Annotated in this window: 60 protein-coding genes and 2 tRNA genes (1 of these 62 only partly in view); 30 read left to right on the top strand and 32 right to left on the bottom strand. The window is 64.9% G+C overall.

Annotated features, from left to right (window positions below; genetic code table 11):
- The 12 genes from L338_RS10725 to L338_RS10670 all read right to left on the bottom strand — a co-directional run.
- Positions 1–796 carry the 5' portion of an Mrp/NBP35 family ATP-binding protein gene (locus L338_RS10725; protein WP_027068464.1) on the bottom strand. The gene continues 275 nt to the left of window position 1, outside the view, so 796 of the gene's 1,071 nt are visible here — the first part of the coding sequence; its start codon is at positions 794–796; its stop codon lies beyond the left edge, outside the window.
- Complete coding sequence (hisIE, locus tag L338_RS10720) at positions 793–1,434, bottom strand: bifunctional phosphoribosyl-AMP cyclohydrolase/phosphoribosyl-ATP diphosphatase HisIE (RefSeq protein ID WP_022698383.1); 642 nt, start codon at positions 1,432–1,434, stop codon at positions 793–795. Before hisIE ends, L338_RS10725 begins: the two co-directional genes overlap by 4 nt.
- On the bottom strand, positions 1,410–2,177 hold the full coding sequence (gene hisF, locus L338_RS10715; RefSeq protein ID WP_022698382.1) for an imidazole glycerol phosphate synthase subunit HisF: 768 nt from the start codon (positions 2,175–2,177) through the stop codon (positions 1,410–1,412). Before hisF ends, hisIE begins: the two co-directional genes overlap by 25 nt.
- Positions 2,146–2,895 carry a 1-(5-phosphoribosyl)-5-[(5-phosphoribosylamino)methylideneamino]imidazole-4-carboxamide isomerase gene (hisA, locus tag L338_RS10710; RefSeq protein WP_022698381.1) on the bottom strand — a complete coding sequence of 250 codons (750 nt, stop codon included), beginning with the start codon at positions 2,893–2,895 and terminating at the stop codon, positions 2,146–2,148. Before hisA ends, hisF begins: the two co-directional genes overlap by 32 nt.
- Position 2,896: 1 nt before the next feature.
- A complete protein-coding gene (gene hisH / locus L338_RS10705; RefSeq protein ID WP_022698380.1) occupies positions 2,897–3,487 on the bottom strand; it encodes an imidazole glycerol phosphate synthase subunit HisH in 591 nt (196 codons plus the stop codon).
- A complete protein-coding gene (gene hisB, locus L338_RS17980) occupies positions 3,484–4,716 on the bottom strand; it encodes an imidazoleglycerol-phosphate dehydratase HisB (protein WP_022698379.1) in 1,233 nt (410 codons plus the stop codon). Before hisB ends, hisH begins: the two co-directional genes overlap by 4 nt.
- Positions 4,713–5,996, bottom strand: coding sequence for a histidinol dehydrogenase (gene hisD, locus L338_RS10695; RefSeq protein WP_022698378.1), 1,284 nt, complete (start codon positions 5,994–5,996; stop codon positions 4,713–4,715). Before hisD ends, hisB begins: the two co-directional genes overlap by 4 nt.
- Positions 5,996–6,883, bottom strand: coding sequence for an ATP phosphoribosyltransferase (gene hisG / locus L338_RS10690; protein WP_022698377.1), 888 nt, complete (start codon positions 6,881–6,883; stop codon positions 5,996–5,998). The genes hisD and hisG overlap by 1 nt, the downstream gene beginning before the upstream one ends.
- Positions 6,880–7,212 carry a YerC/YecD family TrpR-related protein gene (locus L338_RS10685; RefSeq protein ID WP_033311142.1) on the bottom strand — a complete coding sequence of 111 codons (333 nt, stop codon included), beginning with the start codon at positions 7,210–7,212 and terminating at the stop codon, positions 6,880–6,882. Before L338_RS10685 ends, hisG begins: the two co-directional genes overlap by 4 nt.
- Positions 7,213–7,313: 101 nt before the next feature.
- Positions 7,314–9,089, bottom strand: coding sequence for an ATP-binding protein (locus L338_RS10680; RefSeq protein ID WP_152485875.1), 1,776 nt, complete (start codon positions 9,087–9,089; stop codon positions 7,314–7,316).
- A 77-nt stretch (positions 9,090–9,166) separates the two neighbouring features.
- Complete coding sequence (locus L338_RS10675; RefSeq protein ID WP_022698374.1) at positions 9,167–9,859, bottom strand: sterol desaturase family protein; 693 nt, start codon at positions 9,857–9,859, stop codon at positions 9,167–9,169.
- Between the two features lie 35 nt (positions 9,860–9,894).
- Positions 9,895–9,969: transfer RNA gene (locus L338_RS10670), tRNA-Val, on the bottom strand.
- A 149-nt stretch (positions 9,970–10,118) separates the two neighbouring features.
- On the opposite strand from L338_RS10670, the gene L338_RS10665 reads away from it, so the two are divergent.
- On the top strand, positions 10,119–10,964 hold the full coding sequence (locus L338_RS10665; protein WP_022698373.1) for an aldo/keto reductase: 846 nt from the start codon (positions 10,119–10,121) through the stop codon (positions 10,962–10,964).
- A gap of 23 nt (positions 10,965–10,987) precedes the next feature.
- On the opposite strand, the gene cpdR is transcribed toward L338_RS10665, so the two are convergent.
- The gene (cpdR, locus tag L338_RS10660; protein ID WP_022698372.1) at positions 10,988–11,353 is read right to left on the bottom strand and encodes a cell cycle two-component system response regulator CpdR; all 366 of its coding nucleotides are present in this window, start codon (positions 11,351–11,353) and stop codon (positions 10,988–10,990) included.
- Positions 11,354–11,595: 242 nt separating this feature from the next.
- Here cpdR and L338_RS10655 point away from each other — a divergent pair, with 242 nt between their 5' ends.
- The 3 genes from L338_RS10655 (at position 11,596) to hisN (ending at position 13,894) form a co-directional block, all read left to right on the top strand.
- Positions 11,596–12,420: an N-formylglutamate amidohydrolase gene (locus L338_RS10655; RefSeq protein WP_206740826.1), complete on the top strand. Its 825-nt coding sequence runs from the start codon at positions 11,596–11,598 to the stop codon at positions 12,418–12,420.
- Positions 12,421–12,661: 241 nt separating this feature from the next.
- A complete protein-coding gene (locus L338_RS10650; RefSeq protein ID WP_022698370.1) occupies positions 12,662–13,036 on the top strand; it encodes a helix-turn-helix domain-containing protein in 375 nt (124 codons plus the stop codon).
- A 39-nt stretch (positions 13,037–13,075) separates the two neighbouring features.
- Positions 13,076–13,894: a histidinol-phosphatase gene (gene hisN, locus L338_RS10645; RefSeq protein WP_022698369.1), complete on the top strand. Its 819-nt coding sequence runs from the start codon at positions 13,076–13,078 to the stop codon at positions 13,892–13,894.
- On the opposite strand, the gene L338_RS10640 is transcribed toward hisN, so the two are convergent.
- The 3 genes from L338_RS10640 to L338_RS10630 are packed head-to-tail and all read right to left on the bottom strand — an operon-like array spanning position 13,891 to position 16,143.
- Positions 13,891–14,832: an alpha/beta fold hydrolase gene (locus L338_RS10640; protein WP_022698368.1), complete on the bottom strand. Its 942-nt coding sequence runs from the start codon at positions 14,830–14,832 to the stop codon at positions 13,891–13,893. The genes hisN and L338_RS10640 overlap by 4 nt on opposite strands.
- A gap of 4 nt (positions 14,833–14,836) precedes the next feature.
- Positions 14,837–15,154, bottom strand: coding sequence for an SCP2 sterol-binding domain-containing protein (locus L338_RS10635; protein WP_022698367.1), 318 nt, complete (start codon positions 15,152–15,154; stop codon positions 14,837–14,839).
- Positions 15,151–16,143 carry a class I SAM-dependent methyltransferase gene (locus L338_RS10630; RefSeq protein WP_174299039.1) on the bottom strand — a complete coding sequence of 331 codons (993 nt, stop codon included), beginning with the start codon at positions 16,141–16,143 and terminating at the stop codon, positions 15,151–15,153. The genes L338_RS10635 and L338_RS10630 overlap by 4 nt, the downstream gene beginning before the upstream one ends.
- Before the next feature lie 199 nt (positions 16,144–16,342).
- Here L338_RS10630 and L338_RS10625 point away from each other — a divergent pair, with 199 nt between their 5' ends.
- Positions 16,343–16,813, top strand: coding sequence for an Hsp20 family protein (locus L338_RS10625; RefSeq protein ID WP_022698365.1), 471 nt, complete (start codon positions 16,343–16,345; stop codon positions 16,811–16,813).
- 53 nt (positions 16,814–16,866) lie between these two features.
- Here L338_RS10625 and L338_RS10620 read toward each other — a convergent pair whose 3' ends face one another.
- Positions 16,867–18,174: a pentapeptide repeat-containing protein gene (locus tag L338_RS10620; RefSeq protein WP_022698364.1), complete on the bottom strand. Its 1,308-nt coding sequence runs from the start codon at positions 18,172–18,174 to the stop codon at positions 16,867–16,869.
- 123 nt (positions 18,175–18,297) lie between these two features.
- Here L338_RS10620 and L338_RS10615 point away from each other — a divergent pair, with 123 nt between their 5' ends.
- Positions 18,298–19,338, top strand: a complete 1,041-nt coding sequence (locus L338_RS10615) for a glycosyltransferase (protein ID WP_022698363.1) — start codon at positions 18,298–18,300, stop codon at positions 19,336–19,338.
- A gap of 15 nt (positions 19,339–19,353) precedes the next feature.
- Here the strand turns inward: L338_RS10615 and L338_RS17400 are convergent, their stop codons facing one another.
- From L338_RS17400 to L338_RS10595, 5 genes are all read right to left on the bottom strand, one after another.
- Positions 19,354–20,052 carry a hypothetical protein gene (locus L338_RS17400; RefSeq protein ID WP_152485874.1) on the bottom strand — a complete coding sequence of 233 codons (699 nt, stop codon included), beginning with the start codon at positions 20,050–20,052 and terminating at the stop codon, positions 19,354–19,356.
- 87 nt (positions 20,053–20,139) lie between these two features.
- A complete protein-coding gene (gene ribD / locus L338_RS10610; protein ID WP_051122765.1) occupies positions 20,140–20,592 on the bottom strand; it encodes a bifunctional diaminohydroxyphosphoribosylaminopyrimidine deaminase/5-amino-6-(5-phosphoribosylamino)uracil reductase RibD in 453 nt (150 codons plus the stop codon).
- Entirely contained in the window at positions 20,589–21,311 is a 723-nt protein-coding gene (gene gpmA / locus L338_RS10605; protein ID WP_022698362.1) for a 2,3-diphosphoglycerate-dependent phosphoglycerate mutase, read from the bottom strand. Before gpmA ends, ribD begins: the two co-directional genes overlap by 4 nt.
- A gap of 13 nt (positions 21,312–21,324) precedes the next feature.
- The gene (gene fsa, locus L338_RS10600) at positions 21,325–21,987 is read right to left on the bottom strand and encodes a fructose-6-phosphate aldolase (protein WP_022698361.1); all 663 of its coding nucleotides are present in this window, start codon (positions 21,985–21,987) and stop codon (positions 21,325–21,327) included.
- Positions 21,984–22,979, bottom strand: a complete 996-nt coding sequence (locus L338_RS10595) for a glycosyltransferase family 2 protein (RefSeq protein WP_022698360.1) — start codon at positions 22,977–22,979, stop codon at positions 21,984–21,986. The genes fsa and L338_RS10595 overlap by 4 nt, the downstream gene beginning before the upstream one ends.
- Positions 22,980–23,030: 51 nt before the next feature.
- Here L338_RS10595 and L338_RS10590 point away from each other — a divergent pair, with 51 nt between their 5' ends.
- From L338_RS10590 to L338_RS10575, 4 genes are all read left to right on the top strand, one after another.
- Entirely contained in the window at positions 23,031–23,618 is a 588-nt protein-coding gene (locus tag L338_RS10590) for a hypothetical protein (RefSeq protein WP_022698359.1), read from the top strand.
- Entirely contained in the window at positions 23,615–24,583 is a 969-nt protein-coding gene (locus L338_RS10585) for a KpsF/GutQ family sugar-phosphate isomerase (RefSeq protein WP_022698358.1), read from the top strand. Before L338_RS10590 ends, L338_RS10585 begins: the two co-directional genes overlap by 4 nt.
- A gap of 78 nt (positions 24,584–24,661) precedes the next feature.
- Entirely contained in the window at positions 24,662–26,161 is a 1,500-nt protein-coding gene (locus L338_RS10580; protein ID WP_022698357.1) for a phosphomannomutase/phosphoglucomutase, read from the top strand.
- A gap of 33 nt (positions 26,162–26,194) precedes the next feature.
- On the top strand, positions 26,195–27,517 hold the full coding sequence (locus tag L338_RS10575) for a UDP-glucose dehydrogenase family protein (protein WP_022698356.1): 1,323 nt from the start codon (positions 26,195–26,197) through the stop codon (positions 27,515–27,517).
- 58 nt (positions 27,518–27,575) lie between these two features.
- Here the strand turns inward: L338_RS10575 and L338_RS10570 are convergent, their stop codons facing one another.
- The 6 genes from L338_RS10570 to L338_RS10545 all read right to left on the bottom strand — a co-directional run bounded on the left by L338_RS10570 (position 27,576) and on the right by L338_RS10545 (position 35,391).
- Positions 27,576–30,047, bottom strand: coding sequence for a DUF305 domain-containing protein (locus L338_RS10570; RefSeq protein ID WP_022698355.1), 2,472 nt, complete (start codon positions 30,045–30,047; stop codon positions 27,576–27,578).
- Positions 30,048–30,127: 80 nt separating this feature from the next.
- Positions 30,128–31,360: a glycosyltransferase family 2 protein gene (locus tag L338_RS10565; RefSeq protein ID WP_022698354.1), complete on the bottom strand. Its 1,233-nt coding sequence runs from the start codon at positions 31,358–31,360 to the stop codon at positions 30,128–30,130.
- The gene (locus L338_RS10560) at positions 31,360–32,169 is read right to left on the bottom strand and encodes a sulfotransferase domain-containing protein (protein ID WP_022698353.1); all 810 of its coding nucleotides are present in this window, start codon (positions 32,167–32,169) and stop codon (positions 31,360–31,362) included. The genes L338_RS10565 and L338_RS10560 overlap by 1 nt, the downstream gene beginning before the upstream one ends.
- A 39-nt stretch (positions 32,170–32,208) precedes the next feature.
- Positions 32,209–33,045, bottom strand: coding sequence for a sulfotransferase domain-containing protein (locus tag L338_RS10555; RefSeq protein ID WP_022698352.1), 837 nt, complete (start codon positions 33,043–33,045; stop codon positions 32,209–32,211).
- Positions 33,042–34,562: an ABC transporter ATP-binding protein gene (locus L338_RS16585; protein WP_022698351.1), complete on the bottom strand. Its 1,521-nt coding sequence runs from the start codon at positions 34,560–34,562 to the stop codon at positions 33,042–33,044. Before L338_RS16585 ends, L338_RS10555 begins: the two co-directional genes overlap by 4 nt.
- A 7-nt stretch (positions 34,563–34,569) precedes the next feature.
- Positions 34,570–35,391, bottom strand: a complete 822-nt coding sequence (locus L338_RS10545) for an ABC transporter permease (RefSeq protein WP_081639587.1) — start codon at positions 35,389–35,391, stop codon at positions 34,570–34,572.
- A gap of 335 nt (positions 35,392–35,726) precedes the next feature.
- On the opposite strand from L338_RS10545, the gene gmd reads away from it, so the two are divergent.
- The 5 genes from gmd to L338_RS10520 all read left to right on the top strand — a co-directional run bounded on the left by gmd (position 35,727) and on the right by L338_RS10520 (position 41,071).
- Complete coding sequence (gene gmd / locus L338_RS10540; RefSeq protein ID WP_022698349.1) at positions 35,727–36,797, top strand: GDP-mannose 4,6-dehydratase; 1,071 nt, start codon at positions 35,727–35,729, stop codon at positions 36,795–36,797.
- The gene (gene fcl, locus L338_RS10535) at positions 36,790–37,755 is read left to right on the top strand and encodes a GDP-L-fucose synthase (RefSeq protein WP_022698348.1); all 966 of its coding nucleotides are present in this window, start codon (positions 36,790–36,792) and stop codon (positions 37,753–37,755) included. Before gmd ends, fcl begins: the two co-directional genes overlap by 8 nt.
- A 284-nt stretch (positions 37,756–38,039) precedes the next feature.
- Positions 38,040–39,359: a glycosyltransferase family 2 protein gene (locus L338_RS10530; RefSeq protein ID WP_161624624.1), complete on the top strand. Its 1,320-nt coding sequence runs from the start codon at positions 38,040–38,042 to the stop codon at positions 39,357–39,359.
- The gene (locus tag L338_RS10525; RefSeq protein ID WP_022698346.1) at positions 39,359–39,574 is read left to right on the top strand and encodes a hypothetical protein; all 216 of its coding nucleotides are present in this window, start codon (positions 39,359–39,361) and stop codon (positions 39,572–39,574) included. The genes L338_RS10530 and L338_RS10525 overlap by 1 nt, the downstream gene beginning before the upstream one ends.
- A gap of 102 nt (positions 39,575–39,676) precedes the next feature.
- Positions 39,677–41,071, top strand: a complete 1,395-nt coding sequence (locus tag L338_RS10520) for a serine hydrolase domain-containing protein (protein ID WP_206740825.1) — start codon at positions 39,677–39,679, stop codon at positions 41,069–41,071.
- A gap of 47 nt (positions 41,072–41,118) precedes the next feature.
- Here the strand turns inward: L338_RS10520 and L338_RS10515 are convergent.
- Positions 41,119–41,192, bottom strand: a tRNA-Gly gene (locus L338_RS10515).
- A 130-nt stretch (positions 41,193–41,322) separates the two neighbouring features.
- Here L338_RS10515 and L338_RS10510 point away from each other — a divergent pair.
- From L338_RS10510 to L338_RS10445, 14 genes are all read left to right on the top strand, one after another.
- A complete protein-coding gene (locus tag L338_RS10510) occupies positions 41,323–42,282 on the top strand; it encodes a radical SAM protein (protein WP_022698344.1) in 960 nt (319 codons plus the stop codon).
- 180 nt (positions 42,283–42,462) lie between these two features.
- Positions 42,463–43,098, top strand: a complete 636-nt coding sequence (locus L338_RS10505) for a peroxiredoxin (RefSeq protein WP_022698343.1) — start codon at positions 42,463–42,465, stop codon at positions 43,096–43,098.
- 329 nt (positions 43,099–43,427) lie between these two features.
- Positions 43,428–44,237, top strand: coding sequence for a glycine/sarcosine N-methyltransferase (locus L338_RS10500; protein WP_027068460.1), 810 nt, complete (start codon positions 43,428–43,430; stop codon positions 44,235–44,237).
- Positions 44,221–45,057, top strand: coding sequence for an SAM-dependent methyltransferase (locus L338_RS10495; RefSeq protein WP_027068459.1), 837 nt, complete (start codon positions 44,221–44,223; stop codon positions 45,055–45,057). Before L338_RS10500 ends, L338_RS10495 begins: the two co-directional genes overlap by 17 nt.
- Before the next feature lie 11 nt (positions 45,058–45,068).
- Positions 45,069–45,875, top strand: a complete 807-nt coding sequence (locus L338_RS10490; protein WP_022698342.1) for an alpha/beta fold hydrolase — start codon at positions 45,069–45,071, stop codon at positions 45,873–45,875.
- Positions 45,876–46,016: 141 nt separating this feature from the next.
- Positions 46,017–46,265, top strand: coding sequence for a hypothetical protein (locus L338_RS10485; RefSeq protein WP_022698341.1), 249 nt, complete (start codon positions 46,017–46,019; stop codon positions 46,263–46,265).
- Positions 46,262–46,666 (top strand): hypothetical protein, encoded by a 405-nt coding sequence (locus L338_RS10480; protein ID WP_022698340.1) that lies wholly within the window; start codon positions 46,262–46,264, stop codon positions 46,664–46,666. The genes L338_RS10485 and L338_RS10480 overlap by 4 nt, the downstream gene beginning before the upstream one ends.
- Positions 46,663–46,857 carry a helix-turn-helix transcriptional regulator gene (locus L338_RS10475; protein ID WP_022698339.1) on the top strand — a complete coding sequence of 65 codons (195 nt, stop codon included), beginning with the start codon at positions 46,663–46,665 and terminating at the stop codon, positions 46,855–46,857. The genes L338_RS10480 and L338_RS10475 overlap by 4 nt, the downstream gene beginning before the upstream one ends.
- A 46-nt stretch (positions 46,858–46,903) precedes the next feature.
- Positions 46,904–48,484, top strand: a complete 1,581-nt coding sequence (locus tag L338_RS10470) for a lysine--tRNA ligase (protein WP_022698338.1) — start codon at positions 46,904–46,906, stop codon at positions 48,482–48,484.
- Positions 48,485–48,663: 179 nt separating this feature from the next.
- Complete coding sequence (locus L338_RS10465) at positions 48,664–48,972, top strand: GIY-YIG nuclease family protein (RefSeq protein WP_022698337.1); 309 nt, start codon at positions 48,664–48,666, stop codon at positions 48,970–48,972.
- A gap of 243 nt (positions 48,973–49,215) precedes the next feature.
- On the top strand, positions 49,216–49,482 hold the full coding sequence (locus tag L338_RS10460) for a hypothetical protein (RefSeq protein WP_022698336.1): 267 nt from the start codon (positions 49,216–49,218) through the stop codon (positions 49,480–49,482).
- A 159-nt stretch (positions 49,483–49,641) separates the two neighbouring features.
- Positions 49,642–50,061: a hypothetical protein gene (locus tag L338_RS10455; RefSeq protein WP_022698335.1), complete on the top strand. Its 420-nt coding sequence runs from the start codon at positions 49,642–49,644 to the stop codon at positions 50,059–50,061.
- On the top strand, positions 50,061–50,294 hold the full coding sequence (locus L338_RS10450; RefSeq protein ID WP_022698334.1) for a helix-turn-helix transcriptional regulator: 234 nt from the start codon (positions 50,061–50,063) through the stop codon (positions 50,292–50,294). The genes L338_RS10455 and L338_RS10450 overlap by 1 nt, the downstream gene beginning before the upstream one ends.
- A gap of 65 nt (positions 50,295–50,359) precedes the next feature.
- On the top strand, positions 50,360–51,112 hold the full coding sequence (locus L338_RS10445; RefSeq protein ID WP_022698333.1) for a hypothetical protein: 753 nt from the start codon (positions 50,360–50,362) through the stop codon (positions 51,110–51,112).
- A gap of 9 nt (positions 51,113–51,121) precedes the next feature.
- Here the strand turns inward: L338_RS10445 and L338_RS10440 are convergent, their stop codons facing one another.
- Positions 51,122–51,754, bottom strand: coding sequence for a S24 family peptidase (locus L338_RS10440; protein WP_022698332.1), 633 nt, complete (start codon positions 51,752–51,754; stop codon positions 51,122–51,124).
- Positions 51,755–51,853: 99 nt separating this feature from the next.
- Here L338_RS10440 and L338_RS10435 point away from each other — a divergent pair, with 99 nt between their 5' ends.
- On the top strand, positions 51,854–52,918 hold the full coding sequence (locus L338_RS10435) for a quinone-dependent dihydroorotate dehydrogenase (protein WP_022698331.1): 1,065 nt from the start codon (positions 51,854–51,856) through the stop codon (positions 52,916–52,918).
- Here L338_RS10435 and L338_RS10430 read toward each other — a convergent pair.
- On the bottom strand, positions 52,880–54,238 hold the full coding sequence (locus L338_RS10430) for an MATE family efflux transporter (RefSeq protein ID WP_022698330.1): 1,359 nt from the start codon (positions 54,236–54,238) through the stop codon (positions 52,880–52,882). The genes L338_RS10435 and L338_RS10430 overlap by 39 nt on opposite strands.
- A 186-nt stretch (positions 54,239–54,424) precedes the next feature.
- Positions 54,425–54,742, bottom strand: a complete 318-nt coding sequence (locus tag L338_RS10425) for a hypothetical protein (RefSeq protein ID WP_022698329.1) — start codon at positions 54,740–54,742, stop codon at positions 54,425–54,427.
- Positions 54,743–54,918 lie beyond the last annotated feature (176 nt).

The raw sequence follows: 54,918 nt of genomic DNA, 5'->3' as shown, positions 1-54,918 counted from the left end.
ACATCGCGATGGAGCGCCGCGCGTCGATCAGGGCGAGGTCCTGCGGCGTCGAGACGATGACCGCGCCATTCAGCCGCTTGGTCTGGGCCAGGCCCAGCGCCGTGTCGCCGGTGCCGGGCGGCATGTCGACCAGCAGCACGTCCAGCGCGCCCCAATCCCCCTCGTTCAGCATCTGCAGCATGGCGTTGGACGTCATCGGCCCGCGCCACACCATGGGCTGTTCCGCGTCCACCATCGACCCGATGGAAAGGACCTTCAGCCCGTGTGCGGACATGGGCGTGATGCGCTTGCGGTCAGAGTCGGAATCCGGCCGTCCCTCAAGCCCCAGCAGCTTGGGCTGGCTGGGGCCGTAGATGTCGGCGTCGAGAAGCCCGACCTTCAGGCCCAGTTGCGACAGCGCCACCGCCAGATTGGCTGTGACCGTGGATTTTCCCACGCCGCCCTTGCCGGACGCGACAGCGATGATGCGTTTGACGTCCTTCGCGCCGTCCGGCGCTTCGGGTTTGGTTTCGGGCTTTTTCGCGGTTTCCTGAACCGAAGGCCCGGCCTTGTGGGCGGTGAGGATGACGCGCGCTTTCTCCACGCCCTCGACGCCCGCCAGCGCCGTCCGGGCGGCTTCCGAGACCTGTTCCCAGGCTTGCGGTTCATCGCCATCGGCGGCGAGGACAAGCTGCGCCGCGCCATCCTTCGCGCTTACGGACTCCACGCGGCCGGCGGAAACGATGTCGCGCTTGCCGTCCGGGATCCGGACGTCCGATAGAGCTTTCAGGAGGCGGGCTTCGCTGGGGTCTGTCATGTCCCTTGTCTAGCGCGGTCTTCCAGAACCTTCAGCACCGCATTCAGCGACGTGTCGCGCGATTCCAGCAACACGACGAGATGGTAGAGAAGATCCGCCGCCTCTTCGTGCAGGTGGGGCAGGTCTTCGGCGGCCCCGGCCAGCGCGGTCTCAACCCCTTCCTCGCCCAGCTTCTGCGCGGCGCGGATCGGCCCTTCAGCCAGCAGGCTTGCGGTGTAGCTCTCGTCCGGGGAGGCGGTCTTGCGGCTCTTCACTGTCCGGGCCAGCCGCGCCAGACGGCCCAGCCCCGGCGCGTCGTCATCGCCGAAACAGCTGGTGGTTTCCAGGTGACAGGCCGGCCCGGCGGGGGAGACCAGCATCAGCAGCGTGTCCTGATCGCAATCGGGGTGGATGGCTTTCAGGGTCAGGGTGTTCCCCGACGTCTCGCCCTTGCGCCAGAGCGACTGGCGCGAACGGGAATGGAAAACCGCCTGCCCGGTCCTGAAGCTCTCGGCCAGCGACTCGCGGCTGACCCAGGCCAGCATCAGGACCTGCAGCGTATCCGCATCCTGCGCGATGGCCGGGATCAGGCCCTCGCCCTTTTCCCAGTCCAGAGTGTCGATATCCGCCGCGGTCAGCGCCTGACGCTCACGCCCCATTGGTCCAGCCTTTCTTTCAGATCAGGTATCGTAAATACGTTCTTGTGAAACACGCTGGCGGCCAGCGCGCCCGAAACATCCGCGCCCTCGAACACGTCCCGGAAATGCGCCATCGTCCCGGCCCCGCCGGAAGCGATCAGCGGTATGGTCAGGAGATCGCGCGCGGCGCGCAGCTGCCCGATGTCATATCCGGCGCGCACGCCATCCTGATCCATGCAGTTCAGGACGATCTCTCCCGCGCCGCGCTCCTGCGCCTCTTTTATCCAGTCCAGCGTGCGGCGGCCGGACTCCTGCGTGGCCGCCTCGCTGCCTGTGTATTGATAGACAAACCAGTCATTGTTCACATGCAAACTATCGACGCCGGCCACCACGCACTGGCTGCCCGCCACGGCGGCGATTTCGTCGATCAGATCCGGGCGTTCCAGCGCCGGGGAATTGATCGAAACCTTGTCCGCCCCGTTCTCCAGACATTTCACCGCCGCCTCCACGCTGCGGATTCCCCCGGCCACGCAGAACGGAATGTCCAGCGCATGGGCGATTTCCCGCACCCAGCCATAGTCGAGCGTGCGTCGCTCCGCGCTGGCGGTGATGTCGTAGAAGACCAGTTCGTCCGCGCCGGCGTCACGATAGGTTTCGGCCAGGGCCACGGCGTCGCCCACGCGCTCATGCGCGCGAAAGCGCACGCCCTTCACGACCGCGCGATCCTTTACGTCAAGGCAGGGGATGATCCGGCGCGCCAGCACTCAGGGCCTCCTTCAGATCCAGACGGTTTTCATACAGCGCTTTGCCGACCACCGCGCCGCCCGCGCCCATTTCGGCCAGCGCCCGGATATCGGCAATGTCGCGCACCCCGCCCGAAGCCTGAATGTCGAGGTCCGGCCGCCGCCCGCGCATCTGATCCAGCAGGCGCATATTCGGGCCCTTCATGGCGCCGTCGCGGTTTACATCGGTGGTCAGCAGGTGAACCAGCTTGCCTTTCGGGAAGGCGTTGAGCGCGGTCCACAGATCGATGCCGGAATCCTCCGCCCAGCCTGAAATGGCGACTTCGGGGGCGTTGTCCTCCATCCGCACATCCATCGCGGCGGCGATATGTTCGGTCCCGAATTCGGCGATCCAGGCTTCCACCGTATCGGGCGATTTCACGCACATGGAGCCGATGACGACGCGCGTGACGCCGGAATCCAGAAGGCGGGCAATATCCTCGCGCTTTCGTACGCCCCCCGCCGCCTGAATTTTAAGATCGGTCTGGCCCGCCAGCTCGCCGATCAGGTCATGCTGGCGCGGTTCGCCCGCGCGGGCGCCGTCCAGATCGACAATATGCGTCCACTCGGCCCCGGCCGCCGCGAAGCTCTCCAGAACCTCCGCCGGACGGGTCGAGTATTCGGTGGAGCGGTCGAAACGGCCCTTGTTCAGGCGCACGACCGCGCCCTCCATGAGGTCGATGGCGGGATAGATAATCACGTCAGAGCTCCAGAAAATTCTTGAGGATTTGCGCGCCCGGCGCGGCGGAGCGCTCCGGGTGGAACTGGCAGCCATAGACGCCGTCCGCAGCGGCCACGGAGGAGAACGCCTCCCCATAGCGCGTGGAAGCGGCGGTGGACGGGCCGGCATGGCTGGCGAACGTGTGCACGAAATAGACAAACGCCCCGTCCTCGACGCCCTTGAGCAGCGGGCAATCCGGCTGGTCTATGTCCAGCGTATTCCAGCCCATATGCGGAATGGGCCGGTCCGGCGCGCCCTGAAGCCGGGTCACGTCTCCTTCGATAAGGCCGAGGCCGTCCACGCCGCCCTCCTCGCTGCGCTCAAACAGCAATTGGTGGCCAAGACAGACGCCCAGAAGGGGGCGCGCTGACATCAATCCATCGCGCAGGCCCAGCGCATCGATTTGCCGCATGGCAAAGCCCGCCGTGCCGACGCCCGGCAGGATCACGCGGTCCGCTGCGGCAATATCCGACGCGGCGCGGGTCAGCGCCGCCCGGGCGCCCAGCCGCTCCAGCGCGAACATCATGGAGGCGATATTGCCGCATCCCAGATCGACAACGGCGACGCTCACAGCACGCCCTTGGTGGAGGGGGTCTCGCCGCCCTCCATCCGGATGGCCTGCCGCAGGGCCCGTCCGAAGCCTTTGAAACAGGCCTCGACCTTGTGGTGATCGTCTTCGCCCTCGACTTTCACATGCACGGCGGCGCGCAGGGAGTCCGCCAGAGAGCGGAAGACGTGCGGCGTCATCTCGGTCGGGAAACCGCCGATTTCGTCGCGCGCGAAAGATCCCTCGAATCGCGACAGGGGACGGCCCGACAGGTCGATGGCGATAGAGGCCTGCGCCTCGTCCATCGGCGCGGTAAAGCCGTAGCGCCCTATCCCCTTCTTGTCGCCCAGCGCCTCGGCCAGCGCCTCGCCCAGCGCCAGCGCCACGTCCTCGATCGTGTGGTGGGCGTCCACGGTCAGATCGCCTTCCGCCGCAACGGTGAGGCCAAACCCGCCATGCGCGGCGATCTGTTCCAGCATGTGATCGTAGAAGGGCAGGCCCGTATGGATGCGCGCCCCGCTTCCATCCAGATCGACGGCGACCAGAATATCGGTTTCGCGCGTCGAGCGGCGGCGGGAGGCCTGCCGCGCGGCCGCCGGCCCGGCGCCCAGCGCCAGCGCCGCCTGCCGCGCCGTGGCCGCATCGGGAATATAGCCGCGATAGCCGCTATCCGTTTCCGCGAACACCAGACCCGCGCGGCGCAAACGCTCCGCCAGCGCCGCGCGGTCGGAAGATTCAATCTCCAGCGCCTCCCCGGCCATTCGGACGCCAGCGATGGCGGGGTCCGCGTCCAGCGCCGCGATCAACCGGGTCAGTTCGGCGTCACGGGCGCCGGTCCGTATGTCGTCCTCCGCCAGCCCCGCGGGCGCCAGGCCTTTCAGCGCAGCGCGCAGCAAAAGCGGCGGGATTCGCTTCTCACTGTCACGGCGCAGCGCCCCGGCATGCGCGCCGCTTTCCAGAACCAGCGCGCACAGCCCGGTCTCCGCCGGACCGGCGGCGGTCAGCGCCGGCAGGTCCAGCGTCATCCCGGGCAGCGCCGATACCGGACGCCCGGCCTGATCATTCAAGGTATCGCCCGCCGCCGCGCGCCATTCCGCCCGGACACGATCGGCGTCCGCCGTCAACACGACGCCGGCCGCGTCCACCCCCAGAATGTCTGACAGGCGGGCGCGGACCGCCTCCAGCAAATCCGGCGCGGCGACATAGGCCGGACGGCTGAGGTCCAGCCGGCCCGTGATTTCCCATCCGGTCATCGGCGGAACTCCGCGGCGCGGGCGTGCGCCTCCAGCCCCTCAAGCCGCGCCAGACGCGCGGCGGTCGGGGCAAGGTCCCGCGCGCCCCGCGCGGTGACAGTTTGCAGAGTCATCGCGCGCATGAAGCTGTCCACCGACAGACCCGACCAGGCCCGCGCAGCGCCGTCCGTCGGCAGAACATGGTTTGGCCCAGCGCAGTAATCGCCAAAACTCTCGGAGGCGTAGGCGCCGATGAAAACCGTTCCCGCACGGGTGATGCGCGCGGCCATGGCGTCCGCGTTTTCAATGTTCAGGCTGAGATGTTCCGGCGCGTAAGCCTCCGCCGCCGCCGCCGCTTCGTCCGCGGAGGAAACGATTATGGCGAGGCCCTCGGCCAGCGAGGCGCGGGCTATTTCTCCGCGCGGCAGCATGTCGATCTGCCGGGCCAGCGCATCCTGCACCGCATGCGCAACGGCCTCGCCTTCCGCCGCCAGAACGATCTGGGCGTAGGGGTCGTGCTCGGCCTGGCTGAGCAGGTCGGCGGCCACGATGTCCGGATCGGCGCTGGCGTCGGCAATCACCATCAGCTCGCTGGGACCGGCGGGCATATCGATAGCCGGGCCGCCCGGGCGCTGGCTGGCCTGACGCTTGGCTTCGGCGACCCAGGCGTTTCCGGGCCCGAAAATCTTGTCGCACCGCGGCATTCCCGCGCCATAGGCCATGGCCGCCACAGCCTGCGCCCCGCCCGCCAGCCAGATTTCCTCCAGCCCGCACAGTTCCGCCGCCGCCGCGATCACCGGCGGCAACTCGCCGTCCTTGTCCGGAGGCGTGACGGCGGCGATCCGCCGGACGCCCGCGATGCGCGCCGGGATAACCAGCATGATCAGGGTGGAGAGCAGCGGCGCCGTGCCGCCGGGAATATAGAGCCCGACCGTATCCAGAGGCCGCCAGACGCGTTGGCATTCAATCCCCGGCACGGTCTCGATTCTCGGCGAATCCTTTGGCCGCACCGCTTCGTGGAACCGGGTAACGGCGTCCCGCGCGGCTATCACCGCAGCGCGGTCGGCCTTGTTCAGCGCGCCTTCGGCGGCGCGGCTTATGGCGCCGGCGTCCAGCTTCCTGACCGCCGCGCCGTCAATTTCCAGCGCCCACTCATCCACGGCCGCCGCGCCCTTGGCCGCAACGTCATCAAGAATCTCGATCACGCGGTCGCGCAACGCCCGGTCGATGCGGGCTGCGGGCCGCGCCAGCGCCGCGGCGCGTTCGGCTTCCGTGGCGTTGTTCCAATCCAGCCAGCGCATCACATCATCATCTTTTCTATCGGCAGGACGAGGATCGCGGAGGCGCCCGCGGCCTTCAGCTTTTCCAGCGTCTCCCAGAACACCGATTCACGGCAGACGGCATGCACCGCGACCTTGTCTTCCTTGCCCGCGAGCGGAAGCACGGTCGGGGAATTGGCGCCGGGCAGAATTTCCGCGATTTCATCCAATGCGGCGCGCGGCGCGTTCATCAGGATATATTTCGTGCCCTGCGTCGCCACCACGCCCTCGATCCGGGCGATGACGCTGTCAGCCACGTTTTGCACCGCCGGATCAATCCCGGCCCGCGTAAGCGCCAGCACGGCCTGACTTTCAAAGACCAGCTCCACCGCTTTGAGATTGTTCGCCTCGAGCGTGGAGCCGGTGGAAACCAGATCGCAGATGGCCTGCGCCATCTTCAGCCGCGGCGCGACCTCGACCGCGCCATGCATCAGGATCGGCGTCGCTTTCACCCCGTTCCGGCGCAGAAACTCGCCCAGCAGGCCGGGATAGGAGGTGGCGATGCGCATGCCTTCCAGACTGGCCGGGCCGTCATATCGGGCAGCCTCGGGCATGGCGACCATCAGGCGGCATTTGCCGAAACCCAGCTTCTGGATGATCTCCGGGCGCTCATGCTCGCCATTTCCGGCGAAGGCCTCGGCCATCACGTTCTCGCCAATGACGCCCAGCTCGCAAACGCCGTCTTCCAGAAAACCCGGAATGTCGTCGTCACGGACGCGCATAAGATCAATCGGCGCGTTCTCCACGCGGTAGAGCAGCTCGTTCTTGCCCTGAACGGCGCGATAGCCGGCGTCCTTGAGCAGTTTCAGGCTGGCGTCGGCCAGCCGTCCCTTCTTCTGAATGGCGATGCGCAGGCGGCGCTCTGTCATGGCGTATCCTTCATGCGGTCCAGAACCAGGCGGTATCCCTGGTGGGGCTCTTCTTTCAGGAAGCGCGCGACGCGGACCACGGTCGTGGTGCTGGTCTGGGCGCGTTCGGCGATCTCCCGGTAGGACAGCGCGCCCTCGTCCAGCAGCCGGGCCACAAGCCAGCGTTCGGCCAAGGCGCGCAGCTCAGACGGCGTCAGCAGATCCGTCAGGAAAGCGCGCGCGTCCGCTTCCGACCCCAGCGTGAGGACAGCCCTGAACAGGCCGTCGCGGGACGCTTCTGTCGTCTCGGCCCGCGGTTTTTCATCTGTATTTGCTGTCTGTTCGGTCATCGTCATCTCCGTATCAGCGTTTTAGCGCGCTAATACAAAGAAGCAATGACAGGACTGCAGAGAATCTGCTGTCTGTGCAGACGGTCAGGCCGGGAAGAAGATCAGGCGGCCCTGGCCGAGAGACGGCGCCGCGTTTCGACGGCGGTCGCCATGGCGGTGAAAAGCTGGCGCTGGTCCAGTGGCTTCACCGCAGCGCCGTCCATGCCGGCCTCCAGATAGCGGGCGCGGTCTTCCTCCATCGCGTCGGCCGTCAGGGCGACAACCGGCACGCAGGACCAGTTTTCGGGGGATTTGCGGATCTGGCGGATCGCTTCGATCCCGTCCATGCCGGGCATGTGAATATCCATGAGGACGATATCGAATTTCTGCTCGCCGAGCGCGGAAATCGCCTCCGCCCCATCGGTCGCCTCGATGATTTCGCAGCCCAGCGGCGCAAGGAAGATGCGCGTGACCTGCCGGTTCACCGCGTTGTCGTCCGCCACCAGGATACGGCGCTCCAGCAAAAGGTTCCGCGCATCGTCCTGCGCCATGCGCGCCCCGCCTGTTTCCGGCGGCCCTTTCTGCTCGGCCTCCTGAACCTGGAAATCCAGCGTGAAAACGGACCCCTCGCCCTCCACGCTTTGGGCGGAAATTTCGCCGCCCATCAGACGGGCGAGCTGACGCACGATGGACAGGCCCAGACCGGTTCCGGCAAAGCGCCGCGTGATGCTGGCGTCGGCCTGCGTGAAGGGTGTGAACAGGCCGTCCACCGCCTTGGGCGACATGCCGATACCCGTGTCGGACACGCTTATGAGAATTCGTTTTCCGTCCGGCGCGTCCTCCGCCCTTGCCGAGACCTCGATACGCCCGGCGGCGGTGAATTTCACCGCGTTGGAAAGCAAGTTGGACAGGCATTGGCGCACCCGCACCGGGTCAAAGCGCAGCCATTGCGGCAGGGAGGGGTCAATGGTCAGGGAAAGGGTCACGCCCTTGTCGCTGGCCTGTGGCTCGAAAAGGCGGACGACCCGATGCAGCGTCTGGTGGAAATCATCGTCGATGGGCGCGATTTCCAGCTTCCCGGCCTCGATCTTCGACAGATCCAGAACATCGTTCAGCACGGCGGTCAGCAGATAACCGGAATCGATGATCGTCCGCACGCGCTCTTTCTGTTCCTCGCTCAGATCATCGCTTTCCAGCGCATGCGCCATCCCCAGCATGCCATTTAGCGGGGTTCGGATTTCATGGCTCATGGTCGCCAGGAAGGCGGATTTTGCTTCGCTGGCGGCCTCGACAGACTGCTTTTCATCTTCCAGCTGATCGGTCGCGGAACGCAGGGCGGCGCGCGTGGAAAAGTTCAGGCGCGCCGCGCGCCAGGCGAAAGCCGACATCAGGATCAGGCTGCCCACCAGCACCAGCTGGTAGCGCGGCTCGAACGGGTGGATCAGCAGGGGCGCGCCAATCAGCGCCGCCGTGGCGGGAATGCCGCCAATCGCCAGGGTGATCGGCGATCCGTGCATGAACCCCTGAACATAGATCAGCTGGCCCGCCAGAACGGCCAGCGCGGTGATCATCAGCGCCGGCTCCCCGGTCATCCAGTACAGAACGCCCAGAAGCAGCCAGGCGAGAATGGTGTAGAGCGAGGAGAACAGATAAAGCCCGCGCTGAAAATCGCTGCGCGTGCGCGCCGTGCGAAACGGCCGCGTGGCGATAAAGGACAGGGTTTCCGCCGAAAGGATCGCCCCGCCCCAGGTCAGCGCAACGCCGGCGCCGGCGCCGATATAGGCCAGCGGCAGCGTCAGCATGATCATCACCAGACGCGCGGACCACATGCGGGCGGACCCGGCGGCCGCCTCGTCGATTGCTGGATGTGAAAACAGTTTCGTTCTCTTGTTTGTCACACCGGCTCCTGTCCGATGCTTCCTCCCCAAGCGTGACAACCTAGACGGGTATAAGTTCCAAGAGGGTTAAGAGACTATCAGTTTTCCCGGGCGCGGCGCGGGCCGAAAATCCAGTCGCCCAGCGGAAACATGAAGTTGAAATTGGCGCGCGCCATCAGATCGGCACGGTGGTGAAGCCGGTGATGGGTTACAAGCCGTTTCATGCCCGGAATGCGCAGCGCCGCGGAATCGTCGGGCAAATGGCAAATGAAATGCGCCGCTTCATAGACCAGGTAATAGGCCAGAGACGTGGCCAGGAAGAGCAAGGCGGCGTCATCCGACCACAGCCAGGCCAGCAGCAGCGCGGCCGGCAGGCTGAACGCGATAAAGAAGAAGGCCGTCAGATAGGCCGGGAAAAGCACGGCCTTGAAATCATCCGGACTTTCCATCGCCAGATCGTCATTCAGGAAGAAGCGATGATGCTGTTTCACGTGCCGCTTGTGGATCAGCGACAGGCCCGGAACGCGCCGGTGCATGGCGAAGCGATGCCCGAAATATTCCGACAGATTGGCGTAGAGAAACGTCACCGGCGGGACCGCCCACTCCCACCCGCTGACACGGTCCAGCAGCAAGAGACAAAGCAGGAAGACCGCGCCATAACCGCCGAAGATCGCCCGGAAATGCCCCCAGCCGGAATAGGATTCGGGGACATTCTCCGCCCGGTAGGCGTCGCGGAACGCCGCCGTTTCGGCGGCGGCGGGATAACCGGAACGGGGAACGGCCTGGCGCATGGGCCAAGTCTATCCGGTTTGAATTTTCAAAGGAATGGTGGGCGCGGCTGGGATTGAACCAGCGACCCCTACGATGTCAACGTAGTGCTCTCCCACTGAGCTACGCGCCCTGACCCGTCATAGGGAAGGGGCGGGATATACCGGGGCCGGGCGCGCTCCGCAAGCGCTGTGCTGCGCGCCATGTGCACCGGGCTGGAACCGCCTTGCCGCGCGCCCCGTTTCAAAGCCGTATTCAAGCAATAACGGGACAGAAATTTCTATGAAAAAGATTAACGGCAATGGCGCGGAAATTCCGGCGCTCGGCTTCGGCACGTGGGAGCTGAAAGGCGACGAGGCGCGCAACATGACCAAGGCCGCGCTGGATATCGGCTACCGCCATATCGACACGGCGCAGGCCTATGAAAATGAAAGCGAAGTGGGCGCGGGCATCGCGGATTCGGGCGTGGACCGGAACGATATTTTCGTCACCACCAAGATCTGGCGCGACAAGTTCCGCGACGGCGATCTGCAATCCTCGCTGAAGGAGAGCCTGAAACGGCTGGATCTGGACCATGTCGACCTGACGCTGTTGCACTGGCCGGTCTTCGATGTGCCGATCGAGGAAACGATGAGCGCGCTGAACGATGCGCGCGAACAGGGCCTGACACGTCATATCGGCCTGTCGAACTATACGGTGGCGCTGATGAAGGAGGCCGTGGAGGCCTGCCCCGGCCCCGTCGCCGACAACCAGATCGAACATCACGTCTATCTGGACCAGTCGCCGGTTCTGGACGCGGCGCGCAATCTGGGCCTCGCCGTGACCGCCTATTCGCCGCTGGGTCATGGCGGGCAGGTGTTTGAGGACAATACGCTGACCAGCATTGGCGAACGCTACGGAAAATCAGGCGGCCAGGTGGCCCTGCGCTGGCTGGTTCAGCGCGGCGTCGTCGCCATTCCGCGCACCTCCAGCAAGGACCACGCGGCGGACAATTTCGATATCTTCGATTTCGAACTGGAGCCCGCCGAAATCAGCGCGATCAGCAATCTGGCCGATCCGGACGGTCGCCGCATCGATCCCGACTGGGCCCCCGATTGGGACGAGGCCGGATCAACGCACCGAATCTAGCAGGAAAGCCGCTTGGCGGCGGTTCAGGCCGCCATCACGCGGTCGACCTCATTGACGAGGTCGCGCAGATGGAACGGCTTGGACAGAACCTTGGCGTCCACCGGCGCGCCCGAATTGGGGTTCAGCGCCACGGCGGCGAAACCGGTGATGAACATGATCTTCATGGAGGGGTCGAGATCGGCGCCGGCGCGCGCCAGCTCGATTCCGTCCATCCCGGGCATGACGATATCGGTCAGCAGCAAATCATAGGACCCGGCGGCGGCTTTCAGAGAGCGCATGCCCTCATCGCCGTCGGCGCAGGAGGTGACGACATGGCCCGCGCGCTCCAGCGCCTTGCACAGGAAGTCCCGCATGGAGTGATCGTCCTCGGCGAGAAGGATGGTCGCCATAATCTGTAATCCGTTTGCCGTGTCGTCCGTTAAATAGCACGGCGGCGAATCATGGGTCGCCGCGCGTCAGCGCCTTTCTGCCACCAAGAGGGTAAAAATCCTCTTTAACGCCCGGGCTGGGGCTGCAAGTTCGCAAACCCGGCCGCGTGCGCTAATCTTGGCTTATGAGCGCCGAGCATGGCCAGCCTGTTCAACCCGTAGACGTATTTCGCCCCGCGGAGGATTGCGCGCCGGCGCCGCTGGTGTTTGCCTCCCCCCATAGCGGAGAATACGCGCCACAGGCGTTTTTCGACGAGATTGAAGTCGACCGCCACGCGGTCCGCACCTCCGAAGACGCCTTTGTCGACCAGCTTTTCCAGACGGCGCCGGAATTCGGCGCGACGCTGGTGCGCGCCAATTTCGCCCGCGCCTACATAGACCCGAACCGCGACCCGTGGGAACTGGACCCCAAGATGTTCCGAGACGCCCTGCCCGCCTGGGCCAATCCGCGCTCGCCGCGGGTGGCGAACGGTCTGGGCGCCATTCCCCGCGTGGTGGCGGACGGGCGCGGCATCTATCGCCGTCTTCTGAGGCTGGAAGAGGCGGTCGCGCGGATCGAGCAATTCCACGACCCCTATCACGATGCGCTGGACGCCGAGCTGGAGCGCCTGCGCCGGGACCATGGCTTCGCCATCCTGATCGACTGCCATTCCATGCCATCGGGCAGCGGCGGGCGGGCCGATATCGTTCTGGGCGACCGCTTCGGGGCGTCCTGCGACGCCCAGCTGAGCGGCGCGGTGGAGATGACCCTGCGCACCCTGGGTTATCGCGTGACCCGCAACGCGCCCTATGCCGGGGGCTACACCACCAGCCGCTATGGCCGGCCGCAGGCGGGAATTCATGCGCTGCAGATAGAGCTGTGCCGCAGCCTCTATATGAACGAGGCGGAGATCGCCCCGCGCCAGCCCCGGTTTGACCGGATGCGCCGGAGAATGACCCGCCTGATCGGCATATTGTGCGAAATTGACTGGGAGGCCCGCTTGAGGGACCCGGAAAAAAAGCAGCCGCGCTTGCGCGCGGCTGAGTAAGATAGGGAGGAAACGCCCAAGAAGGGCGCGAGCAGCTCTCGCTGCAACGCACAAACATTACGCTGCGGCGCACAATGATGCAACCGCACTGCACAAAAATAATCGGTCATTTTCGCCGCACCCCTGTTTCGTCCCATTCTGAAACGTCTCGCGCGTTGAGCGAACCGGCACGGGTTTTGCTCAACCCTTGGCAGAGGCCGCCAGGACTGGCCTTGCCGTAAAGCATCGCGCGAGGGGGATCATGACCAACGCCATCGACCATCACGTAGGAACCCGGCTTCGCCGCCGCCGCCGTCTTCTGGGCCTGACCCAGCAGCAACTGGCCGAGAGCGTGGGCGTGCGGTTCCAGCAAATCCAGAAATATGAGTGCGGCGCCAATCGCGTCAGCGCCAGCCGTCTGTATGAATTGTCCACCTCGCTCAACGTGCCGGTGAACTATTTCTATGACGGGCTGGAGGCCGGGCCGTCCAATGACGCGGAGCCGGAAGCGGACATGATGTCCCGTCCGGAAACGCGGGAATTGCTGACCGCCTATTACCAGCTGGAAGAAACGCCGCGCCGGCGCCTGCTGGATCTGGCGAAATCGATGCGGGCGGATTCGGCCGACGCGGCCTGATAGCTTTCAGGCGGGCAGGCGTGCTATTCGCTCTGAACCGTGACTGAAACAATCCCGCCTTCCGCCGATCTGCCCGGGCTGGCCCGCTTCGCCGAGACGCTGGCGGATGCGGCCGGCGCGGCTGCCCTGCCCTTTTTCCGGTCCGAGTTTGTCATAGAGAACAAGGCCGGGGACGGCGATTTCGACCCCGTAACGGAGGCCGACCGCGCCGCGGAAACCGCGATCCGCGAAAAGATCGAGGCCGCCTATCCCGATCACGGGATCGAAGGCGAGGAATTTCCAGGCAAACGCGCCGAAAGCGATTTCACCTGGACGCTGGATCCCATCGACGGCACCCGCGCCTTCATGTGCGGCCTGCCCAGCTGGACCACGCTGATAGCCCTGTCCTGGCAGGGAAAGCCCGTGCTGGGAATTATCGACCAGCCCTATTTGCGCGAGCGCTTTATCGGGTTTGAGGAAAAATCGGTTCTGAAACAGGGCGGCTCCGAAACCGTGCTGCGCACAAAACCCTGCGAACATCTGCGCCAAGCGGCGCTTTCCACCACCGATCCGAAACTTTTTACCGGCGGCGAACCGGGCGCGTTCGAGCAGATTCGATGCACGGCGCGCGTCACCCGTTACGGGCTGGACGCCTATGCCTACGCCATGCTGGCGCAGGGCGGGCTGGACCTGGTGATCGAGGCCGGGCTTTCCGCCCATGACGTGCGCGCCCTGATCCCGGTGGTCGAGGGCGCGGGGGGCATTATTACCGACTGGCGGGGCGGGGACCCTTCCGATGGCGGCCAGATTATCGCCGCCGGGGATGCGCGCCTGCATGATCAGGCGATGGTGTCGCTGCGCCGCGCCGCCAGCTTCTAGAGTTTCGCGCGGGTCAGAAGCGCGTCAAAGGCTGCCCAGAATCGCTGCCGGATTTCATCCTTTTCCATCAGGATTTCATGCCGCGCATGAGGCATGTCGACCAGTTGGGCGCTGAGAGAGTGCGCCGCAAAGCGCTCCTGCGCGCGCGTGGAGACAAGGGAATCATCCGCGGCGCTGGCGATCAGCATGGGAACCTGGATGGATTCGGCAAAGCCCGGACGCCGTGTTTCGTCAATTGCGCGCGCCGCGGCGGCGACCCAGCCGAAGGTCGGCGCCCCCAGCATCAGGGCGCGATCGGCCTCATAATAGCGCACCATCCGGTCGAAACGCGCCTGATCATGGGTCAGCATGTTGCCGTGATAGGTGGGCGCTTTCACATCCGTGTCCCGTCCGGGCACGTATCGCGCCGCCAGCCCCAGAAGGACGGCCGCGGTGGCGGCGATGGATGCGCCCGGCGCCAGCCCGTTTATGCCCAGCATGGGCGCTGAAAGCGCGCAGGCGCGCACCGGAATGCGTCCGCGCGCCAGCATTTTCACCGCGACCATGCCGCCCATGGAGTGGCCCAGCAGCACGTGCGGCCCCGGAAGCCGGTCCCAGACGGCGCTGATCATGGCCTCGAAATCGGCCGCATAGGTGTCGAAACTGTCGATATGGCCCTTGAAACGGTCCTTCAGGGGACGGTCGGAAAGACCCTGTCCGTAATGATCGGTGATGAAAACCGCGAAGCCGCGGGACTGGATCTCCCGCGCCACCTCGAAATATTTCTCGATAAACTCGCAGCGGCCGGGAGAGATCAGCACGGTTCCGCGCGATTCCTCGCCGCCCGGGGCCAACATGAAGCGTATATTCCGGCCGTCGCGGCGCAGGCAGAAGGCCTCCGCCCCCTCGGGCGGCGTGTCCCGATTGATGCTGACAAGGCGCGACGGCTGAAGAGTCACTTACTTAAGTCCGCGATTCCCGGAAAATGGAGGCCAGCTTCATCGCCAGCCCCTTGTCGCCCTGAAGCTTGAGACGGCGCGTGAACAGGGCCCGCATCGGGTCCAGCTCCCCCTTCGCCAGCGCCCGCAAATCGTCCAGCGTCAGGCGCAGCGTGGCGTCGGCGGGGTGATCGTCGTTGCTGACTTCCGGCGGACTCTTGCGGGCGTCCAGATGCACCACGCCGTCATCGCCAAAGTCCAGCTTGGCGGTCTTGCCCAGCCCTTCGGCCTGCCCGGCGCGCTCACGCAGCCGGTCGGTCACGTCTTCAAGCGTCAGGCTCATTCGGAGTCCGGCTCCGCCCCGGCTTCACCGGCTTCGCTGTCTTCCGCCTCCGCCTCGGCACCATCCGCCGCGGCTTGCGGGGATTCCAGCGGTTTGCGGAACAACAGGGTCATGCGGTCGCTTTCGCCGATGGCGTCAAAGGCGGCGCGGTCGAAATTCTCCGCTTCCGGGGAGCCCGGCTCGGGCGAGCGGCGGCTCGGCGGCAGGGTCCAGACGCCGAAAGGGTGATCGGCGGTATCGGCCGGATTGGCGTTGATCTCGCTGGCCTCGACAAATTCAAAACCGGTCTCGTCCGCCAGGGAACGGACATATTCCACCGCGACATAGCCGCTGGAGGCGCGGATATCGGACTGCCCGGAGGGCAGGCGATGCTCCACCACGCCCAGAACGCCGCCAGGTTTCAAGGCGGCGTAGAAATCATTGAAAGCTTTCTGATCGAAACCGCGCCCCACCCAATTATGCACGTTGCGGAACGTCAGGACGGCGTCGAGCGAGGCCGGATTATCCACCAGTTGCCCGGACTCGCCGGTCAGCGAACCGTGATGAATGTCGCCAAAGACATCGTCTGGGAAGGCCGCTTCAAAGGCCTGCCGCTCGTCGGCGCCGTCATCGGTGCTCATGTCCGCCGGGTGGATCGCGTAATAGGTCCCGCCATTGGCGGCGATCCAGGGCGCGAGAATGCGGGCGTAATAGCCGCGGCCCGGCCAGACTTCAGCCACCGCGCCCGATGGGTCCACGCCAAAGAATTCCAGCGTTTCGGCCGGGTGGCGCCATTCATCGCGCGCGGAATCCTCTTCAGGGCGCCAGGGCGCGGCGGCGACGGCGGAAAGGTTTTCGTACGACCCCGTACCGTCGGCGTCGGCATCGGCGGCGGTTGCGGCCGCGTCCGCCTCGTCAGGCTCCTGATTGGCGGTGGCGGACTGGTCGCCGCAGGCGATCAGCGCAGTCGCGGCGGTGAGAGATACAAGGGTCAGAATAGCGTGTTTCATGGGCGTTTCTTGCAGCGTCATTAGGGGGGTCTGGCAAGCGCTTTATCCAGCGCGCCGAACTCTTGATTCCGGGTTGCCCTCTCTTACCTAGAAGATCGGCGAGCGGAGCGGAAGAGTTTCGCCCGCTTCGCCATTCAGGCGCCGCCATCATGGGGCGCATTTTAGGTGAAAACATGTCGCTTCGAAGGAGGACGTGAAGATGAGAACCATGGATCTGAATCCGCTTTACCGGACCATAGTCGGTTTCGACCGGCTGGCGGATCTTCTGGACGCCGCCGCCAATGTTGAGGCCGGCCAAGGCTATCCGCCTTACAATATCGAGCAGATCAACGAAAACACCTATCGCGTGGAGCTGGCGGTCGCCGGTTTCGGCAAGGACGATCTCGACCTGGAAGTGCGCGAGAATGTCCTGACCGTGACGGGCCGCAAGAACCAGGGCGAGGAAGACGATGGACGCAATTTCGTTCATCGCGGCATTGCAGAGCGCGCGTTCGAGCGCCGCTTCCACTTGGCCGACCACGTGTTCGTGAAAGACGCCGATCTTGTCGATGGCCTGCTGGTCATCCAGCTGCAGCGGGAAATCCCCGAGGCGCTGAAACCCCGCAAGATCGAGATCGGCTCAAACGGCAAGAGCCGTAAAGCGATCGAGGGCAAGTCGAAAGCCGCGTAAGGCTTTGCTTCGTCGAAACGATCAGGAAGGGCGGCGCGCGGCGCCGCCCTTTTTTATGCCGTGGCCTTGTTCAGGCCTTCCGCGCCTGAAAATTCCGGCGCTTCCAGATTGAAGCCGGTCAGGCGCGCGCCCTCCAGACGGGCGCTCCGGAAAATGCTGTGGTCGATCCGGGCGCAATCCATGACCGCGTAGGAGAGATCCGCCCCGGTCAGGTCCACCCGCCGCAGGTCGCTGCCGCGGAAATCGGCATAGCGCGCCGCCGCATCCTTCAGGGAGGCCGCCACGCTGCGGTGATCGTCCAGATAGATCGGGCCAAGGCGCGCATCGCGCAAATCGGCATTGGCCAGCTTGGCGCCGGTCAGGTCCGCGCCGCGCAGATCGGCCTTGCGCAGATTGCACATGCGCAGATCGGCGCCCCGGAACTTCGCGCCCTGAAGCTGTGCGCCCTCAAGGTCGAGACCATAGAGAATCGCGCCGACGGCGCTCATCGCGGTGAGGTTGCGTCCCTTGAGAGAGCGAACCGATCGCAAATCCACCCCGTCGAAGATACAGGGCTTCCCCTCTTTCCCGTTGCTGTCATACCAGCGGGAGTGATCGGCCAGCATGTCCGGGGCCGGGCGTTCCAGCTCATTGGGGGCGAGGCCGGCCAGCGCGTCGGTCAGCGCGCCGTCCATATTGGTTTCGCGCGTCTGGGCGCCGTCCAGCTTGGCGCCGGTCAGAACGGAATCATGCAGATCCGCGCCGCAGAGATTGGCGCTGGAAAGATCGGCTCCCTCCAGATTGGCGCCGGAAAGACAGGCCTGACGCATATCGGCGCGGGACAGATTGGCGTTGCGCAGGATGGCGTCGGTGAAATCGGCTTTCACGGCCGTGGAGCCGGACATCCGCACCTTGGTCATGTCCGCGCCGCGCAGATTGGCGTCGCTGGCGTCGGCGGAGGTGGCGGCGTGGGTGAGATAGGTCAGGCCGGCCAGCTTGTCGCTCTGGGCGATGGAGCCTTCGCGCAGATCGGCCTCATAGAGGTCCACCGCATCCAGTTCCGCCCCGCGCAGCAGGGCGCCGCGCAGATCGACCCGCCGCATGGAGGCGCCGGTCAGCCGCGCGCGGCGCAGATCGGCCATGAAGAAGGTGGCGTTATCCAGCTTGCAGCCGCGCATATCGGCGTAATTCAGCATCGCGGCGGTAAAATTGGCGTCGGTCAGGTCACGGTCCGGCAGGACGATATTGCTGAGGTCGCAGAACGAGAAATTCGCACGGGCTCCGCCCGGCGCGCCACGCCACAGGCGGTCATGGCGATCACATATCTCCTCGGCCTCGGCCTGGGTGATGTTGCGGTACTTGAATTCCTGCGCGGCGCTCATGACGCATCCAGCCCCTGTTCCAATCGTTAGAATTACGCCTCTGCCGTTAACGGAGCATTGACTCTGGACCGCTTGCATCGGAAGTCCGCCCACAAGAATGCACCGATTCGGGGAGGTCCGCTCATGCGGCTCATGCATGTGATGGCCGGCGCCAAGGAAGGCGGCGCAGAGAACATCATGCTGGAATCCGTTCTGGCGCTCGCCGAGATGGACGGCGTGGAACAGCGGGTCGTGACGCGGCCTGACAATCGCCACCGGATCGAGGAGTTCGAAAAGGCCGGCATCACGGTCGACACCGCCTCGTTCGACAATCTCTGGCGCCTGCCCACCGACCAGGTGCTGAAGCGGGCGATCAAGGACTTCCAGCCCGACCTGATCGAATACTGGATGGGCCGGGCGGGCACCTATGCGCCGCGCGCCTACAAGCGCCGCCAGATCGGCTGGTATGGCGGCTATTACAAGCTGCAGCGCTTCACCAATTGCGACTGGCATGTCGGCCTGACCAAGGATCTCTGCCGCCATATCCGCGAACAGGGCGTGCCGCAGGACCGGATCGGGCTGATCCACACCACGGCCGATTTCGAAAACACCGCGCCGGTGGACCGCGCCGCGCTGCAGACGCCGGAGGACGCGCCCGTCATGCTGGCGCTGGCGCGGCTGCACTGGAAAAAGGGGCTGGATGTCCTGCTGGAGGCGCTGGCCGATCTGCCCGGCCATTACGCCTGGATCGCCGGCGAAGGTCCGCTGGAAATGGACCTGAAAGAACAGGCTGAAAAACTGGGCGTCGCAGACCGGGCGAAATTCCTCGGCTGGCGCAATGACCGCGGCGCGCTGCTGGCGGCCTGCGACGTGGTGGCTTTCCCCTCACGCTATGAGCCTTTCGGGACGGTGACGGTGGACGCCTGGGCAGCGAAACGCCCGCTGGTCGCGGCCGACGCGGTCGGCCCAGCGGCCTATGTGAAAGACGGCGAGAACGGCCTGCTGGTCCCCAAGGACGACGTGGACGCCTTCCGCGAGGCCATCCGGCGCGTGGCGGAGGAAGACGGCCTGGCGGAGAAGCTGGTCGCGGGCGGCACGGAAACCTATGAGGCGACCTTCACCAAGGCGGCCTTCCAGCGGGACTCGATGGCATTTTACGAGAAGATTCTAAGCGAACTTAAATAAATATGAGATTATATTTTACGCTACCGGATCCCACGTTTCCATGGTTTTTTCAAACAAGACAGTCACTCCCTTTACTGGCTTGAAGCGAAATATTACTTTTCCGCTGACCCTGTATATCCAATTTAAATTATCATCTCTTTCACCATACATAGTCGATACTTGAAATTCGCCGTTATTAGACGAAGCATTACCATTTTTTGATCGCACTGCGATCGGATGTTTATTGCTTTGTCCCGGTAGCAATACATGAATTTGATCCGCCTCACTTTTTACAGAAAATTTTGGACTGTTTTCCATTTTTAGAGACATATTTTTTACCTTATAAAATATTCTTTTCTCCAAATTACTTTTTGTCGTAAATATTAATTTATCAACTGCGGAGCCATTTAAAATTACGCCGTTCTCCTCACTCAATGATACGTTGAATGAATATTTTAAATTATCATCGGAATCAGAATTCCTGACACCTCTAACATTACCTTTTTGTTTAATCGGCATTAACGCATAAAAAAGTCCCGCTAATCCAACAAAAGTAGCTGCAATGACCCACAGATTGGGCTCAGAGCTCAACATTTCCTTGGCACGTTGAGCTTCATTTGGAACGTTAATTAAACCAAGCAAATCAAGTCCAAAAGTTATTGTCCGCCATAGCCATATGGCGCCGCCAAATAACAATGAAGCGAAAAGGGAAATAATCCCGGTGGTGCCGACCACAAGACGTTTCTTAATCATCGTTTGAGTATAGACGATTCTGCCGAACTCTCATTGATTTTCAAAAAGACGGAGGCCTAATGCTAGCACCTAAGGCCCACCGCGTATGAACCTTGCGAAAAAGGTGGCGTTCTGGGCGCGGGCTTCGGCCTCCAGCACGCCTTCGGTCACCTTGATCCCGGCTTTTTTCAGAATCTCGATTCCCTGTCCGTTGGTGCGCGGATCGTCGTCGCGGCAGGCGACAATGACGCGGGCGGGCTGCGCCTTCACCAGCGCCTCCGCGCAGGGCGGGGTGACGCCGTGATGGGCGCAGGGTTCCAGGCTGACATAGATGTCCGCGCCCTTCGCGCGTTTGCCGGCCTTTTCCAGCGCCTGCGTTTCGGCGTGCGGACGGCCGCCGGGGGCCGTCGCCGCTTCGCCCACGACCTCCCCCTTCTTCACGATGACGCAACCGACCGCCGGATTGGGGGCCGTGCGGCCCCGCATGGGCTCGGCCAGTGCGAGGGCGCGCATCATGTAATGCGTGTCGTCGTCCGTGCTCACTTGAAATCGGGCAGAGGCTTGGCGCGGTCCGAATCCAGATAACGCGCATTCTGGAGGGACAGGTCCTGCCCCATCTCGATCAGCAGCGGATTGCCGGTAGGGATTTCATAGGACGCGATATCCTCGTCCGACACCCTGAACAAATGCTTCATCAGCGCGCGCAGGGAATTGCCATGCGCGGAGATGATGACGTTCTCGCCGCCCGCCAGCTTCGGCGCGATGTCGCTTTCCCAGTATGGCAGCACGCGCTCCAGCGTGGTCTTCAGGGATTCGGTGTCCGGCAACTCCTCGTCGGAGAGGCGGTTGTAGCGCCGGTCATGGCGGGGGTGGAACTCGCTGGACTTTTCCAGCGGCGGCGGCGGCGTGTCGTAGGAACGGCGCCAGACCAGGACCTTCTCCTCGCCATGTTTTTCGGCGGTCTCCGCCTTGTTCAGACCGCTCAGCCCGCCATAGGAACGCTCGTTCAGGCGCCAGTCCTTGGTCACCGGCAGCCAGACCGCGTCCAATTCCTCCAGCGCGAGCCACAACGTGCGGATGGCGCGCGTCTGCATGGAGGTGAAGGCGCAATCGAAATCCACGCCCTCGGCTTTCAGCAACTCGCCGCCGCGGCGCGCCTGCTGCACGCCCTGCTCGGTCAGGTCGACATCGACCCAGCCGGTGAAGCGGTTTTCCAGATTCCATTGCGACTGGCCGTGACGGATCAGGGCAAGCTTGGGCATGTCGGTAGCTGTCCTATTCTTTGAGAAGCGACTGGCCGGTGGCGGCCCAGTCTTTCAGAAACGCATCCAGCCCCTTGTCGGTCAGGGGGTGCTTCGCCAGCGCCTCCAGCGTGGCGGGCGGCAGGGTGGCCACATCCGCGCCGGCCAGCGCGCTGTCGCGCACATGGGCGCTGGTGCGGATGGAAGCGGCCAGGATCTCGGTCTTGAAATCCGGGTAGTTGTCATAGATGGCGCGGATCTCCCGGATCAGCTCCATGCCGTCCGCGCCCATATCGTCGATCCGCCCGATGAAAGGGGAAATATAGGCCGCGCCGGCCTTGGCGGCGAGCAGCGCCTGATTGGCGGAGAAGCACAGCGTCACGTTCACCGCCACGCCGTCATCGGCCAGCTTGCGCGTGGCGGTCAGCCCCGCCCAGGTCAGCGGCGCCTTGATGACGATATTACCGGCGATCTCCCGCAGGCGCGCGGCTTCGGCCAGCATCCCGTCCGTGTCGGTGGCGGTGACTTCCGCGCTGACCGGGCCGGAGACGAGGCCGCAGATTTCCTCCAGCACCTCGAACACGTCGCGCCCCGATTTGGCGATCAGGGACGGGTTCGTGGTGATGCCGTCGATCATGCCGGTTCCGGCATATTGGCGGATCTCGTCTGTGTCGGCGGTATCGAGAAAGAATTTCATGTCTGGCCTCTCCCCTGCTGGGCCTTTTCGTCATAGCCGTCCGGGCGCGCCGGTTCGACCCGCTCAATCAGCGCCAGCACGTCCGGGCGCGCGGGCGGCGCGGCGGAGCGGCCCGCCGCGGCCAGCACCACGGCCAGCAGCGCCAGCACCGCGGACTGGATCATCATCACGGTCAGCAGGCCCGCCGCAGCGGTGAACCAGCCCGGAGACGCCGCGCCCCACAGCTTGATCACCGCGGCGACCACCAGCAACGCGGCGCAGACCGCGCCCAGCCCGGCGGCGAACAGAGTGGCGCGCGCAAGAACCCGGTCCGCGAACACGATGATGGAGCGCATGCCATGCACGACCAGCGAGGTCAGCGACATGCGCGAGCGGCCCTCGATCCGCTGCGCCCGGTCGATGGTGATGCGCGCCACGTCGAGACGGGCGGAGAGGATGGCCGCGCCATAATGCGACCAGGCCTCGTCCATCCGCGCGATACGCAGGGCGGCCGCGGGGGCGAGCGCCGAAAAATTGCCATGACGCAGGCGCATGCCGGTTAGCACCCAGAAGAACGCGTAATAGAGGCGCAGGAACATGCGGAACCAGAACGGCACCGAGCGACGTCCGCGCTCGGCCACCACGGCGTCCGCGCCGGACGCCTCCATGGCTTCCAGAAGGCGCGGGATGTCGGCGGGATCATCCTCGCCATCCGAATCCATGACGATGACGGCCGCGCCCGGCTTTTCGCGCATGATCCAGTTGAGACCGGTGAGGATGGCGCGCTGGTGGCCCAGATTGCGCTCAAGGCGCAGAACAACGCCGTCCATCCCCGCGGCGGCGATATCGACGGCCTGCACGGGCGCCTTCATGGAGCCGTCATCGGCCACCACGATAAAGGCGTCCGGCGCGGCGGCGGCCAGCCGCTTGACCAGCACGGCAAACGCCGCGCGGTCGTCCAGCGCCGGCACAAGCACGGCGCGCGTGTTCGGATCGCTCTTGACACCGCTCATGCCCGCCCGTCTACACGCGCTTGAGTTCCAGCGCAAAGCGCGAGCCATTTGATGCCTGACCGTCTTTTCTACCCCCTGTTCATCCTGCTGATCGCGGGGATGATCACCGCGGCCCTCCTGCCCGGCCCGGACCGCAGCAACACGCTGGCCCTGAACCAGGATTCGGCGAACGGGCCGATGCTGGCGCGGGGGGCGGATCTGCGCGCCCTGCGGGCCGCCGAGGGCCTGTCCGTGGACCTGCACGAAAGCGAGGATGGCGACGAGGTGGAATACGCCCGCGCCCGCGCCACCCGGGCCGAGGGCGTGGGCGATGGCTCCGCCGGCGTGTTCATCACCATCGCCCCGCGGCAGGAGCGCGCGCTGAACGGGCGCACCGTGCGGGTCGCCGTGCTGGCGCGGGCGCGCGGCGCGGATGCAACCGATCGCTTCCTGGTCGGTTACTTCACCGGCGACTCCCCCGGCTCGAGCGGCTGGCGGGAGTTTACTCCGACGCGGGAGTTCGAGACCTATGTCTTCACCTTCGCCCTGCCGGAGAAAGACGGCCCGCCGGGCGTCGACTATCTGGGCGTGTGGCCGGATCCGTCAGGCGAAGGCAAGACGCTGGACATCGCCCAGCTGAGCGTGGAGCCGGTTGAATGAGCAAACAGACCCCATCCATCGAGGCCGGAAAGCGCGTCCTGCGTATCGAGGCGGACGCCCTGACCGCGCTTGAGCAGGCGCTGGACGGCGCGTTCGACGCGGCGGTCGGCAGAATCGTCGAAGCGAAGGGCCGCGCTGTGCTGGCCGGCATCGGCAAGTCGGGCCATGTGGCGCGCAAGATCGCCGCGACCATGGCCTCCACCGGCACGCCCGCGCTCTATGTCCACCCGACCGAGGCCAGCCACGGCGATATGGGCATGATCACGCCCGACGACGTGGTGATCGCCCTGTCCCGCTCCGGCGAGACGCAGGAGCTGAGCGACCTGATCGGCTATTGCCGCCGCTTCGCCATCCCGCTGATCGCCATAACCGCCATGGCGGAAAGCACGCTGGGCCGCGCCGCCGATATCGCGCTAGTCCTGCCGGACGCGCCGGAAGCCTGCGCCGAGACCAAGGCGCCCACAACCTCCACCACGCTGCAAATCGCGCTGGGCGACGCGCTGGCCGTGGCGCTGCTGGAACAGCGCGGCTTCACCGCCGAGCATTTCCGCCAGTTCCACCCCGGCGGCGCGCTGGGCGCGCGGCTGATGCGGGTCGGCGACCTGATGCACGCAGGCGAGGAGATGCCGCTGACAGCGGCGGACACGCCCATGTCCGAGGCGCTGATCGCGATGAGCGAGAAGGGTTTTGGCGCGGTCGGCGTGACCGGTGCGAACGGAAAGCTGGCCGGGATTATCACCGATGGCGATTTGCGCCGGCACATGGGCGGCGGCCTTCTGGACCAGCCGGCCAGCGCCGTGATGACCGCCAACCCGATCACGACGGAGCCGGGCGTGCTGGCCGCCGACGCGCTGCGCCGCATGACGGCGCAATCGCCGCGCATTACGGTACTGTTCGCGCTGGAAGACGGAAAGCCCGCCGGCATCCTGCACATTCACGATTTGCTGCGGGCGGGAATCGCCTGACCGCTTGCTTGCCGCGCCATGGCGGCGTGGCTATGCACAGTTCAAGCTTCAAGAGCCACTGCACACGGAACGTCACGCATGCTTCCCGACCCCAAAGACCAGATCGCGCCCAATAGCTGGGACTATGAAACGCTGCCCCTGATCAAGGCGACGGGCTTCCGCGAGTATGACGCGCGCTGGAAATTCGGCGAGGAGCTGAATCTTTATGGCGTTCAGGCGCTGGGGCTGGGCCTTGGCACGCTGATCCACGAAACCGGGGTGAAGCCCAAGATCATCACCGCGCACGATTACCGGTCCTATTCGCTGTCCATCAAGCAGGCGCTGACGGTGGGCCTGATGAATGCGGGGATCGAGGTTCACGATATCGGCCTGGCGCTGTCCCCCATGGCCTATTTCGCGCAATATGATCTGGACATTCCGTGCGTGGCGATGGTCACGGCCAGCCATAACGCCAATGGCTGGACCGGCGTGAAGATGGGCGTCGAGAAGACGCTGACATTCGGACCGGACGAGATGAAGCGCCTGAAGGAAATCGTTCTGGAGAACCGCTCCCAGGCGCGCCATGGCGGGCACTATACGCGGGAGCTGGGCGTCGCCGAGCGTTACATCGCGGACGCGGCCGGCGGCGACAAGCTGTCCCGCCCGATCCGCGCCGTTGTGGCGGCGGGCAACGGCACGGCCGGCGCGTTCGCGCCCAAGGCGCTGAAGGCGCTGGGCGCGGAGGTGATCGAGATGGATTGCGATCTCGACCACTCCTTCCCGAAATACAATCCGAACCCGGAAGACATGAAGATGCTGCACGCCATGGCCGAGCGCGTGCGCGAGGAGAAGGCCGATATCGGCCTGGCCTTCGACGGCGACGGCGACCGTTGCGGCGTGGTGGACAATACGGGCGAGGAAATCTTCGCCGACAAGATGGGCGTGATCCTGGCCCGCGATCTCAGCCACGAATTCCCGGAGGCGCAATTCGTCGCCGACGTGAAATCCACGGGCCTGTTCAACACCGATCCGGTGATGCAGGAAAACAAGGCCGAGACCGATTACTGGAAAACCGGCCATTCCTATATCAAGCGCCGCGTGCGTGAGCTGGGCGCGCTGGCCGGGTTCGAGAAGTCGGGCCATTATTTCTTCAACGCCCCGATCGGGCGCGGCTATGACGACGGCCTGATTTCAGCGGCCGCCATCCTGCGCATGCTGGACCGCAATCCCGGCAAGTCACTGGCCGATCTGCGCGAGGCGCTGCCCAGGGTCTGGGGCTCGCCCACCATGTCGCCGCATTGCGACGACGAGAAGAAATACGATGTCGTCGACCGGATCATCGAGGAATACCGTGAACTGGCCGAAAATGACGGCGAGATCCTGGGCCGCAAGATCACCGACGTGGTCACCGTGAACGGCGTCCGTGTGACGCTGTCCGACGGCACATGGGGCCTCGTGCGCGCCTCCTCCAACACGCCCAACCTTGTCGTGGTGGTGGAGAGCCCGAGTTCAAAGGACGACATGGTCGCCATGTTCCGCGATATCGAGGCGCGCCTGGCGCGCCATCCCGAAATCGGCGAATTCGACCAGAAGATCTAACGCCGCAAACCCCGCTTTCTCAGGAGGAAACCCATGCGCGTAGCGATGATCGGCACCGGCTATGTGGGCCTGGTGTCGGGTGCCTGTTTCGCCGATTTCGGCCATGTCGTGACCTGTGTCGACAAGGACGAATCCAAGATCGCCCGTCTGGACAAGGGCGAGATCCCGATCTTCGAGCCGGGCCTGGAAAAACTGGTCGCGACCAATGTCGAGGCGGGGCGGCTGAAATTCGCCACCACGCTGGATCAGGCGGTGAAGGAAGCGGACGCGGTGTTCATCGCGGTCGGCACGCCCTCGCGCCGCGGCGACGGGTTCGCGGACCTGTCCTATGTCTATGCCGCGGCGAAGGAAATCGCCGAGAAGATGGACGGCTATACGGTGGTCGTCACCAAATCCACCGTGCCGGTCGGCACCGGCGACGAGGTGGAAAAGATCATCCGCGAGACGCGTCCGGACGCCGAGTTCGACGTGGTTTCCAACCCGGAATTCCTGCGCGAAGGCGCGGCGATCAGCGACTTCAAGCGCCCCGACCGGGTTGTGGTCGGCACGGACGCCGCACGCGCCCGCGACGTGATGAACGAGCTGTATCGCCCGCTCTATCTGAACCAGACGCCCATCGTGTTCACCAATCGCCGCACGTCAGAGCTGATCAAGTATGCGGCGAACGCGTTTCTGGCGACCAAGATCACCTTTATCAACGAAATCGCCGAGCTGTGCGAGCATGTCGGCGCGAACGTGCAGGAAGTGGCGCGGGGCGTAGGGCTGGACGGGCGTATCGGGTCAAAATTCCTGCACGCCGGACCGGGCTATGGCGGCTCCTGCTTCCCCAAGGACACGCTGGCGCTGGTGCGCACGGCGCAGGAGGCCGGATCGCCCATCGACATCGTGGAAACGGTCGTGAAGGTGAACGATTCCCGCAAGGAGCTGATGGCCAGCAAGGTCGTGGCGGCGTGCGGCGGGTCGGTCAAAGGCAAGACGATCGGCGTGCTGGGCCTGACCTTCAAGCCCAATACCGACGACATGCGCGAAGCGCCGAGCCTCGCCATCCTGCCGGCCCTCGCCGATCAGGGCGCATCCATCCGCGCTTTCGACCCGGAAGGCATGGAGGAAGCGGCGAAGCTTCTGGAAATCGGCGACATGACCTGGTGCAAGAACGCCTATGACGCCGCGGACGGCGTCGACGCGCTGGTCATCATCACCGAGTGGGACCAGTTCCGCGCCCTCGACCTCAAGCGCCTGAAAGACGGCATGAAGGGCGATACGCTGGTCGATCTGCGCAACATCTACGAGCCGGAAGACATGGAGCGCCGCGGCTTCGACTATGTCAGCGTCGGCCGCCCGAAAAAGCTGCTCTAGGGCTCACACATAAAAAAGGGGCGGCCGGACCCGCCCCTTTTTCTTTGCCGAATACGGCCTAGCCGCGAAGCCGCGCTGCGATCCCGGCCAGCGTCTCGTCCAGCGCCACGGCCTTGGCGTCAGCGCCGCCGGAGCCGGAGAAGGCTTCCAGCCGCGCCGCCAGGTCCGCATCCTGTTCGGAGGCGTCGATGCGGGCTTCGGCCTGCGTCAGCGCCGCGTCCATGTCCTCGACCGCCGCCTCGTCCAGCGCGCCGGCGCGGGCCAACTGGTCCACATAGGCGCGGGCGACCGCCGGATGGTCGGGCCAGCTCACCGGGAATTGCTGCTGCGGGTTGAACGCCCCGCCCTGCCGGGCCAGCGACGCCGCCGCGATCTCGTCCTCGGTCAGGTATTCGCTCGGCTCCAGCGCGAACACGTCGAGGCCGCGGGCGATTTCGGTGCCGTAGATGCGGCCGTCATACCAGTAGGCGGACCAGTAACCGGCCAGCACCAGCTGTTCGGCGTCGATCGGGCCACGATCGAAATAGGCGATTTCCACCGGGTTTTCCGAGTCGGTGAAATCGATCACCGAGACGCCGCCCTGATACCAGGCCTGCACGAAGATATCGCGCCCCGGCACCGGGACGATGGAGCCGTTGTGCGCGACGCAGTTTTCCTTGTCCGATTGCGGGGCCGGCAGCTTGTAATGACTGCGCGCCTGCAGTTCGCCGTCCACGATGTCGTAGATCGCGTTGGCGCCCCAGTCCGCGCGGTCGAAGGCGCGGCAGCGCGGGCGGGATCCACCGCCCCATTCGTCGGTGAACAGCACCTTGGTCCCGTCATTATTGAATGTCGCGGAATGCCAGTAGGCAAAGCCCTCGTCGGTCACGGCGTCGATGCGGGTGGGTTTCCGCGGATCGGTGATGTCGAAGATGATGCCATTGCCCGAACAGGCGCCCGCCGCGAGATTCAGAGCCGGAAAAACCGTGATGTCGTGGCAGTGATTGGTCTGGTTGGTGTCCTGCGTCCCCTCGCCATGGTCGCCGCCCTGCCACAGGCCGGCGATATTGCCGGTCTCAGAGTCCGCAAAGACGGTCGGGGAATCGATGATCCGCGCCTGGCCCGGGTTGTCGACCGGGATTTCGATCACGTCCACGCGGAACAGGGCCGTGCGGGAATCGCCCGGAATGCCGCCGACACAGCCCTCAAGCTCTTCCTCGTCGCGCACCCCGGCGGTGCCGGAATTATAGACCACGATGCGGTCGTCGTTCGCGGAGACCACCGAATGGGTGTGGGAGCCGCGGCAGGTCTGGACCTGCCCGACCTGACGCGGACGCCGCAGGTCGGCAATATCGAAGATGCGCAGCCCGCGGAAGCGCTCATCGCTGACATCCCCGGCGACGCCCTGCAGGCCGCAATCGACACGGCCGCGCGTCTGCTCGACCGACATGATCAGCAGGTCGCCGACGACAGAGACATCGCCCTGCCCGCCCGGACACACGACCGAGCTCAAATGCTGCGGCACGCCGTTCTCGCTCAGCTTGTAGATGTTGAAGCCGTGATAATTGCCGGCGATCAGCGTGTCGCCAAAGAAGGCCATGTCCGTATTGGCGAAGCTGAGGAGCGGCGAGCGTTCGCCAAACACGGTGTCGTCCTCGCCATCGCCCTCGCGCGGCCCCTCCTGCGCGGCTCCTTCCGCGTCCTCACCGGCGTTTGCGTCTTCTTCCGCCTGATCCTCGTCCTCATCGGGAACGACAGGCTGAAGCGCGGCCGGGTTTTCGGGGTCGAAAAAGCCGGTCGGCTTGGGTAGCGCGGCGACCAGCGTCATGTTGGAAATCGCCTCTTCCGCGTCGCGGAAACCTGCGCCCAGAACCGCGCGCGGATCGGCGGACAGCTCCGACAGGAGCAGGTTCATGCGCTCGATCTCGGCCTCCTGGCTGTTGACCACGTCGCTGGTGAATTCGAACAGCGCCGGGTCATAGGCCGAGCCGGGCTGATCCAGCAATTCATCGGTCATGACCAGCGCGCCGTCGTGATGGTCGATCATCAGTTCCAGGAACAGGCGGTCGAACTCCGTTCCCTGCAGGGAGGCGAGGCGCTCCATCTCCTCCGGACTCGCCATGCCGGCCATCGTGCCGTGCCCCATATCGGCGTGGTCCATGCCGGCGTGCGACGCCGGGTCGGGCGCGTCCTCGCCGCGGCTCCGCAGCCAGTCCTGCATGAAGGCGATCTCGTCCTCCTGAGAGGCGTCGATACGGGCCGCGGCGGTGACGATAGCGGGATTATTGGTGCGCGCCTCCACCAGCGCGGCCATTTCAACGGCCTGATAGTGGTGATGAATCATGTCCTGCATGTAGCGCCGGTCCGCCGGGGAATAGCGCGTATCGGCAATCCGCGTGGCCTCTTCCGCGGTCAGGTCGCGCGCGTCCTGACCCGGCGCGCCGGGCTGGACGATGGGCGCGTCCTGCGCGGCCGCCGCGCCGCCCGCGCAGAGCAGGCCCCCGGCCACGGAAAGAAGCAGAATGGACTTGGTAATTCGATTTTCGGACATGCTTTGGGATCACTCCGGCAGGAAAGGAAGAGCCAGAGTTAGCACAACAGACCATGGCAAAGTCTATAGCCGGCCGGGCGTCAGCGGGCCTTTCGGCGGCCTGCGCGGCTGCGCGCGCGGGCGCGCATGCTCAGAACGGCGTGGTGCAGCTTGTACTGGCGGACCACTTTGGCGATTTCCGCGTGGTCGGGCGCGTAGCCCAGCGCGCGTTCGCGCAGGATGTCCATTTCTCCATGGCCGACCGAGGTGATCGCCGCCTGGGACTTTTGCGCCTGATGGGCGCGGAACGCCCCCAGAAAACGCGGCAGGCGGTGGAATTTCGCCCCGGCCGCCTGAAAGCGCAGGATCAGGTCCCAGTCGATGGCGAAGTTGAACGCTTCGTCCAGTTCGCCGCCGACTTTCTCCCAGAGGCTGCGGCGCCAGAACATCGTCTCCTGCGGGATATAGTCGGCGTATTTGATCGCCTTGTCGGAATGCGGCGGCACGATCCAGCGGCCAATCTCGCGGTCCCATTCGTCGATGATGATGCGGTGGCCATAGACGACATCCACCTCCGGATGCGCCGCGAAATAGCGCGCCACATAGGCGAGACTGCCGGGCAGCATCAGATCGTCGGAGTTCAGCCAGGCCAGAATATCGCCGGTGGCGTGCGAAAAACCGCGATTGATCGCCTGGGTGAAGCCGCTGTCGCGCTCGCTGGCCCAGTGATGCAGGCGGTCCTCGTAGCTCTTGATGATCCTCGCCGTGCCGTCCTTCGAGGCGCCGTCCTGACAGATATATTCCAGGTTCGGATATTCCTGATCGAGCACCGAATGGATCGTCGCGGCGATGAAGTTCGCCGAGTTGTAGGACGGGGTCACGATGGAGATTTTCGGCGGGTCTTCCGGCGGCCGCGTCTTCGCATAGGCGGCCGGAAGCTGCATGGGCCGCGGCTCATAATGATTATAGTCGTTCAGCCCGACCTTGAAGACGCGAAGCAGCGCCTGATTGGCGCGATGGCGCAATTGCCGTTTCAGCGACCCGCCCGTGCGGCGCGCGATCGCCCAGCCGAGGCGTTTGACGGGGTTTGCGCGCAGAATTTCCAGAGTGTTTGTGAGCGCCCGGATATGGTCTTCGCGGTCGGAGGCCAGCCGCCAAGCTTCAACCAGATTCTTCTCCGCATCCTTGCGGCGGAGGATTTCCTTGCGCAGCAGGTCTTCAAGCTGCGCCCGGTCCAGCGTCTTCACGTCCTTGCGGCGCACCTCCTGCCGCATGCCGCGCACCGCGCCTATGGAGCGGCCGGGACGTCTGGCGCGGCGGCGCGGGGCGGACATCAGCGGGTATAGCCGAGAACGGCCAGATCCTCAGCGAGGGCGGCGTTGATCGCCGTGACCGTCTGCTTGTTCAAATGCTCGCGATAATTGCCCGGCTTCACCTGCCGCACATGCGCGTCCGGTTTTTCGGCGTCCGGAAACAGGTCGTAGCGGGCGATGATCTCGTCCACCGTTTCACCCGGCACGGCCCAGCCGAAATGCTCCAGAATCTCGTCCACCCAAGGGCGCTTCTGCTCGATCACGTCCTCATAGCGGAAAATCTTCAGCGTCGGCTTGTGCAGCAGGGCGCGGTAGCTGGCGAACATGCGCTGGGTGTTGCCCACGATCTGGCGGACATAGTCGTTGATGTCGGTGTTCCGGATACGCTCCCGCCGCTTCATGAACTGCTGATAGGCGGGAGACTCCTCGTCATCGGTGGGCGGGCGGTGAGAGAAGGCGTTGGAGAAATAATTGGAGACCAGCATGTCCTTCGGGTCGCGGACCAGAAGGATGGACGGCGCGGTTTCGATGACCGGCACGTCATAGGCCGGGTAGAAGCGGAATCCGCCATAGCAATAGCCCTTGTCGCGGAAAACCGGCGACATGTCATAGACCTTGCCCGCCTTGCGGTCCTTGCGGCCCCAGACCGCGTTTTCCGGCGAGAAATAGGCCAGCCCCGCGGCGGGCGCGAGATCGTGCAGGAGGTCGAACAGCAAGGTGCTGCCGGCCTTGGCCATGGAGAAAGCCAGAACGCTTTGCGCCTCGGATTCGGTTTCGGGAAGGTCGACCGGGGGCTTTTCGCCGGACTTGAGCTTGAAGGACAGGGTCATCTTGATCTTGTTATTCTTCCGCCATCTATCCGTGTGCCGTCATGACGGGATTTCCCGCCGCGCCGAAAGTAGCGGGTCATAAATGCCTGTGAACAGCGCGTCCAGCATGTCTATGGTCTTTGGACCCAGCTTGTCCCGGTGATCGCCCGGCAGGACGCGGCGCACATGACTGTCCGGCGCTTCACTGTCCGGAACAATGTCGAAGCGGTCCAGAATCGCCCGCGCCGTTTCCTCATCCGCGTCCAGCCCCAGCACATCGGCAAGGTCCGCAATCCATGCCGCCTTGTTCAGAACCACGTCTTCATAGTGATAGACCGCCAGCCCCCGGCGCGGCAGTTTTTCCAGATAACGCTCTATCTGGGTTTTCAGGTTCGGCGCGCGTTCTTTCACGATCCGGTTGATCGGCGCGGCCTTCACATATTCGCGGTTACGCTCGAACGCCTGTTTCAGCGCCCCTTCGCCCGGCGCGACATGGCTGCTGGCGACCGAGAAATAAAGCGATGTCAGGATATCGCGCGGATCGCGAAGCAGCAGGATTTTCGGTGCCTCCTCAAGGCCGGGCAGCTTATAGTCCGGCAGCAGACGGAAACCGCCATAGACAACGCCCGTCGCGGCGAAGGCGCTGTCATCCATGACAACGTCGCGATTGGGGTTGTGCCCGGCCCGGCGCAGGAGGTTCGGCACGGGGATGAACGCCGCGCCGTTCGCCTCGCACAGCATTTCCACCATGCCGTTCAGCAGGCTGCTGCCCGCCTTGTGCAGGGAGAAGAGATAGGCGCTCGGCCCCGCCCAGCGCGCGGACGGGTCGACCTGGATCGTATCGTCATATTCGCCGGCGGAGGCGGGAGACGCGCTTGCGGTGACGAGGATCGTCACCTGGCCGGCTCCGGCGTGTGGTAGCCCAGCTCCCGCGCGATGCGGTTCAGCGCCATGCGAATCTGTCCCTGTTCGTTCGCGCGCAGCGCCGACATGGGGGAGCGCAGGGCCGGCGGGGCAAAGGCCGCCGCGGCGGCCTTCATGGCCTGATCGTCCGCCGCCAGTCCCAGATGGCCGGCAATGGCCCGGATCGCGCCCTCCGGGTCGGCCCAGGCGGCCTCCGCCGAAAACAGGGCGATGCCGGGGCGGGAATACGCCCCGCCCGCCGCGAGCGTTTCATAAAGCCCGCGCGCCGCGGCGATGGCGGCGGGCAGGCGCGAGGGTTTCTGGTCGTCCAGTTCCGCTAGCGCGCGGTCCAGCCCGCCCTCGGCCAGTCCGCTTTCCATCAGCCAGAACTCGGCCGCCAGCTCGCGCGGATCGCGGATCAAGACAGCGACCTTACCCGTCGCCAGCACGCTGGATCCGAAAGCCGGCCAACCACGCATCCCGGTGAGAAGCGCGCCGGTTGCCGGCGCATCCTCCCGCAGGGAGGTCACGCGCGCGGCCGGTTTGACGCCCTGTTCGGCGAACATGGCGGGAATATCAATCAGGGTCATGTCCGCGCTGCGGGCCAGCTCCCCCAACGCGGAGAAAAACGCCGCGCCGCTTTCGCCGGCGGCCGAGATCGCCGCGCAGGACGGCGTATCGCCGGACGCTTGCGATTTAAGGCTGGCCGCGCGCCGCGAAGGCGTGAGGATCAGGGACGGCGGCTCGGCCGCGCCGGCGGTTTCCATCATGTCCTTGCGGGAGACTTTCGGGTCTTCCCGCAGCGATTCCAGATAGCGGGCGATGACCGGTTCGAAATCGCCGTAATCCTGCACCTGCCCGGCGTTCATGATCAGCGCCTTGTTGCAGATGCTCTCCAGCAGGCGCGGATTGTGAGAGGCGAAGACCACGATGCGGGAATGCTCCACCTTTTCCAGCATCGCCGCGCGCGCCTTTTCCTGAAAGGCCCGGTCGCCCGCCCCGAAATATTCGTCGATCAGCAGGATTTCCGGATCGGTCGCCATGGCCATCGCGAAGGCCAGACGCATGCTCATCCCGGCGGAATAGGTGTGAACCGGGCTGTCCAGCTTCCCGCCCAGCTCGCTGAGTTCGGCGATATAGGCGCGCGCTTCCTTCGCCTCCTTGCCCGTGACGCCGAGGCGGCGGAGATGGAGATTGATATTGGCGTGCCCCGGAAGCTCGCGGTCGACGCCGGCGGAGATGGAAAACAGCGTCTCCATCGTCCCCTCGATCGTCACCCGGCCGCGCAGCGGCGGATAGATGCCGGCCATGACCGAAAGCAGCGTGGTCTTGCCCGCGCCATTGGGGCCCAGAAGAGCCACGCGGTCGCCGTCCTCAAGGGTGAGATTTACGTTGTTCAGGGCGAACGTCATGGGCGCGCGCTTGCGCGTGGCGTCGGCCAGGGAGCGCACGAAGCTGCGCCGCAGGGGCGGATACTCCATGACGACGTTTTCAAGAACCAGACGGGCCATCAGACGATCAGACCCAGTAAGGCACGCGGCGGCGCGCATAGACGAACATCGGAATCGTCAGGGTCAGGCCGACCGCCGCAATGGCCGAAACGACGATATAGCTGATGCGGTCCGGCGGGGCGCCCATGAACGGCGCGCGGACCACCTCCACCGCGTGATAGAACGGGTTCCACTGGGAGACGTTCTCCACCCGCGGATTGACGTCCACCGACCAGATGATCGGGGTGAAGAAGAAGGCGATGCGCATGATGTTGCGCACCATCTCTCCAAGGTCGGGAAAACGCGCGACCGCGATGGCGAAAAACAGGTTCGCCCAGATCGCGTTGAGAATCAGCAGGCCCAGGCCCGGCAGCGCCAGCAGAACGATCCAGCCGAAATCGCGCCCCACCAGCAGCGCCACGAGAAAAAACAGCGGCGCTTCCAGGAAGAAGGCCATGAGGTTCGCCGCCGTGCGTTCGAAAATGAACATCATCAGGGGCGTCGGCCGCGCCATGATGTGCCGCCGCGCGCCGTTGAAAATATCCGTCGCGCCGCTGATCGCGTTGGAGATGAAAAACCAGGTCGCGAAGCCCACGGCCACATAGGGCATGAAATAGGACGCCTCGCGCCCCATGATCGCCGCCCACATATAGCCCAGCGAAATCACCACGAAGGCGTAGGATAGCGGGTGCCAGATCAGGCCCAGCGACAGGCGCTGGTAGCGGCCGCGCACGCGCTGATAGGCCAGCCGCATCCAGAACGGCGTCAGGCGCAGGCTCTGCGTCAGGTCGCGCCAGGCCTCGGCCCAGCGGGACGTGCGGACACCCATGTCAGGCGACGCGGCGGTCATCGAAAAACAGCCATATGGCGGAAAACCCCTTGGAGGACCGTGACTAGCGGAGAGGCCTGCCTGCGGCAATGGTTTGCCGCGCCTTTCCTTGCGTTTGTGCAATGCGGGTTCTAGAAGCCTTGATCGGCAGCTTGCCCCGTGGTTTCACAGGGTTTCGACGGCTTCGCCGTTGCTCTTGAGGGGTTCTCCGCCGGAAACAGGACACGCCCGGTATCTGACCGGCTTTCTTTTGCGAGAAAGCCGGGCGCGACGTTCCTGTTGCCCGCGGGCGGTTATTTGTTCGCCAGCGCCACCGGTTTGCACCGGCCGGCGCGGCAGGTTTCGAGTGGATTTAAATGGATCGCAAGACGGCGTTGATTACCGGGATTACGGGCCAGGACGGCGCGTATCTGGCCCGGCTGCTTCTGGACAAGGGTTATATCGTTCACGGCGTGAAGCGCCGCTCGTCCTCGTTCAATACCGAACGGATCGACGATTTGTATCAGGACCCGCATGAAAAAGATGTGCGGATGTTTCTGCATTATGGCGACCTGACCGATTCCACGAACCTGATCCGCCTGGTTCAGGAGAGCCAGCCGGACGAGATCTATAATCTGGGCGCGCAGAGCCACGTTCAGGTCAGCTTCGAGACGCCGGAATACACCGCGAACTCCGACGCCATCGGCGCGTTGCGCATGCTGGAGGCGATCCGCATCCTGGGCCTTGGCGAGAAGACGCGCTTCTATCAGGCCTCGACGTCGGAGCTTTACGGCAAGGTCGTGGAAACGCCGCAGACCGAGACCACGCCCTTCTATCCGCGCAGCCCGTATGCGGCCGCGAAAGCCTATGCCTACTGGGTGACGGTCAATTACCGCGAGGCCTACGGCTATCACGCCTCCAATGGCATCCTGTTCAACCATGAAAGCCCGCTGCGCGGCGAGACCTTCGTGACGCGCAAGATCACGCGCGCCGTCGCGGCCATCAAACACGGCCTGCAGGACACGCTGTTCCTGGGCAATCTGGACGCCAAGCGCGACTGGGGCCATGCCCGCGACTATGTCGAAGGCATGTGGCGCATCGTGCAGCAGGACGAACCGGACGATTTCGTTCTGGGCACGGGCGAGACGCATAGCGTGCGCGAATTCGTCGAACTGGCCTTCGCCGAGGTTGGCAAGACCATCGCCTGGAAAGACGAAGGCGTGGACGAAGTCGGCTATGACTCCGACAGCGGCGAGACGCTGGTCCGGATCGACCCGCGCTATTTCCGCCCGACCGAGGTGGACCTGCTGCTGTCCGATCCGGCCAAGGCCAAGGAAAAGCTGGGCTGGACGCCGACGACCAGCTTCCGCGACCTTGTAACCGAGATGGTGGAAGACGATCTGAAAACCGTTCTGCGCGAGAAAGACCGGAAAAACCGCCATGGCTGACGCCCCCGCATACAGTCTTGAAGGCAAGCGCGTCTGGGTGGCCGGCCATCGCGGCATGGTCGGCTCGGCGCTTTGCCGGCGGCTGGAGCGGGAAAATATCGGCGCGCTGCTGACCGCCACGCGCGCCGACGCGGACCTGGTCCGTCAGGACGAGGTCGAACGCTGGATGAAGGCGGAAAAGCCGGACGCGGTCTTCGTGCCCGCGGCCAAGGTGGGCGGGATCCTCGCCAACGACACCTATCCGGCGGAGTTCCTGTACGAGAACCTGATGATCGCCGGCAATGTCATCCACGCCGCCCATAATGTGGGCGTGGAGAAGCTGGTCTTCCTCGGCTCCTCCTGCATCTATCCGAAATTCGCCGACCAGCCGATCACCGAGGACGCCCTGCTGACCGGCGCGCTGGAGCCGACGAACGAGTGGTACGCGGTCGCCAAGATCGCCGGGCTGAAACTCTGCCAGGCCTATCGCCGGCAATATGGCGACGACTTCATCTCCGCCATGCCGACCAATCTCTACGGCCCGCGCGACAATTACGACCTGCAGAACTCGCACGTCATTCCGGCCCTGATCCGCAAGGCGCACGAGGCCAAGCTCGCCGGGCAGTCCTCCATGGAAATCTGGGGCACGGGGTCGCCGCGCCGCGAATTCCTGCATGTCGATGACTGCGCCGATGCGCTGGTCTTCCTGATGAAGACCTATTCGCAAGACCAGCACGTGAACGTGGGCAGCGGCACGGACGTAACGATTGAGGAACTGGCCCGTCAGGTCATGAAAGTCGTCGGCTTCAAAGGCGACCTGACCAAGGACGAGACCAAGCCGGACGGCACGCCCCGCAAGCTGATGAGCGCCGACAAGATTCGCGGCCTGGGCTGGGCGCCCTCCATCGGCCTCGAAGAGGGCCTGGCCAACGCCTATGAATGGTTCCTCGAGAACAAGGCCGACGCCAGGGCCGCCTGACGCGCAGCCTTCCAACTTATTGAAAATTATCGGTTCGGCTTGCCAGCCTTCGCAGGCAGCGGCTACAAGTGTGTTAATGGAAAGTTAACGGTCTGGGGAGGACCGGCTTGCCTGACGCCCGGACCGGACCCGGACGCGCAGGCGTGCAGCGCGCGGGCATGGGCGCCCGCGCGTCTGCGCCTGTGCCGCATTTTCGCGCGCGGAGAGAGCCGCCGAGGCTTTCGGCCAGACTGCGCGCGCGGATTCTCGAATCGGCCATCCATTCGCTGGCGCGGCGCTTTCCCATGGCCTCGGCCCGCCACACGCTGATCGGCGAACAGAAGATCGCCCTCGCCTCGGCCGGCGCGTTCCTTCTGGCGCTGGCCTGTATTGTCCCGGCGTCCGCCACCCTGGGGGCGGGGAGCCTTGTGCTGGGAAGCGCCTTCGGCGCGCTTATCGTGCTCCGCGCCTTCTCCATTGTTCTGCCGCCCATTGCCGATGAAGCGCCGCCGCTGAGCGATGCCGGCCTGCCTGTCTACACCGTGCTTGTGCCGCTTTACCGGGAAACGGCCGCGCTGCCCGGTCTGGTGCGGGCCATCGAGATGCTGGACTATCCGGCGGCGAAGCTGGACGCCAAGCTGATCATAGAGGCGGACGACAGGGAGACGCTGGAGGCTGCGCGCGCCCTGAAGCTGGACAGCCGGTTCGAAATCATTCCCGTGCCGCCCGCCAACCCGCGCACAAAGCCCAAGGCCCTCAACTACGCCCTGAAATTCGCGCGCGGCAGCCTCGCCACGATCTATGACGCAGAGGACTGGCCGGCCCCGGACCAGCTGCGCGAGGCCGCTGCGGCGCTGGCGGCCAACCCGGAGCTGGCCTGCGTTCAGGCGCCTCTGGAATGCTATAATGGCGGCGACAACTGGATCACCCGCGCCTTCGCGCTGGAATACGCCATTCACTTCCATCTCTGGCTGCCGCTGCTGGTCCGGCTTGGCCTGCCGATCCCGCTGGGCGGGACCAGCAATCATTTCGTGGTCTCGAAGCTGCGCGCGGTGGGCGCATGGGATCCGTTCAACGTGACCGAGGACGCCGATCTGGGTTTCCGGCTGGCCGCGCAGGGCTGGCGCTGCGGCATGATCGCCCCGCCCACGCTGGAGGAAGCCACGACCAATCGCGCCGACTGGACGCGTCAGCGCTCGCGCTGGATCAAGGGCTATATGCAAACCCTGCTGGTGCGCGCCCGGCCCCGCGAAACCGGCGCGGGCGCGGCGGGCGCGCTGTCGCTCTGCGCCACGCTGGGCGCGGGCGTGCTGAGCGCCTTTCTCTATGCCCCCGCGCTGGCGCTGCTCGCCGGCTGGGCAATTGGCGCGGCCGCGGGTGTCTGGCCCGCGCCGCCCTTTTGGGCGTACGCCCTGCCATTGCTGGTCTGGGCCATTGCGGCGTCCAGCGCCATTCCCGCCGCGCGGCGCGCGCGTGCGCCGGCCCTCTTGCGCGCGGCGCTCTGGCAGCCGATTTACTGGCTGTTCCAGACACCGGCGGCGGCGTGGGCGCTCATGCAACTGATCAGACGGCCTCATTTTTGGGAAAAGACAGAGCACGGCGCCGCGGACCGGCGGCCGCGCTGATGGGCTATATCGGCTCCGCCCTCGCCGCGCTGGCCAGCCTGGCCGTCGCCGCCTTCTGCATCTGGCGCGGCCAGCGCCCGCCGACGCTGGGCAAGGTGCGTTATATCCCCTGGATGTTCATCGGGCTGGGCTTCGCCGCCCTGACCCTGATGTTCCTCACCCATATCGTGAACCTGGCCGGCGTCGAGACCGGCCGCAGCGGCAGCATGTTCTAGCGTCACGCTGAAAAATCGCGCCTGCGACTGGCGAAAAAAATCCCGCCGCTCCATGCTCTGCATTGCAGCATTGAGCGGGGGGAGCGAACTATGCGGCGTGTCTTGGCTTTGCTTGTTGTTCTGGGACTGACGGCCGCGCTTCAGGCCGCGGCGTCTTCCGGATCCATTGATGAATTCATCAACGCGGAAATGCCGGCTTCCGGGACGCCGGGCCTTGCCTATGCCGTGGTCGAGGACGGCGAAATCACATCCGGCGCGCGGGGCGAGGTCCTGCGCGGAAGCGGCGATCCCGTTACGCCGGACACCCCGTTCCTGATCGGCTCCATCTCCAAGAGCATTACGGCGATGGCGGTGATGCAACTGGTCGAAGCCGGCCAGGTCGATCTGGACGCGCCGGTTTCCCGCTATCTGGAGGTCTTCGCGGACCGGCCCTCCGGCGCGATCACGATCCGGCAATTGCTGGGCCATACCAGCGGATATTCGACCCGGCAGGGCAATGGCGCGCACACCGATCAAAGCGGCGCCGAAGACGCGCTTTCACAGCACGTTGCGCAGATCGCGCAATGGACGCCCGCCCATCAACCGGGAACCGTCTGGGATTATTCCAACGCCAATTACCAGATCCTCGGCGCGGTTATCGAGGCGGTAAGCGGCGAGGATTACGCCGGCTATGTGGAGCGCCGGATTCTGGCGCCGATCGGCATGGAGAACAGCTTTGTCGCCGACGGCGAACGCCATGACGGCGTGGCGAGAGGGCATCTGCCGTGGTTCGGGACAAAGCGGCCCGTGAAGGACAGCCGTCCGAACCGCGTCACCGCGCCGGCGGGCGGCGTCATCGCCAGCGCCGACGATCTGGCGCGGTATCTGGCGGTCATGATGAACGGCCAGGACGACGTCATCAGCGCCGACAGCAAGGCGGACATGCTGCGCCCGGCCAGCGGCGCCTCGCCAAATTACGGCTTCGGCTGGTCGCTGGACGCCGAGAGCGGAACAGTCTTTCACACCGGCACAAGCCGCGGGGTCGAAACGCTCGCCCTTTTCGTTCCGGCGGAGCGCAAAGGGGCTGTGGTTCTGGTGAATGCCGGCAGTGGCTTCGGATTCGGGGAAACGGCCACGCTCCGCACCGGGCTCAGCGCAACAGCGCTGGGGCTCGACCATGACGGCGATGCGGGCGGCTGGAGCCGTAAATCGGTCTTTCTGATGTTCGCGCTGCTGCCGCCCTTCTTCGTGTTCTGCGCGGTCTGGGCCTGGCTGCACCGGGACAGGCTGCGCGCGAAGTCAGGGTTCTCCGGTCTGGTCAGCATCTGGCTTCCTTTGCCGATGATGATCGCGCTCGCCTGGACCGCGCTCCATCTCATCCCCGCGCTGTTCGGAATATCGATCGGCACGCTCTACCTGTTCCTGCCGGACATGGCGCTGATGATGATGGCGACCGCGGCGACGGGCCTGCTCTGGGCCGTATTCAGGCTGGGCGTTTTCTATAGCGGACGGTCCTGAACCCCGGATCGATTGGGACGGTGTTCCGCATCTGCCGGGAGGCGCGCTGGAGCGGGTAGCGGGAATCGAACCCGCACGATCAGCTTGGGAAGCTGACAGGCTACCGTTACATCATACCCGCGCGAAGCGCGCGGGACGGGGAATACCAAGGCTTTGCGCCTGCGGGCAAGCGGCGCGCGCCGCGATCACGATTGCGCCAGCGCTGACGTGAACGGCTGGAAACCGCGCCGCGCGCCCCATATCCATGATGCATGAGCGTGCAAACCGATACCGAACCCCGCCTGGACCCCGCAAAGTTTCGCGATCCGGACATCACAGCGAAGGGAGAGCGCCGCGCCAGCGTCGATTTCGCCCGGCTGGAGACGCTGTGGTTCAACACCGGCACGCTGTGCAATATCGAGTGCCTGAACTGCTATATCGAAAGCTCGCCGACCAATGACGCGCTGGTCTATCTGACCCGCGCCGAGGCCGCGCGCTTTCTGGACGAGATCGACGAGATGGGGATCGGCCCGGTGGAGATCGGCTTCACCGGCGGCGAGCCCTTCATGAATCCCGACATGGCCGCAATGGCGGGCGATGCGCTGGCCCGCGGGCACGAGGTTCTGATCCTGACCAACGCCATGCGCCCCATGATGCGCCCGAAGGTGCAGAAAGACATGGCGGCGCTGAACGCCGAATATGGCGGCCGCCTGACCCTGCGCATCAGCATCGACCATTACAGCGCCGCGGTGCACGACGCCGAGCGCGGCGAAGGCGCTTTCGGGAAAACCATGAAGGGCGTGCGCTGGCTGCGGGACGAGGGATTCCGCCTGTCCGCCGCCGGACGCAGCCTGACCGGAGAAACCGAAGACGAGGCGCGCGCCGGATTCCTGCGCCTGTTCGAGCGGGAGGGGCTGGATATCCCCGCGCAGGACCCGTCCCGCCTGCTGATCTTTCCCGAGATGGACGAGAGCGCGGACGTGCCGGAGATCACCACCGAATGCTGGGGCATTCTGGGCGTCGATCCAGGCGCGATGATGTGCGCGACCAGCCGCATGATCGTCAAACGCCGGGGCGATGACGCCCCCGCCGTGATCGCCTGCACCCTGACCCCTTATGACGAGGAGTTCGAGCTGGCGCGCACGCTGGCCGGGTCTCTGAAGCCGGTCAAACTCAACCACCCCCATTGCGCCCGGTTCTGCGTTCTGGGCGGGGCCAGTTGTTCGGCCTGACTCAGGCGCTGTTTCCGCAATAATCTTGCGGCTCTGGCGCGCAGGCGCCGCCGCGGCGGAATCCTGTTCCGGTCAGACCGGAATTCCCGGATCGTCCTCCCTTGCAAAGCGCCGGGCCTCGCGCCACCTAGTCCGGGACGCATTCCCGTTCCCGCCTGGCAGCAAAGAGGAGCCACCGATATGAGCTTGCAGATTGGCGACACCGTCCCCGATTTCGAAGCCGAGACGACGCAAGGCCGCATCAGCTTTCACGACTGGATCGGCGATCAGTGGGCGATCTTCTTCTCCCACCCGGCCGACTACACCCCGGTCTGCACGACAGAGCTGGGCGAGACGGCGAAGCTGAAGGGCGAGTTCGACAAGCGGAACGCCAAGGCCATCGCCATCTCCGTCGACCCGCTGGAGGACCACAAGGGCTGGATCGGCGATATCGAGGAGACCCAAGGCTGCGCGGTGAATTTCCCGATCATCGCGGATCAGGACAACCAGATCGCCAATCTTTATGGCATGATCCACCCGAACGCCGACGCCAAGGTGACGGTGCGCACGGTGTTCGTGATCGACCCGAACAGGAAAGTCCGCGCCTTCTTCGCCTACCCGCCCAGCGCCGGCCGGAATTTCCAGGAAGTGCTGCGCCTGATCGATTCGCTGCAGCTGACCGATCAATTCAAGGTTGCCACCCCGGTGAACTGGCGCGATGGCGAGGACGTGATCATTGTACCGTCGCTGAGCGACGAAGAGGCCGATCAACTGTTCACAAAAGGCTATAACAAAATTAAGCCTTATTTGCGCACGACGCCGCAGCCCAACCGGTAAACCCCTGACTTGCCTAAAGAAACGCGGCGCGGAATTATTTTTTCCGCGCCGCGTTTTATATTGCGCCGCAAAAAGTTTTCATGAATTTCCGCGCGCCCGGTTAAAACCGCCGCCGATATCACCTATGCATATTGGGTCGGTCGAGGAACCCTTCGTAATCCGGGGGGTTTCCACGAGACGGCCGGGGCCGCCCAGATTTTCACCCCAGCCGGCCCATAAAAAGTCCGCATGCCAAGTGCGGCGCGCCGGTTATGGGAACCTGGGAGGAGCGCTCTGGCGCCTCCGATACGAAGCAAAAGCGCAGGTAAGGTATGTCAACGTCAGCTGACTTGAAAAGTCGCGACACAAACAAACAGGATTACGGCAGCGACCCTCTGAAGGTCCGCGACACCAATCACTACCAGAACGAATATATCCGCGGGTTCGTCGAGAAATGGGACGAGCTGATCGACTGGGAAGGCCGCGCGAAAAGCGAAGGCCAGTTCTTCGTCGACGTCCTGAAAAAATACGGCAAGCACAAGATTCTGGACGTCGCCACCGGCACCGGTTTCCACTCCATCCGCCTGAAGAAGGCGGGGCTGGACGTCACCAGTTGCGACGGCAGCGCCCAGATGCTGGCCATGGCCTTCGACAACGGCGTCGAGCACGACCAGATCCTCAAGACGGTGTGCAGCGACTGGCGCTGGCTGAACAAGGATATCCAGGGCAAGTATGACGCGGTCATCTGTCTGGGGAATTCCTTCACCCACCTGCATGAAGAGGCCGACCGCCGCCGCGCCCTGGCCGAATTCTACGCCGCGCTGAAACATGACGGCGTGCTGATCATGGATCACCGCAATTACGATGCGATCCTGGACGGCAATTACGGCTCCAAGCACTCGGTCTATACCGGCAAGGACGTCAATGTCTTTCCCGAGAAGGTCGACGATGGCCTGGCGCGTTTCTGCTACGAATTTTCAGACGGGCAGACCTATCACCTGAACATGTTTCCGCTGCGCCGGAACTATGTCGAGGGCCTGATGACCGAGGCGGGTTTCCAGAACATCGAGACCTACGGCGATTTCAACGACAAGCCGGTCGATAACCCCGATTTCTTCATTCACGTTGCGCAAAAGAAATTTGATCATGGAAAATCATAAACAGGCCTCCGCCGTCGCGGAGGACTATTACGACAGCGACGACGCCGTCCGCTTCTATCTGGATGTCTGGGGCGGCGAGGATATCCATGTCGGCCTCTACAAGTCCGAGGACGAGGCGATCCGGGACGCCAGCATCCGCACGGTGGAGACCATCGCCGACATGCTGGACCTGCCCAAGGGCGCGCACGTGGTGGATCTCGGCGCCGGCTATGGCGGCGGGGCTCGCTGGATGGTGCGCAATCGCGACTGGAAAGTGACCTGCGTCAATATCGCGGACAAGCAGAACGAGATTAACCGCCAGCTGAACGCCAAGGCCGGCTTCCATGACGAGATCGAGGTGATCCACGGCTCGTTCAACGAAGTCCCCGCCGAGGACGGCGCCTTTGACGCCATGTGGTCACAGGACAGCTTCCTGCACGGCGGCGACCGCCAAGGCATCATTGAAGAATGCGCCCGCATCGTGAAACCGGGCGGCGATATCATCTTCACCGACCCGATGAAGGCCGACGATGCCGATGACGGCGAACTGCAGCCGATCCTCAACCGCATCCGCCTCTCCTCTCTGGCCTCGGTCGCCTTCTACCGCGAAGCGGCGAAGAAGGCGGGCCTGGTAGAGGTCGATGTTCGCGAATATCCCGACCAGCTGGGCCGCCATTATGGCCGCGTCCGGGAGGAGTTGATCAAGGACCGCGAGAATATCGAGAAAACGGTCTCCACCGAATATATCGACAACATGATCGAGGGCCTCGGCCACTGGGTCGACGGCGCGGCCACGGGCAAGCTGAACTGGGGCATCCTCCACTTCCGCAAGCCGGAATAGGCCGTCCTCGCGTGCGGCTCGAAAAGCGCTTTCAATTCAAGGGCCATGACATTGCGTGGGACCGTCTTGGCGATGGTCCCGCGCTTGTCCTCCTGCACGGGACGCCATTCTCATCTCACGTCTGGCGCAGGATCGCGCCGGAGCTGGCGCGCGATCATACGGTCTATCTCTACGATCTGCTGGGTTACGGCCTGTCCGCCAAACCCGACGCCGACGTCTCCCTTGGCGTCCAGAATGAGGTGCTGGCCGCGCTGTTCGAACATTGGGGCCTGGTGAAGCCGCAGGTCATGGCGCATGACTTCGGTGGCGCGACCGCGCTGCGCGCGCACTTTCTCAACCGGCTGGACTACGAAAGGCTGCTGCTGATCGACCCGGTCGCCATCCGTCCCTGGGGTTCGCCTTTCGTGCAGCATGTGCGCGAGCATGAAGCCGCCTTCGCCGGGGTCCCGGATTACCTGCAGCGCGCCATCCTGCGCGCCTATATCCGCGGCGCGGCTTCGCGCCCGATGAGCGATGCCGAACTCGAGCCTTATCTGACGCCCTGGCTGGGCGAATCCGGCCAACCCGGCTTCTACCGCCAGATCGCCCAGATGGATCTGAAATACACCGATGCTGTTCAGGACCAGTACGGGGAGTTGCGCTTTCCCGTCACGCTCCTGTGGGGCTGTGATGACGAATGGATACCCCTTGCCCGCGGCCGCGAATTATCGGCCATGCTGCCCGATTGCGAACTGACGGAAATCCCCGGCGCCGGCCATCTGGTGCAGGAAGATGCGCCTGAAGCCATTATCTCGGCCGCGCTACGTTTCTTCAGATAGACGCCGCCCGCCGCGCCTTGCCATGGCTGGCTATCGGCCAGACGCAGCCCGGCTCTTTTTGCGCACAAAATGGAAAGCGTGCTTGACAGGCTGGGCGGCGGCGCATACTTGTAAAGCACACTTTCCAATCAGGAGATCGCCATGACTTCGAAATCGCTCAAGCTGCTGCTTCTCGCCATCGCGCTGGGCGTCTGCACGACCACCTGGCTGACCATGCTGGGCGTCTGGCTGTTCATGGACCCGGGCGTCGCGCTGTGGACCGTGCTGGTCACCATCGCTGCGGTATCGACCGAGGCGGTGTTCTGGGTCGGCGGGGTGGTGCTCGGCTGGACCGCATTTTCCAACCGCGCCCGCATCTGGCGCGCGCTGTGCGGGCGCGGCGCGGCATGAGCGGGACCGCGCCCAGCCAGTCGCGCCTGAAACGCTTTCGCCGGACAGGCACGCTGGCGCTTCTGCTCTATGTCGCCGTCCTGGTGCCCTCCATCCTGCTGTTCTCGTCTGTCTCGCAGCAGGGCGTCCGGCTGGCGCTGGCCGCCCTGCCTGTCCTGCCGATGGCCTGGTGGGGGTATGAGTTCGTGCGCATGACGCGCGGCGGCGACGAGATGCAGCGGGAGATCCAGTTCCGCGCCATCATGATCAGCGCCGGCGGCGTGGTCTTCGCGGCCTCGCTCTGGGGCATCTTCAGCTTCATCATGGGCTGGCCGGAGCCCCCGCTCTTCCTGCTGCTGCCCGCCGCCGCGCTCACTCACACGGCGGCCATGGCGGTGCTCAACCGGCGGTATGGCGGATGAAGAACATCCTGCGCCAACTCCGCGCCGAAATGGGCTGGACGCAAGGCGCGCTGGCCGAAAAGCTCGACGTCTCCCGCCAGACCGTGAATGCGCTGGAGGCGGGGCGTTACGACCCCTCCCTGCCGCTCGCCTTCCGCATCGCCCGGCTGTTCGGCCGCCCGATCGAGGAGATCTTCGACGACGAGGCGTGAGTCCGCCCGCTTGCCTCGCCATCGCGGCGCGTTACAACGCCTTCCCATGACTGACCTTTCCGATATTGCCCGCTCCGCCAAGGCCTGGCCCTTCGAACAGGCCCGCGCCCTCGTCAAACGCGTCGAGTCCCGCGGCACGGAAAAACCGGTCGTGTTCGAGACCGGATACGGCCCGTCCGGCCTGCCGCATATGGGCACGTTCGGCGAGGTCGTGCGCACGACCATGGTGCGCCGCGCGTTCGAGGCGCTGACCGATGGCGCCTACAAGACGCGCCTGATCACGTTTTCGGACGACATGGACGGGTTCCGGAAAGTCCCGACCAACCTCCCGAACCAGGACATGCTGGCCGAACATCTCGGTCTGCCCCTGACCAAGGTCCCCGACCCGTTCGGCGAGCATGAGAGCTTCGCCCATCACAATAATGCCCGCCTGCGCGAATTCCTCGACGCTTTCGGGTTCGAATACGAATTCCTGTCCTCGACCGAGCAGTACAAGTCCGGCGCCTTTGACGAGGCGCTGCTGACCATGCTCGCCCGCTTCGACCAGGTTATGGAGATCATGCTACCGACGCTGGGCAGGGAGCGGCAGGAAACCTATTCGCCCTTCCTCCCCGTTTCGCCCAAATCGGGAAAGGTGCTGCAGGTCCCGACGCTGGAGCGCAATGTCGATTCCGGCACGATCGTGTTCGAGGACGAGGACGGCGAAAAAACCGAAGTCCCGGTCACCGGCGGCCATGTGAAAATCCAGTGGAAGCCGGACTGGGCGCTGCGCTGGGCCGCGCTGGGGGTGGATTACGAGATGTCCGGCAAGGACCTGATCGAGTCCGTGAAGGTCTCCTCGAAAATCTGCCGCGTCCTTGGCGGCAAGCCGCCCGACGGCTTCAATTACGAGCTGTTCCTGGACGAGAAGGGGGAGAAGATCTCCAAGTCCAAGGGCAACGGCCTGACGGTCGAGGAATGGCTGACCTACGGCCCGCCGGAGAGCCTGTCGCTGTTCAACTTCACCAAGCCCAAGACGGCCAAGAAGCTCTATTTCGACATCATTCCCAAGACGGTGGACGAATATATCTCCCACCTCTCCGCCTATGGGCGGCAGGAGCCGGACAAGCAGGTCGAGAACCCGGCCTGGCATATCCATGAGGGGAACCCGCCGGAACAGGGCTCGCCGATCAGCTTCGCGCTATTGCTGAACCTCGTCTCCGCCGCCGGCGCGGCGGACAAGGAGACGATCTGGGGCTTCATCACCCGCTACCAGCCGGATGCGACGCCCGAGACCTATCCCCTGACCGACGCGCTGGTCGGCCATGCGCTGGCCTATTACCGGGACTTCGTGCACCCGGCGAAACAGTATCGCGCGCCGACCGATCAGGAACGCGCGGCGATGGAGGAGCTGGTGCGCCGCTTCCGCGCGCTGGAATCGGCGGAGTCCGATCCGGAAACGATCCAGACCGAGGTCTATTCCATCGGCAAGGCGCACGAGTTCGAGAATCTGCGCGACTGGTTCCAGGCCCTCTACGAGGTCCTGTTCGGCCAGAGCCAGGGCCCGCGCTTCGGCAGCTTCGCCGCCATCTACGGCCTCCCCGAAACCATCGCCATGATCGAAGGCGCCCTCTCGCGGGATTCGTAAGGCCCCTGTCCGTCATTCCGGAAATGGCAAAGCCATTATCCCTACCGGCGGCGAACTTGCCCCTTGGGTGACTCACAAATGAGCCTTCAGTAGTTTCAAGCGCGGTAGGTTCCGGATCTTCGCTTCGCTCCGTCCGGAATGACGGATGAGGAAATCGGCCCTCGAGCACAGGCAATGCCATGCATGAAAAACTCTTCTGGGTTTATCTGCTCGCCAACCGGCCGCGCGGCGCGATCTATCTCGGCGTTACAAGCAATCTGGTGAAACGCGTCTGGGAACACCGACTTCTGGAAATCCCCGGCCACACCCGAAAATACAAGATCACGCAACTCGTCTGGTTCGAGCAGCACGCCAGCGCCGAAGCCGCCATCGGCCGCGAAAAACAAATGAAGAAATGGAAGCGTGAGTGGAAGGTCGCCCTGATCGAAGGCATGAACCCCACCTGGAAAGACCTTTACGAAGACGCCCTCCGTAATCAGCCTTTCTGAACGCACGCCTCCGCTTCCCGTCATTCCGGAAATGGCAGGGCCATTATCCGGAACCTACCCACCGTGAATTTGCCTCTTGGGCGACTCACAAGTGCGCCAAGCGTTGTTCGCCCCTCGGTAGGTTCCGGATCTCCGCTACGCTCCGTCCGGAATGACGATTGAAACGTATGGGATTTGGAAACCCGCCACCGAACCGCTATCCCTTTTCACGAAACCTCAATTCCCAACGGAGCTGCCGCGCACATGGCCACGCATAAAGACGAGACATTCGAAAACGCCACGGTCGATCTGGACGGGGAGACGTTCGAGAACTGCACGTTCCGCAACGTGACCCTGGCCTATTCCGGGGGCGAGCCGCCGGTTCTGGACGGCTGCAAGTTCGAGGAATTCACCTTCGATTTCCGCGGCGCTGCCTCCAACACCGCCCTGTTCATGCGGGCGCTTTCCGAAGCGCCGGGCGGCGATGACATCATCCGCCAGAACTTCCCGGCCCTGTTCAAGAACCACTAGCGGTTCGCCGGACAATAACGGCTTGAAGGATCGGGGGCGGCCCCAACGGGCCGCCCTTTTTCTTTTTCGAGTTTAGTAAAATATTATTGACATGAAGTCGGCCTGATCATACATATCGGGATGTAAATAATCTTTGACCTTTAGTATGAAGGACCTGACATGAGCTTTCACGAAAAATCCGCCGCCATCACGCTGGCCGGCCTGGTTATCTGGTACGGGATCTATTTCGCGCTGCACGCGGAGATGATCCTCAGCGGCGAGGGGGTGCTGGCGGCCTCCACCGCCATCCTTTTCGTCACCATGATCGGCTTTGTCGCCATCGTGGCGGCCGGCCATATCGTCGTGGCGATCTTCATGGAGAAGGGCGATGACGAGACCGACGAGCGCGAACGCTTCATCAGCCTGAAGGCCGAGCGCAATGGCGGTTTCATCCTGGGCGTCGGCGTGGTGCTGACGCTGGGCCTGATGCTGGTCGGCGCGACGAATTTCGCCGCCGCCAACGCCCTCCTCTTCGCCCTGTTCGTCAGCGAGGCGGTGAGCCTTGCCTCCAAGCTGGTCTATTACCGGCAGGCGATCTGATGGCGAAGAAAACGCGCATCACCAATAATATCCGCCGCCTGCGGTTCGAGGCCGGCGAGATGACCCAGGCCGAGCTGGCCCGCAAGGTCGGCGTCACGCGCCAGACCGTCATCGCCATCGAACAAGGCCGCTATTCGCCCTCGCTGGAAGTGGCGTTCCAGATGGCCGAGGCGTTCGGCGTGGGACTGGAAGAGGTCTTCCAGTATCCCAAGGCGCCCGCCGCCAAGGCATAGCGCCGCCCGCTCTGTCCTGCCCTGTGCGCTGGCGCGGGACGGCGGGCGCGCTACCCTTGCCCTTCATGAGAACCCTGCTAACGGCCCTCCTGGCGCTCACGGCCGCCGGCCCCGCCCTCGCGGACATCGGCGCGGCGCGACAGGCCTATGCCAGCGGCGACTATGTCCGCGCCGCGGAGACGGCCGCCGAAATCGAACGCGCCGAGGCGCAAGTTCTGGCGGCCGAGGCGATCAGCACGCGGCTGGTCCTTGAGGGCGCGAATGCGCGCGCCGCGCGGACCGCGCGCGGTCATGCCGAGGCGGCGCTGGAGATGGACCCGGACAGCGTGTCCGCCCTGGTCCAGCTGGCGGTCTCCTACGGGCTGGAGGCGCGGGCGAGTTCCGACATCGCCAATTATTTCCGCGGCTCCGCCGCCAGAGGCCGCGAGGCGCTGGACCGCGCCCAGACCCTGCAGCCGAACAACGCGCAGGCGCGGGCGGTGTCCGGCGCTTGGCACCTGGAAATTCTGTGGCGCGGCGGGGAGACGGCGCAGCGCCTTTACGGCGCGAACGCCCCGGACGGGATCGCTGATTTCGAAGCGGCGCTGCAGCTTGGCGCGGCGCCGATGGCCGGGGCGCAATACGCCGCCTTGCTGCTGGCGCTGGACCCGGCCGCCCACCGCGACCGCGCCAGGGCTACGCTGGACTGGACGCTGGCGCAGCCGGTGGAGACAGCGTTCGACGACGCGGCCGTTCAGCGCGCCGGGGCGCTTCGCGAAGCTCTCGATGAGGATGAAGCGCGCGCGGCGCTGATCCGTGACTGGCTGGGCGAGCCGTAAGACGCTCCCCTACTGGCTGGCCCAGACGACGCGGGCGATCCATTCGATTTCGGCGGCGCTCAACGTGCGGTCGGGATAATCCGGATTGAGCGAGGTCAGTTCTATCGTCTCGGCCGTGCGGCGGCGCAGTTCCTTGGCCAGCACCTCGCCCTTCGTGGTCTTCACCACCACCCGGTCGCCGCGGCGGGGGTTGGAGGCGGGGGAGACCACGATGCGGTCGCCGTCGCGATAGACCGGGGCCATGGAATCGCCCGCGATTTCCAGAACATAGGCGTTCTCGTCCTCCACGCCCGGGAAATGCACGTGCTCCCAGCTCGCCCCCACCGGGAAGCCGGCGTCGTCGAAGAAGCCGTCATTGCCGGCCTGGGCGAACCCGATCAGCGGCGCAACGCGCCCGGCCCCGGCGCGGCGGCCCTCGGCGAGCGCCGCGAAATCCTCGAAACTCGCGCCCGCCGCCTTCAGCGCCTTGGCGAGGCTTTCGGTGGAGGGCCAGCGCGGCTTGGCGCCGTCGGCGCTGGCGCGCTTGGACTTGTTGAACGTGGTGGGGTCCAGCCCGGCGGCCTTGGCAAGGCCGGAGGGGCTGAGCCCGCTGCGGGCGGCGAGGCGGTCAACGCCCGCCCAGATCTGGCGGTGGGTCAGCATTGTGATCCGCCTTTCCGGCGTGAATAGGAATATAAACCTGTATAGCGGCTTTCCTTCCGCCTTGTCCAGAACGATGCTTGAGCCTATGTGGCGGCGCCTATGACTGGCTTTCACGACCTTGCCGCGACCGCCCTGCGCCGCCTCCCCCCGGAGTTGGCGCACACCACGACCATCCGCGCGCTGGAGGCCGGGTTCGGCCCGGTGAACGACGAGCCGGACGACCCCATCCTGCGCACAGAGCTGGCGGGGCTGAAACTGTCCAATCCGCTGGGGCTGGCCGCCGGGTTCGACAAGGATGCCCGCGCGCCGATCCCCATGCTGAAGACCGGTTTCGGCTTCGTGGAGATCGGAACGGTCACCCCGCGTCCGCAGGCCGGGAATCCCAAGCCGCGCCTGTTCCGCCTGATGGAGGACCGCGCGGTGATCAACCGCATGGGCTTCAATAATGAAGGCATGGAGGCCGCCGCGGCGCGGCTGGAGGCGCTTGGCGCGCGGCCCGGCCCGCTGGGCGTCAATCTGGGCGCCAACAAGGATTCGGAGGACCGGATCGGCGACTACATCACCGGGCTGCGGCGGTTCTGGCCGCTGGCCGATTATTTCACGATCAATATTTCCTCCCCCAACACGCCCGGCCTCCGCAAGCTGCAGGACCCGGACGCGCTGGACGAGCTGTTCGACCGGCTGAGCGAGGCGCGTGGCCAGATGGCGGGCGACAAGGCCTCGCCGCCGCTATTCGTGAAACTGGCGCCGGACCTTGACGATGACGCGGTCGAGCCGATTTGCGAGGCGGCGCGCGCCGGGGGCGTGGACGCGCTGATCATTTCCAATACCACGCTGGACCGGCCGGACACGCTGACCAGCGAATACAAAGGCGAGGCCGGCGGGCTTTCCGGCGCGCCGCTGTTCGAGAAATCCACCCGCCTGCTGGGCCGTTTCCGCGCCGAGTGCGGGCCGCGCGTGCAACTGATCGGGGTCGGGGGCGTGGCTTCCGGCGCCGATGCGCTGGCCAAGATCAAGGCGGGGGCGAGCGCGGTGCAGCTATACAGCGCGCTGGCGCTGCACGGCCCGTCGCTAATCGCCCGCATCAAGACCGAGCTGGTGACGGCGCTGAAGGCCGAGGGCGTCTCAAGCGTCGCCGAGGCGGTTGGAACCGGACGGCGCTGACACCGAACGCTCCAGCGCCGGATAGGCCACGGCCAGCGAAATCCCGCGATAGAGATAGAAGGCCAGGAACGCCCACCACATGCCCGCCACCCCGAAGGCGGGGGTGAGCACGGCGTCGCTGGCCAGATAGGCGCCCGCCGCGGCGATGGAGGCGATGGCCATGGTGGCCGCGCGCGTGGCGCCGGTGAAGACGCCGTCCAGCTGCCACGCCCAGACGCCCAGCAACGGCACGGCGGCGACATAGGGCACGTAGTTCATCGCGAAGGCGCGCACGGTCTCGTCCTCCACAATCAGGCGCAGGACGGGCGGCCCGGCCAGCAGGGTGATGACGGTGAAGACGACCGCGGCGCCCAGCGCCAGTTCCGTGGTGATGCGGATGGCGCGGCGCAGGCGCGGCACGTCGCGGCGGCCCACCGCGGCCCCGACTTCCGATTCCGCAGTGAAGGCGAAAGCGTCCAGCGCGAAAGCCCACAGCGTGATGAACTGCAACAGCACCTGGTTGGAGGCGATGACGACATCGCCCAGCCGCGCGGCGGTGTTCTGGAACCAGCCGAAGGCGACGACCAGCGTCATGGAGCGGATGAACAACGCCACGGAGACGCGGAACAGCGCCATGACGGCGGTGATATCGCGCAGCCGGTCGGCGTTGAACGTGTCCTCCGACCAGCCGCCGCGCTGGCCGATGACGCGGATCACGTAGAAAGCGGCGACCGCCAGCCCGGCATATTCGGCGATAGTGGTGGCCCAGCCGACCCCGGCCGGACCCCAGCCGAAGCCCAGCACGAACAACAGATCCAGCGCGATATTCACCGCCGCGAAGACGATATGGATCGCCATCAGCGAGCCGGTGCGCCCCACCCCGATCAGCCAGCCGGTGAGCGCGAACATGCCCAGCACCGCCGGCCCGCCCCACAGGCGCGGGGCGAGATAGGCGTCGGCCGCGGCCTCGACATCCGCGCTGCCCTGAAGGATGGAAAACGCCGCGCCGCGCCAGAGCCACTGGCAGGCGATAATCAGGATGCCGACCACCACCGCCACGGCGATGGAGCGCATCAGGACGCGCTGGAGCGAGCCTTCGTCGTCCGCGCCATCGGCCTGTGCGGCGAGGCCCGTCGTGCCCATGCGCAAGAAATAGAAGCCCCAATAGAGCGGCGAATAGGCGACGATGCCCAGCCCCACCCCGCCGATCTGGGCGGCCATGCCCTCCAGCGAGATGACGGCGGTGTCGGTGAGCCCCGCCAGCGGCTGCGCCGCATTGGCGAAGATCAGCGGCCAGGCCAGCGAGAAGGCCCGTTTGCGGTTGAGTTCGGGGCGCGCCATGAGACGCGCAGCCCTAGCCGCTTCGCCCCGTTCTGTCAGTCAAAAAGGTTGTCAGGTGAAAGGCGTTCAGGGCGGCGAGGGGAAAGAGGGTCATGAGGTTTCCGGGCGCTATCAGAAGAAATGAAAGCGCAGCCTGCAACCTCAAGCCCGGTTCAGATCAAGAGGGTCTAACGAAAAAAAGCGCCCCTAGCCTTCCGACATGCAGGCGGCGGGCGCGGTGACCATGATCATGCTGGCGGCCGTCGCCTCCGACACGCTGAGGTCGCGCTGCAGGCCGTCCGCGCGGTCATTATCGCCCGACAGGCTGGCGGCGAGGAAGTCATAGGCGTCGTCGGAGAGGTCGCCGGCGGCCTTACGCTCGATACAGGCGCAGACGCCCTCGCCCAGTCCCAGATTGTCTTCGCAGGCCGTGGCGATGGGACCGGCGGGCGTGCCCTTGGTAACCGTGTCGCAGGCGGCGAGCGCGAAGGCGGCCAGAGCGGCGGCGGCGAGAATTCGGGTCATGGCGGCTTCCCCCTTGGAAATATCGAGTGGCTGGAGAAGCTCTCCGGGCCGGGTTTGGTTCCCGTTTTGTTTGATCAGGTTTTCCGTTCGTCCCTTCTCTCCTGTGGAGGGGAGAAGGTGGCCCGGAGGGCCGGATGAGGGGAGGCGTTGGAGGCAGGCGCTTTGTTCTGAGAGCC

The sequence above is a fragment of the Euryhalocaulis caribicus genome, assembly GCF_000412185.1.
Lineage (GTDB): Bacteria > Pseudomonadota > Alphaproteobacteria > Caulobacterales > Maricaulaceae > Euryhalocaulis > Euryhalocaulis caribicus.
The sequence above is the reverse complement of the archived record's forward strand: the minus strand, read 5'-3'. Positions and strand labels throughout refer to the sequence as shown.

What these genes read in the sequence shown, in the direction of transcription:
- hisIE (WP_022698383.1), bottom strand. Translation starts at nt 1,434, where the DNA reads ATGGGGCGTGAGCGTCAGGCGCTGACCGCGGCGGATATCGACACTCTG.
- hisB (WP_022698379.1), bottom strand. Translation starts at nt 4,716, where the DNA reads ATGACCGGATGGGAAATCACGGGCCGGCTGGACCTCAGCCGTCCGGCC.
- hisD (WP_022698378.1), bottom strand. Translation starts at nt 5,996, where the DNA reads ATGCGCTGGCTGGATTGGAACAACGCCACGGAAGCCGAACGCGCCGCG.
- hisG (WP_022698377.1), bottom strand. Translation starts at nt 6,883, where the DNA reads ATGACAGAGCGCCGCCTGCGCATCGCCATTCAGAAGAAGGGACGGCTG.
- L338_RS10685 (WP_033311142.1), bottom strand. Translation starts at nt 7,212, where the DNA reads ATGACCGAACAGACAGCAAATACAGATGAAAAACCGCGGGCCGAGACG.
- L338_RS10675 (WP_022698374.1), bottom strand. Translation starts at nt 9,859, where the DNA reads ATGCGCCAGGCCGTTCCCCGTTCCGGTTATCCCGCCGCCGCCGAAACG.
- L338_RS10665 (WP_022698373.1), top strand. Translation starts at nt 10,119, where the DNA reads ATGAAAAAGATTAACGGCAATGGCGCGGAAATTCCGGCGCTCGGCTTC.
- cpdR (WP_022698372.1), bottom strand. Translation starts at nt 11,353, where the DNA reads ATGGCGACCATCCTTCTCGCCGAGGACGATCACTCCATGCGGGACTTC.
- L338_RS10650 (WP_022698370.1), top strand. Translation starts at nt 12,662, where the DNA reads ATGACCAACGCCATCGACCATCACGTAGGAACCCGGCTTCGCCGCCGC.
- L338_RS10635 (WP_022698367.1), bottom strand. Translation starts at nt 15,154, where the DNA reads ATGAGCCTGACGCTTGAAGACGTGACCGACCGGCTGCGTGAGCGCGCC.
- L338_RS10630 (WP_174299039.1), bottom strand. Translation starts at nt 16,143, where the DNA reads ATGAAACACGCTATTCTGACCCTTGTATCTCTCACCGCCGCGACTGCG.
- L338_RS10625 (WP_022698365.1), top strand. Translation starts at nt 16,343, where the DNA reads ATGAGAACCATGGATCTGAATCCGCTTTACCGGACCATAGTCGGTTTC.
- L338_RS10620 (WP_022698364.1), bottom strand. Translation starts at nt 18,174, where the DNA reads ATGAGCGCCGCGCAGGAATTCAAGTACCGCAACATCACCCAGGCCGAG.
- L338_RS10615 (WP_022698363.1), top strand. Translation starts at nt 18,298, where the DNA reads ATGCGGCTCATGCATGTGATGGCCGGCGCCAAGGAAGGCGGCGCAGAG.
- gpmA (WP_022698362.1), bottom strand. Translation starts at nt 21,311, where the DNA reads ATGCCCAAGCTTGCCCTGATCCGTCACGGCCAGTCGCAATGGAATCTG.
- fsa (WP_022698361.1), bottom strand. Translation starts at nt 21,987, where the DNA reads ATGAAATTCTTTCTCGATACCGCCGACACAGACGAGATCCGCCAATAT.
- L338_RS10595 (WP_022698360.1), bottom strand. Translation starts at nt 22,979, where the DNA reads ATGAGCGGTGTCAAGAGCGATCCGAACACGCGCGCCGTGCTTGTGCCG.
- L338_RS10590 (WP_022698359.1), top strand. Translation starts at nt 23,031, where the DNA reads ATGCCTGACCGTCTTTTCTACCCCCTGTTCATCCTGCTGATCGCGGGG.
- L338_RS10585 (WP_022698358.1), top strand. Translation starts at nt 23,615, where the DNA reads ATGAGCAAACAGACCCCATCCATCGAGGCCGGAAAGCGCGTCCTGCGT.
- L338_RS10580 (WP_022698357.1), top strand. Translation starts at nt 24,662, where the DNA reads ATGCTTCCCGACCCCAAAGACCAGATCGCGCCCAATAGCTGGGACTAT.
- L338_RS10575 (WP_022698356.1), top strand. Translation starts at nt 26,195, where the DNA reads ATGCGCGTAGCGATGATCGGCACCGGCTATGTGGGCCTGGTGTCGGGT.
- L338_RS10570 (WP_022698355.1), bottom strand. Translation starts at nt 30,047, where the DNA reads ATGTCCGAAAATCGAATTACCAAGTCCATTCTGCTTCTTTCCGTGGCC.
- L338_RS10565 (WP_022698354.1), bottom strand. Translation starts at nt 31,360, where the DNA reads ATGTCCGCCCCGCGCCGCCGCGCCAGACGTCCCGGCCGCTCCATAGGC.
- L338_RS10560 (WP_022698353.1), bottom strand. Translation starts at nt 32,169, where the DNA reads ATGACCCTGTCCTTCAAGCTCAAGTCCGGCGAAAAGCCCCCGGTCGAC.
- L338_RS16585 (WP_022698351.1), bottom strand. Translation starts at nt 34,562, where the DNA reads ATGGCCCGTCTGGTTCTTGAAAACGTCGTCATGGAGTATCCGCCCCTG.
- L338_RS10545 (WP_081639587.1), bottom strand. Translation starts at nt 35,391, where the DNA reads ATGACCGCCGCGTCGCCTGACATGGGTGTCCGCACGTCCCGCTGGGCC.
- gmd (WP_022698349.1), top strand. Translation starts at nt 35,727, where the DNA reads ATGGATCGCAAGACGGCGTTGATTACCGGGATTACGGGCCAGGACGGC.
- fcl (WP_022698348.1), top strand. Translation starts at nt 36,790, where the DNA reads ATGGCTGACGCCCCCGCATACAGTCTTGAAGGCAAGCGCGTCTGGGTG.
- L338_RS10530 (WP_161624624.1), top strand. Translation starts at nt 38,040, where the DNA reads ATGGCCTCGGCCCGCCACACGCTGATCGGCGAACAGAAGATCGCCCTC.
- L338_RS10525 (WP_022698346.1), top strand. Translation starts at nt 39,359, where the DNA reads ATGGGCTATATCGGCTCCGCCCTCGCCGCGCTGGCCAGCCTGGCCGTC.
- L338_RS10510 (WP_022698344.1), top strand. Translation starts at nt 41,323, where the DNA reads ATGAGCGTGCAAACCGATACCGAACCCCGCCTGGACCCCGCAAAGTTT.
- L338_RS10505 (WP_022698343.1), top strand. Translation starts at nt 42,463, where the DNA reads ATGAGCTTGCAGATTGGCGACACCGTCCCCGATTTCGAAGCCGAGACG.
- L338_RS10485 (WP_022698341.1), top strand. Translation starts at nt 46,017, where the DNA reads ATGACTTCGAAATCGCTCAAGCTGCTGCTTCTCGCCATCGCGCTGGGC.
- L338_RS10480 (WP_022698340.1), top strand. Translation starts at nt 46,262, where the DNA reads ATGAGCGGGACCGCGCCCAGCCAGTCGCGCCTGAAACGCTTTCGCCGG.
- L338_RS10475 (WP_022698339.1), top strand. Translation starts at nt 46,663, where the DNA reads ATGAAGAACATCCTGCGCCAACTCCGCGCCGAAATGGGCTGGACGCAA.
- L338_RS10470 (WP_022698338.1), top strand. Translation starts at nt 46,904, where the DNA reads ATGACTGACCTTTCCGATATTGCCCGCTCCGCCAAGGCCTGGCCCTTC.
- L338_RS10465 (WP_022698337.1), top strand. Translation starts at nt 48,664, where the DNA reads ATGCATGAAAAACTCTTCTGGGTTTATCTGCTCGCCAACCGGCCGCGC.
- L338_RS10460 (WP_022698336.1), top strand. Translation starts at nt 49,216, where the DNA reads ATGGCCACGCATAAAGACGAGACATTCGAAAACGCCACGGTCGATCTG.
- L338_RS10455 (WP_022698335.1), top strand. Translation starts at nt 49,642, where the DNA reads ATGAGCTTTCACGAAAAATCCGCCGCCATCACGCTGGCCGGCCTGGTT.
- L338_RS10450 (WP_022698334.1), top strand. Translation starts at nt 50,061, where the DNA reads ATGGCGAAGAAAACGCGCATCACCAATAATATCCGCCGCCTGCGGTTC.
- L338_RS10445 (WP_022698333.1), top strand. Translation starts at nt 50,360, where the DNA reads ATGAGAACCCTGCTAACGGCCCTCCTGGCGCTCACGGCCGCCGGCCCC.
- L338_RS10440 (WP_022698332.1), bottom strand. Translation starts at nt 51,754, where the DNA reads ATGCTGACCCACCGCCAGATCTGGGCGGGCGTTGACCGCCTCGCCGCC.
- L338_RS10435 (WP_022698331.1), top strand. Translation starts at nt 51,854, where the DNA reads ATGACTGGCTTTCACGACCTTGCCGCGACCGCCCTGCGCCGCCTCCCC.
- L338_RS10430 (WP_022698330.1), bottom strand. Translation starts at nt 54,238, where the DNA reads ATGGCGCGCCCCGAACTCAACCGCAAACGGGCCTTCTCGCTGGCCTGG.
- L338_RS10425 (WP_022698329.1), bottom strand. Translation starts at nt 54,742, where the DNA reads ATGACCCGAATTCTCGCCGCCGCCGCTCTGGCCGCCTTCGCGCTCGCC.